General features: G+C 64.6%; 44 protein-coding genes, 2 tRNA genes and 2 pseudogenes (2 of these 48 cut by a window edge). 24 read left to right on the forward strand and 24 right to left on the reverse strand.

Annotated features, from left to right (window positions below):
• Nucleotides 1-920 carry the 5' portion of an MFS transporter gene (locus CXY70_RS05945; RefSeq protein ID WP_199183382.1) on the reverse strand. Its footprint begins 421 nt before the window's first position, so 920 of the gene's 1,341 nt are visible here — the first part of the coding sequence; it begins with the start codon at nucleotides 918-920; its stop codon lies off the left edge, out of view.
• On the reverse strand, nucleotides 917-1,417 hold the full coding sequence (locus CXY70_RS05950; protein WP_104191459.1) for a MarR family winged helix-turn-helix transcriptional regulator: 501 nt from the start codon (nucleotides 1,415-1,417) through the stop codon (nucleotides 917-919). The genes CXY70_RS05945 and CXY70_RS05950 overlap by 4 nt, the downstream gene beginning before the upstream one ends.
• A gap of 81 nt (nucleotides 1,418-1,498) precedes the next feature.
• Here CXY70_RS05950 and CXY70_RS05955 point away from each other — a divergent pair, with 81 nt between their 5' ends.
• Both CXY70_RS05955 and CXY70_RS05960 read left to right on the forward strand, forming a co-directional pair.
• Nucleotides 1,499-2,347 (forward strand): alpha/beta fold hydrolase, encoded by an 849-nt coding sequence (locus CXY70_RS05955; protein ID WP_104191460.1) that lies wholly within the window; start codon nucleotides 1,499-1,501, stop codon nucleotides 2,345-2,347.
• A gap of 4 nt (nucleotides 2,348-2,351) precedes the next feature.
• Nucleotides 2,352-3,404, forward strand: coding sequence for a biotin/lipoate A/B protein ligase family protein (locus CXY70_RS05960; RefSeq protein WP_104191461.1), 1,053 nt, complete (start codon nucleotides 2,352-2,354; stop codon nucleotides 3,402-3,404).
• A gap of 41 nt (nucleotides 3,405-3,445) precedes the next feature.
• Here CXY70_RS05960 and CXY70_RS05965 read toward each other — a convergent pair whose 3' ends face one another.
• Nucleotides 3,446-3,784 carry a GNAT family N-acetyltransferase gene (locus CXY70_RS05965; protein ID WP_104191462.1) on the reverse strand — a complete coding sequence of 113 codons (339 nt, stop codon included), beginning with the start codon at nucleotides 3,782-3,784 and terminating at the stop codon, nucleotides 3,446-3,448.
• A 49-nt stretch (nucleotides 3,785-3,833) separates the two neighbouring features.
• On the opposite strand from CXY70_RS05965, the gene CXY70_RS05970 reads away from it, so the two are divergent.
• Together CXY70_RS05970 and CXY70_RS05975 are read left to right on the forward strand one after the other, a co-directional pair.
• Nucleotides 3,834-4,709, forward strand: a complete 876-nt coding sequence (locus CXY70_RS05970; protein WP_104191463.1) for a site-specific DNA-methyltransferase — start codon at nucleotides 3,834-3,836, stop codon at nucleotides 4,707-4,709.
• Nucleotides 4,710-4,719: 10 nt separating this feature from the next.
• On the forward strand, nucleotides 4,720-5,643 hold the full coding sequence (locus CXY70_RS05975) for an LLM class F420-dependent oxidoreductase (RefSeq protein ID WP_104191464.1): 924 nt from the start codon (nucleotides 4,720-4,722) through the stop codon (nucleotides 5,641-5,643).
• A 32-nt stretch (nucleotides 5,644-5,675) separates the two neighbouring features.
• Here the strand turns inward: CXY70_RS05975 and CXY70_RS05980 are convergent, their stop codons facing one another.
• Nucleotides 5,676-7,091: a GH1 family beta-glucosidase gene (locus tag CXY70_RS05980; RefSeq protein WP_104191465.1), complete on the reverse strand. Its 1,416-nt coding sequence runs from the start codon at nucleotides 7,089-7,091 to the stop codon at nucleotides 5,676-5,678.
• Nucleotides 7,092-7,277: 186 nt separating this feature from the next.
• Here CXY70_RS05980 and CXY70_RS17755 point away from each other — a divergent pair, with 186 nt between their 5' ends.
• A complete protein-coding gene (locus CXY70_RS17755) occupies nucleotides 7,278-7,415 on the forward strand; it encodes a hypothetical protein (RefSeq protein WP_158250922.1) in 138 nt (45 codons plus the stop codon).
• 45 nt (nucleotides 7,416-7,460) lie between these two features.
• On the forward strand, nucleotides 7,461-8,156 hold the full coding sequence (locus CXY70_RS05985) for an amidase domain-containing protein (protein ID WP_158250923.1): 696 nt from the start codon (nucleotides 7,461-7,463) through the stop codon (nucleotides 8,154-8,156).
• Here CXY70_RS05985 and pgm read toward each other — a convergent pair.
• Entirely contained in the window at nucleotides 8,153-9,769 is a 1,617-nt protein-coding gene (pgm, locus tag CXY70_RS05990; RefSeq protein WP_104191467.1) for a phosphoglucomutase (alpha-D-glucose-1,6-bisphosphate-dependent), read from the reverse strand. The genes CXY70_RS05985 and pgm overlap by 4 nt on opposite strands.
• Nucleotides 9,770-9,804: 35 nt before the next feature.
• Between pgm and pheA the strand changes: the two genes are divergently transcribed.
• Together pheA and CXY70_RS06000 are read left to right on the forward strand one after the other, a co-directional pair.
• Entirely contained in the window at nucleotides 9,805-10,773 is a 969-nt protein-coding gene (gene pheA, locus CXY70_RS05995) for a prephenate dehydratase (RefSeq protein ID WP_104191468.1), read from the forward strand.
• Nucleotides 10,770-11,261 carry a hypothetical protein gene (locus CXY70_RS06000; protein WP_104191469.1) on the forward strand — a complete coding sequence of 164 codons (492 nt, stop codon included), beginning with the start codon at nucleotides 10,770-10,772 and terminating at the stop codon, nucleotides 11,259-11,261. Before pheA ends, CXY70_RS06000 begins: the two co-directional genes overlap by 4 nt.
• A 17-nt stretch (nucleotides 11,262-11,278) precedes the next feature.
• Here the strand turns inward: CXY70_RS06000 and CXY70_RS06005 are convergent, their stop codons facing one another.
• Complete coding sequence (locus CXY70_RS06005; protein ID WP_104191470.1) at nucleotides 11,279-12,262, reverse strand: diacylglycerol kinase family protein; 984 nt, start codon at nucleotides 12,260-12,262, stop codon at nucleotides 11,279-11,281.
• A gap of 63 nt (nucleotides 12,263-12,325) precedes the next feature.
• Here CXY70_RS06005 and serS point away from each other — a divergent pair, with 63 nt between their 5' ends.
• From serS to CXY70_RS06030, 5 genes are all read left to right on the forward strand, one after another.
• Complete coding sequence (gene serS / locus CXY70_RS06010) at nucleotides 12,326-13,606, forward strand: serine--tRNA ligase (protein ID WP_104191471.1); 1,281 nt, start codon at nucleotides 12,326-12,328, stop codon at nucleotides 13,604-13,606.
• On the forward strand, nucleotides 13,603-14,418 hold the full coding sequence (locus tag CXY70_RS06015; protein ID WP_104191472.1) for an HAD family hydrolase: 816 nt from the start codon (nucleotides 13,603-13,605) through the stop codon (nucleotides 14,416-14,418). Before serS ends, CXY70_RS06015 begins: the two co-directional genes overlap by 4 nt.
• Before the next feature lie 121 nt (nucleotides 14,419-14,539).
• Nucleotides 14,540-14,624: transfer RNA gene (locus CXY70_RS06020), tRNA-Ser, on the forward strand.
• A gap of 85 nt (nucleotides 14,625-14,709) precedes the next feature.
• Nucleotides 14,710-15,996, forward strand: a complete 1,287-nt coding sequence (locus CXY70_RS06025; RefSeq protein ID WP_104191473.1) for an LCP family protein — start codon at nucleotides 14,710-14,712, stop codon at nucleotides 15,994-15,996.
• 91 nt (nucleotides 15,997-16,087) lie between these two features.
• Nucleotides 16,088-16,178: transfer RNA gene (locus CXY70_RS06030), tRNA-Ser, on the forward strand.
• A 231-nt stretch (nucleotides 16,179-16,409) separates the two neighbouring features.
• Here the strand turns inward: CXY70_RS06030 and CXY70_RS06035 are convergent.
• Nucleotides 16,410-17,324, reverse strand: a complete 915-nt coding sequence (locus CXY70_RS06035; protein ID WP_104191474.1) for a hypothetical protein — start codon at nucleotides 17,322-17,324, stop codon at nucleotides 16,410-16,412.
• Between the two features lie 443 nt (nucleotides 17,325-17,767).
• Here CXY70_RS06035 and CXY70_RS06040 point away from each other — a divergent pair, with 443 nt between their 5' ends.
• From CXY70_RS06040 to CXY70_RS06045, 3 genes are all read left to right on the forward strand, one after another.
• Nucleotides 17,768-17,995: a hypothetical protein gene (locus CXY70_RS06040; RefSeq protein ID WP_104191475.1), complete on the forward strand. Its 228-nt coding sequence runs from the start codon at nucleotides 17,768-17,770 to the stop codon at nucleotides 17,993-17,995.
• A 139-nt stretch (nucleotides 17,996-18,134) separates the two neighbouring features.
• Nucleotides 18,135-18,668: a hypothetical protein gene (locus CXY70_RS17530; RefSeq protein ID WP_146066073.1), complete on the forward strand. Its 534-nt coding sequence runs from the start codon at nucleotides 18,135-18,137 to the stop codon at nucleotides 18,666-18,668.
• Nucleotides 18,669-18,671: 3 nt separating this feature from the next.
• Complete coding sequence (locus tag CXY70_RS06045) at nucleotides 18,672-19,478, forward strand: hypothetical protein (protein WP_104191476.1); 807 nt, start codon at nucleotides 18,672-18,674, stop codon at nucleotides 19,476-19,478.
• A 717-nt stretch (nucleotides 19,479-20,195) separates the two neighbouring features.
• Here CXY70_RS06045 and CXY70_RS18640 read toward each other — a convergent pair.
• Entirely contained in the window at nucleotides 20,196-20,705 is a 510-nt protein-coding gene (locus CXY70_RS18640; protein ID WP_369852012.1) for a transposase, read from the reverse strand.
• Between the two features lie 71 nt (nucleotides 20,706-20,776).
• Nucleotides 20,777-21,411: pseudogene (locus CXY70_RS18645) on the reverse strand (transposase); the annotation flags it as partial.
• 71 nt (nucleotides 21,412-21,482) lie between these two features.
• Here CXY70_RS18645 and CXY70_RS06060 point away from each other — a divergent pair.
• The 8 genes and pseudogenes from CXY70_RS06060 to CXY70_RS06095 all read left to right on the forward strand — a co-directional run bounded on the left by CXY70_RS06060 (nucleotide 21,483) and on the right by CXY70_RS06095 (nucleotide 32,792).
• Nucleotides 21,483-21,879, forward strand: a pseudogene (locus CXY70_RS06060) (DUF417 family protein).
• Between the two features lie 967 nt (nucleotides 21,880-22,846).
• Entirely contained in the window at nucleotides 22,847-23,941 is a 1,095-nt protein-coding gene (locus CXY70_RS06065) for an S-(hydroxymethyl)mycothiol dehydrogenase (protein ID WP_104191478.1), read from the forward strand.
• On the forward strand, nucleotides 23,941-24,594 hold the full coding sequence (locus tag CXY70_RS06070; protein WP_104191479.1) for an MBL fold metallo-hydrolase: 654 nt from the start codon (nucleotides 23,941-23,943) through the stop codon (nucleotides 24,592-24,594). Before CXY70_RS06065 ends, CXY70_RS06070 begins: the two co-directional genes overlap by 1 nt.
• A gap of 54 nt (nucleotides 24,595-24,648) precedes the next feature.
• Nucleotides 24,649-25,308, forward strand: a complete 660-nt coding sequence (locus CXY70_RS06075) for a TetR/AcrR family transcriptional regulator (RefSeq protein ID WP_104191480.1) — start codon at nucleotides 24,649-24,651, stop codon at nucleotides 25,306-25,308.
• A gap of 5 nt (nucleotides 25,309-25,313) precedes the next feature.
• Nucleotides 25,314-27,827 carry an MMPL family transporter gene (locus CXY70_RS06080; RefSeq protein WP_104191481.1) on the forward strand — a complete coding sequence of 838 codons (2,514 nt, stop codon included), beginning with the start codon at nucleotides 25,314-25,316 and terminating at the stop codon, nucleotides 27,825-27,827.
• 139 nt (nucleotides 27,828-27,966) lie between these two features.
• Entirely contained in the window at nucleotides 27,967-28,299 is a 333-nt protein-coding gene (locus tag CXY70_RS06085) for a DUF2249 domain-containing protein (RefSeq protein ID WP_104191482.1), read from the forward strand.
• A 9-nt stretch (nucleotides 28,300-28,308) separates the two neighbouring features.
• The gene (locus tag CXY70_RS06090) at nucleotides 28,309-30,921 is read left to right on the forward strand and encodes a multicopper oxidase domain-containing protein (RefSeq protein ID WP_104191483.1); all 2,613 of its coding nucleotides are present in this window, start codon (nucleotides 28,309-28,311) and stop codon (nucleotides 30,919-30,921) included.
• A gap of 125 nt (nucleotides 30,922-31,046) precedes the next feature.
• Nucleotides 31,047-32,792 (forward strand): SulP family inorganic anion transporter, encoded by a 1,746-nt coding sequence (locus CXY70_RS06095; RefSeq protein WP_104191484.1) that lies wholly within the window; start codon nucleotides 31,047-31,049, stop codon nucleotides 32,790-32,792.
• Between the two features lie 185 nt (nucleotides 32,793-32,977).
• Here CXY70_RS06095 and CXY70_RS06100 read toward each other — a convergent pair whose 3' ends face one another.
• From CXY70_RS06100 to CXY70_RS06170, 15 genes are all read right to left on the reverse strand, one after another.
• Nucleotides 32,978-33,907 carry a hypothetical protein gene (locus CXY70_RS06100; RefSeq protein ID WP_146066074.1) on the reverse strand — a complete coding sequence of 310 codons (930 nt, stop codon included), beginning with the start codon at nucleotides 33,905-33,907 and terminating at the stop codon, nucleotides 32,978-32,980.
• A 90-nt stretch (nucleotides 33,908-33,997) separates the two neighbouring features.
• Nucleotides 33,998-34,993: an ECF transporter S component gene (locus tag CXY70_RS06105; RefSeq protein ID WP_233205773.1), complete on the reverse strand. Its 996-nt coding sequence runs from the start codon at nucleotides 34,991-34,993 to the stop codon at nucleotides 33,998-34,000.
• Between the two features lie 56 nt (nucleotides 34,994-35,049).
• Complete coding sequence (locus CXY70_RS06110) at nucleotides 35,050-35,301, reverse strand: hypothetical protein (protein WP_104191487.1); 252 nt, start codon at nucleotides 35,299-35,301, stop codon at nucleotides 35,050-35,052.
• A 171-nt stretch (nucleotides 35,302-35,472) separates the two neighbouring features.
• The gene (locus CXY70_RS06115) at nucleotides 35,473-36,414 is read right to left on the reverse strand and encodes a WXG100 family type VII secretion target (RefSeq protein WP_104191488.1); all 942 of its coding nucleotides are present in this window, start codon (nucleotides 36,412-36,414) and stop codon (nucleotides 35,473-35,475) included.
• Between the two features lie 93 nt (nucleotides 36,415-36,507).
• Nucleotides 36,508-36,774, reverse strand: a complete 267-nt coding sequence (locus CXY70_RS06120) for a WXG100 family type VII secretion target (protein ID WP_104191489.1) — start codon at nucleotides 36,772-36,774, stop codon at nucleotides 36,508-36,510.
• A 131-nt stretch (nucleotides 36,775-36,905) separates the two neighbouring features.
• Nucleotides 36,906-41,387: an FtsK/SpoIIIE domain-containing protein gene (locus tag CXY70_RS06125; RefSeq protein ID WP_104191490.1), complete on the reverse strand. Its 4,482-nt coding sequence runs from the start codon at nucleotides 41,385-41,387 to the stop codon at nucleotides 36,906-36,908.
• A gap of 1 nt (nucleotide 41,388) precedes the next feature.
• Nucleotides 41,389-42,069, reverse strand: a complete 681-nt coding sequence (locus CXY70_RS06130; protein WP_104191518.1) for a hypothetical protein — start codon at nucleotides 42,067-42,069, stop codon at nucleotides 41,389-41,391.
• Nucleotides 42,070-42,152: 83 nt separating this feature from the next.
• Nucleotides 42,153-43,742 carry a serine/threonine-protein kinase gene (locus CXY70_RS06135; RefSeq protein ID WP_104191491.1) on the reverse strand — a complete coding sequence of 530 codons (1,590 nt, stop codon included), beginning with the start codon at nucleotides 43,740-43,742 and terminating at the stop codon, nucleotides 42,153-42,155.
• The gene (locus CXY70_RS06140; RefSeq protein WP_104191492.1) at nucleotides 43,739-45,091 is read right to left on the reverse strand and encodes an FHA domain-containing protein; all 1,353 of its coding nucleotides are present in this window, start codon (nucleotides 45,089-45,091) and stop codon (nucleotides 43,739-43,741) included. The genes CXY70_RS06135 and CXY70_RS06140 overlap by 4 nt, the downstream gene beginning before the upstream one ends.
• Nucleotides 45,091-45,975, reverse strand: coding sequence for a PP2C family serine/threonine-protein phosphatase (locus CXY70_RS06145; protein WP_233205774.1), 885 nt, complete (start codon nucleotides 45,973-45,975; stop codon nucleotides 45,091-45,093). Before CXY70_RS06145 ends, CXY70_RS06140 begins: the two co-directional genes overlap by 1 nt.
• Nucleotides 45,972-47,294, reverse strand: a complete 1,323-nt coding sequence (locus CXY70_RS06150) for an RDD family protein (RefSeq protein ID WP_104191494.1) — start codon at nucleotides 47,292-47,294, stop codon at nucleotides 45,972-45,974. The genes CXY70_RS06145 and CXY70_RS06150 overlap by 4 nt, the downstream gene beginning before the upstream one ends.
• A complete protein-coding gene (locus CXY70_RS06155) occupies nucleotides 47,291-49,675 on the reverse strand; it encodes a transglutaminase family protein (RefSeq protein ID WP_104191495.1) in 2,385 nt (794 codons plus the stop codon). The genes CXY70_RS06150 and CXY70_RS06155 overlap by 4 nt, the downstream gene beginning before the upstream one ends.
• Entirely contained in the window at nucleotides 49,672-50,976 is a 1,305-nt protein-coding gene (locus tag CXY70_RS06160; protein WP_104191496.1) for a DUF58 domain-containing protein, read from the reverse strand. The genes CXY70_RS06155 and CXY70_RS06160 overlap by 4 nt, the downstream gene beginning before the upstream one ends.
• On the reverse strand, nucleotides 50,973-51,947 hold the full coding sequence (locus CXY70_RS06165) for a MoxR family ATPase (protein ID WP_104191497.1): 975 nt from the start codon (nucleotides 51,945-51,947) through the stop codon (nucleotides 50,973-50,975). The genes CXY70_RS06160 and CXY70_RS06165 overlap by 4 nt, the downstream gene beginning before the upstream one ends.
• 28 nt (nucleotides 51,948-51,975) lie before the next feature.
• Nucleotides 51,976-57,671, reverse strand: the 3' portion of a protein-coding gene (locus CXY70_RS06170) for an Ig-like domain-containing protein (RefSeq protein ID WP_104191498.1). The gene runs 310 nt beyond the window's last position; the window shows 5,696 of its 6,006 coding nt (coding positions 311-6,006); its start codon lies beyond the right edge, outside the window; the stop codon is at nucleotides 51,976-51,978.

Raw genomic sequence — 57,671 nt, forward strand, 5'->3', positions numbered from 1 at the left:
GTTGGCATGATCGCGGAGAGCGCGCACGCAAGGCCGAACAGAGCAGCGCCAAGCACGATGAGGCGCAGCCGGGCGCGGCTCCGCCGGGCAGCGAGAAGGGCGCCGATGACGGCACCGATGGCCATGATCGAACTGAGGAGACCAAATTCCGCAGCCCCCCGGCCGAACTCGATCGTGGCCATGGTCGACGTGAAGATGGCGAAGTTAAGGCCGAACGTGCCGATCAGAAAGACCGCGATCATGACGACAACGATATCGGAACGACCGCGCACATAGCGGAAGCCAGCCAGGAGCTGCCCACGCTCGCGGGAGATCGTTGGTTGGCGGCGCAGCTGGTGCGTGCGCAACAGCGTCATGGCGAAGACGGTCGCTGCGAAGGTAACCGCGTTGATCATGAACACCCAGCCAGCACCGACGGCGACCGTGAGCAGTCCGGCGGCGGCAGGACCGATCAAACGTGCACCGTGGAAGGAAGCGGAGTTGAGTGCGACAGCATTGGACAGCTGGTCTTCGGCGACAAGTTCGGAGACGAAAGCTTGGCGGGCCGGCGCATCGATCGCGGCGACGACGCCGAGGCCGAAGGCGAAGAGATAAACGTGCCAGAGCTCGGCCACCCCCAGCACGGTCAGAAGGCCAAGGCCGAGGGCCAGTAACCCCATCAGGGCCTGAGTGAGGATGAGCAGCTTGCGCCGATTGAACCGGTCGGCGATCAGCCCGGACCAGGGCATGAGCAGAAGCTGCGGCCCGAGCTGCAGAGCCATGGTGATGCCGACCGCCGTGGCGTCGTAGTTGGTGAGCTCGGTCAGCACGATCCAGTCCTGGGCGGTGCGCTGCATCCAGGTACCGATATTCGACACCAAAGCTCCAGCGAACCAGATGCGGTAATTGACGACGCTCAGCGAGCGAAACATGGCACTCAACTGTCGGCGAGGCCCTTCATTATCAGGGTTGCGTCGGCGAGAACGCGGTGCTGTTCGGGGGTGAGCTGGGCGACGCGGTGCACCAGCCAGGCATCTCGACGCTTGCGAGTTTCGGTCATCATCTCGCGCGCGGCATCCGTTGTGGTGAGCACGATCTTGCGGCCATCGAGCGTGGAGTCGGTGCGGGTCACGAGGCCGGCGTCGACGAGGCATTTGACCGTGCGGGTCATTGATGGCGGGGTCACCCGTTCGAATTCGCTGAGCTCAGTGAGCGTCAGCGGACCGTGCACGTAAAGCACGCCGAGCGCGGAAAACTGGCCGCTGCCCAACTCGTTCTCGGCCTTCTCCTGCCGCAATCGGCGAGCCAGGCGCCCATTGGCCAGCCGAAATTCGTGGCTGATCTCGGAGGTGTTACTCGCCGCCTGGTCAGAACTCACCGACGGCTGTGCCTTGACGACGCCAAGGGCTGCGGTCTTCGGGGGTATTCGCGATTCCATATATCGTTAGCATAGCAAATTAGCCTCGCTAAGTACATTATTATTTTGAGCGTGCGGCCTCCAACGGGGCAGACTAGCCTCGTGCCCACATACACGGATGCCTCTGGCCTGGTTATTACCTACTACGTGTGGCCGGTCCCTGCCCCCCGAGCCGTGATTCAGCTTGCCCACGGTGTCGGCGAACACGCCCAGCGCTACGCGGCGCTCGCCGCCGACCTCAATCGGGCCGGTTATACGGTCTACGCCGATGACCACCTCGGCCACGGCCAGACCGGACTCGCCCAGCACGGCGGCGATCATACCAAGTTGGGTCGGCTCGGCGCCGGGGGGCTGCGCGCGGCAGTAGCCGGCGTCTACCAGCTGAGTGGAATCATCCGCTCAGAGCAGCCGACCCTGCCACTCGTGCTGCTCGGCCACAGCTGGGGATCGTTCATGGTGCAGATGATCGTAAACGCGCACGCGGCCGAGTACGACGCCATCGTGCTCTCCGGAACCGCCTACCGGTGGCCCGGCTACCTCGATGGCGGGGACCTGAACCGCAAGCACAAGACGCTCGGCACGACCGGGGTCGAGTGGCTCAGCCGTGACCCGGCCGTCGCTGCGACCTTCGTGGCCGACCCGCTCACCACGGCGACGCCGCTCGCGAAGCTGTTTGGCATTCGCGAGGCCGCCCGCCTGTTCGGCCGACCGGCGCGCGACCTGCCCGGTGACCTGCCGATGCTCGTGCTCGTCGGTGGTGACGACACCGTCGGCGGGGAACGCAGTGCGCTCAAACTGGTGAACTCCTACGTCCAGCGTTCCGGGCTGCGGGACGTGCGCCTGATCGTCTACCCGGGCGGTCGGCACGAAGTTTTCAACGAGATCAACCGCGACGACGTCATCGGCGACCTCGTGGACTGGCTCAACGACCGCTTTACCGCCGTAGGCTGACTGTATGCATGGTGAATATAAGGTTCCGGGCGGCAAACTGGTCGTCGTCGATCTCGATGTCGTCGATGATGTCATAACCAACTTTCGACTGGCCGGGGACTTCTTTCTCGAGCCCGACGATGCCCTTGAAGACATCGACTCCGCGGTGACCGGCCTCCCCGCCGGCAGTGCGGCGGCCACAATCGCCGCTACGGTGCGCGGCGCGCTCCCGAGCGGTGCTGTTCTGCTTGGCTTCTCGCCGGAGGCCGTGGCCGTGGCGATTCGCCGTTCGCTTGCGCAGGCGAGCACCTGGCGGGATTACGACTGGCAGATCATCCACTCAAAGAAGCCCGTCGCGCCCGTGCTGCAGATGGCCCTCGACGAGGTACTCGCGACCGAGGTCGGGGAGGGACGTCGACAGCCCACACTCCGTATCTGGGAGTGGAACGAACCGGCCGTCGTGATCGGCAGTTTTCAGTCGCTCAAGAACGAGGTCGACCCCGAGAATGCCGCCAAGTATGGCTTCACCGTGGTGCGGCGCATCAGCGGCGGCGGCGCCATGTTCATGGAAGCCGGCTCGGTCATCACGTATTCCATCTACGCGCCGACCGACCTCGTGCAGGGCATGAGCTTCGCCGACTCCTACGCTTTTCTCGACGAATGGGTCATCACCGCTCTTAAATCCCTCGGTATTGACGCGCACTACTTGCCGCTCAACGACATTACGAGCCCCGCGGGCAAGATCGGCGGGGCTGCTCAGAAGCGTCTCGGAAGTGGTGCCGTGCTCCACCACGTCACCATGAGTTACGACATGGACGGCGAAAAAATGGTGCAGGTGCTGCGCATCGGCCGAGAAAAGCTCAGCGATAAGGGGATCACGAGCGCCGCCAAGCGCGTCGACCCGCTGCGCAGTCAGACCGGCCTCACCCGCGCGGCGATCATCGACCGTATGAAAGAGACCTTCACCGCCCTGTACGGCGCCAGCGAGGGTGACGTCACCGCCGAGGAATACGCCAAGGCCACCGAGCTCGTCGCGAACAAATTCAGCACAGAAGCCTGGCTGACCCGGGTGCCTTAAACCGCGAAAAGCGGATGCTAGCGGCGAGCATCCGCTATTCGCTAACGCCCGCGCGTCAGCAGGTCCTGATAATCGGCGTGGGTGTCGATCCAGTGCGCCACGTAGGAGCACTCCGGCACGACGGCGAGATCGGTGCGAAGGCGCACGTCGTCGAGCGCCTGCTCGACCAGAATGCTGGCGAGGCCGTGCGTGCGTTGTGCCGGATCGACCTCGGTGTGGGTGAAATGCACGGCCGTCGACGTGGTGGTGTAATCGGCCAGTCCCACGGCCTCGCCGTCGAGCCACACCGTATAGCGGCTCTGTCCAGGTTCGTGGCGTACTTCCACAGCCCCGGCATCGGCCAGATTCTGCGAGTGGATGGTCGTCGATTCAGCAGTCATCCCGACAGACTAGGCCGATGAGCGGTGCGCAGGCTGAAAGAATGGACATATGCCAAACGCGTGGACACCGACCAGCCCGAGCCGTGTCATCCACGCCAACAACCTCGACGTGCTGCCGGGCCTGCCTGATGGCGCCTTCACCCTGATCTACCTCGACCCGCCATTCAACACCGGCCGGTCGCAGAAACGGCAGAGCACCACCTCCGTACGGTCGGTCTTCACCGACGGCTCGCACGCGGCCGGCACGATCACGGGATTCAAAGGTCAGCGTTATGAGCGAATCAAGGGTGACCTGCTCGGTTACGACGATCAGTTCGAAGACTATTGGGCTTTTCTGGAGCCGCGTCTGATCGAGGCCTGGCGCCTGCTGGCCGACGACGGCACGCTCTACCTGCACCTCGACTACCGCGAAGCGCACTATGCCAAGGTGTTGCTCGACGCCCTGTTTGGCCGGGAATGTTTTCTCAACGAGCTCATCTGGGCCTACGACTACGGTGCGAAATCCAAGAACAAATGGCCCACCAAACACGACACAATTCTGGTCTATGTGAAGAATCCGGCCCGGTATTACTTCGACTCCACTACCGTCGACCGCGAGCCGTACATGGCGCCGGGCCTCGTCACGCCCGAAAAAGTGGCCAAGGGAAAACTGCCGACGGATGTCTGGTGGCACACGATCGTCTCGCCCACCGGCAAGGAGAAGACCGGCTACCCCACGCAGAAACCCATTGGAATTCTGCGCCGCATCATCCAGGCCTCCAGCCGCGAGGGTGACTGGGTGCTCGACTTCTTCGCCGGCAGCGGCACCACCGGTGCGGTCGCGGCCGCGCTCGACCGACGATTCGTGCTCATCGACCAGAACCGGGAGGCCCTCGATGTGATGCGCGCCCGATTCGCGCCGGTGCCGGGCGTCGACTTTCTATAGAGGAGAACTTATGAAATTCCGCATTTTCACCGAGCCCCAGCAGGGTGCGACCTACGACGACATCCTGGCCGTCGCCCAGGCCACCGAGCGGCTCGGCTTCGACGCCTTCTTCCGCAGTGACCACTACCAGGCCATGGGTGATGGTGACGGCCTGCCCGGCCCGACGGATGCCTGGACCACCCTGGCCGGGCTGGCGCGCGAGACGAAGCGCATCCGCTTGGGTACCCTCGTCTCGTCGGTGACCTATCGACCGCCGGGCATTCTCGCTATCCAGGTGGCGCAGGTCGACCAGATGTCGGGCGGCCGGGTGGAACTCGGCCTCGGCACCGGCTGGTTCGAGCAGGAGCACCTCGCCTATGGCATTCCGTTTCCGGCCAAGCGATTCGGCATGCTCGAGGAGCAGCTCGAGGTGGTCACGGGTCTCTGGAACACGCCGGTCGGGCAGCGCTACGACTTTGCCGGCGAGCACTACACCTTGGTCGATTCCCCGGCGCTGCCGAAGCCGGTGCAGGCGCGGGTGCCGGTGATCGTTGGTGGCGGCGGCGCCAAGCGCACCCCCAAACTTGCCGCCCGGTTCGCGACCGAGTTCAATCTGCCCTTTCCCGACTTCGCCGACATCGCGGCAAAGTTCGACGGCGTGCGGGCGGCTTGCGAGGCCATCGGCCGTAACCCGGCCGAGCTGACCTATTCGGCCGCATTGATCGCCGTCGGTGGCCACGACGAGGCCGCGTTCACACGCCGGGCTGCCGCGGTCGGCCGCGAGCCGGGCGAGCTTCGCGAACATGGCTTGGCCGGCACCGCCTCCGAGATCGCCGACCGGCTCGGCACCCTTGCCGACTCCGGTGTCGAGTGCGTTTACCTGCAGATCATGGATCTCTACGACCTCGACCACCTCTCCTGGCTCGCCACCGAGGTGGTTCCGCAGCTGCGTTAGCCCGCTGGCAGCATGCGCTCGCCTGAGGCCACTCACCCCGCGTGTGCCGCCCGTAAATGCTCGGCAAACATGCGTCCACTGTCTTTCACCGTGCGCTCGAGGGTGTCGTAGTCAACCCGTATGATTCCGAAGCGCTTCTCGTAGCCATAGGACCACTCGAAGTTGTCGAGCAGCGACCAGACGAAGTACCCGCGCACGTCGGCGCCGGCCGCGATGGCCTCACCCACCTTGTTGATATGCGCCACGATGTACTCCGTGCGTTCGGCGTCGTGCACGGCGCCATCGGCGCTCACCACGTCGTCGTAGGCGGCGCCGTTCTCGGTGACATAGAGCGGCGGGAGCCGGTCGTACTCCGTGCCGAGCCGCACGAGCAGGAGGCGCAGTCCGTCGGGGTTGACCTCCCATTCCATGGCGGTGCGCGGCAGTCCGCGGCTGGGAAAGATGATGTATTCGGATCCGATCCACGGCGACCCGGCCGAACGCGCAGCGCCGCCGGCGTGAGAGTCGCCAGCAGAGGCATCCACATGCCCGCTCACGAGGTCGTCGTGGTAGTGGTTGACGCCGAGAAAATCGAGCGGGGCGGCGATGATCTCCAGGTCGTCCGAGTGGATGACCTCGGCGAGTCCGAACGGCTCCAGGTCGCGCAGGGTGTCCTCGGGGTAGGCACCACGCAGCAGCGGGTCGAGAAAGATGCGATTCGCGAGCGAATCGAGCCGCCGGGCCGCCTCCTCGTCGGCCGGGTCGGTGGCATCGCGCGGCACAGCATTGGTGAGGTTGAGCGTGATCCCGAGGTTCTGGGCGCCCGCTGAGCGCAGCGCATTGACCGCGAGCCCGTGCGCGAGGTGCTGGTGGTGCACAGCAGCGATCGCCGCCCGGCCGTCCTGGTGGCCCGGGGCGTGCACGCCCGATCCATAGCCGAGCAGCGATGAGCAGAACGGTTCGTTGAAGGTTGTCCAGTGGGTGACCCGATCTCCGAGGGCGGAGTAGACATCCGTTGCGTAGTCGACGAAACGGTAGGCCGTATCGCGGTTGGCCCAGCCACCCTTCTCCTCTAGGGCCTGCGGCAGGTCCCAGTGATACAGGGTGAGCCAGGGCAGAATACCGGCGCCGAGCAGTTCGTCGACCAGTCGGGAATAGAAGTCGAGCCCCTCCTGGTTCACGGCGCGGTCGCCCGGGCGCACCCGCGCCCAGCTGGTGGAAAAACGGTAGGAGTCGAGGCCGAGGGAGGCCATGAGCGCCACGTCGGCAGGCATCCGGTGGTAATGATCCACGGCGGTCTCGAGGTCGTCACCGCCTGCGATGGTGCCCGGAACCCGCGCGAACGCGTCCCAGATTGAGTCTTCTTTGCCGCCGGCGTGGCCGGCACCCTCGATCTGCGCGGCGGCCGTCGCCGACCCCCAGAGAAATCCGTGCGGCCAGGTGAACGGTGTGGGTTCGGTCTGCGACATGCCGTCACGCTATCCTGCCGTGCAGCATTGAATCAACGTTTTGACTGTGAAACCCGCGTGCCTCAGTGCGGACATCCGGTCGACAATGGCCTGCAATCGCGTGGAACCGAAGTTTGTGCAAGAAATCTCCGCAATTGTGCACGCGGCATCCAGAACTCTGATATTCGTCGCGGCTAAGCTCGAATCATGCTGCAGAACAACGAACCCACGGAGGCCGACCAGCGCCGTCTCCGCCGCCGGTTTTTGATCGGCGTCATCATCGTCGGAGTGCTCATCGCCCTCGCGGCGATCGGGCTCTACCTCAGTGCCGCCTTCAATGCTTAGGCAGTCCACCGTTTACAGAAAAATCGAAGTGAGTACACAGTGCAGTTGACCCGGTGGCAGCTACTCGGCCTCACGTCGGCCGCCGGAGCCGTGCTGGCAGTCGGCGCGACCGCGCTCGTCGTGCAGGCCCTCGAGGGTTCCGCCGACCCTGCTAAGACTGTGCAGCCAACGGATGCCGCCGCAACGGATCAACCGGCTCGCCCCACCCCCACCGAGTCTGCCGCTGCGGCGCCGGTCGCGGCAGCACCGGTGGTGAGCGCCGCCGTCACGGCCCAGGTGGACTATCTCCTTGCGCACTGGAGCGTCGAAAACTACAACTTGGCAGAGTGGGGAGTGCTCGGCGAGAATGACTGCGTCAACTTTGCCAGCCAGGCCATGATCGCCCGCGGCTGGACCATGGACGCTGTCTGGTCTAGTGCGAAGAACGGCAACGCGTACGACTCGACAGTGGCCTGGCGCAGCTCCACCGCCTTCATGAAGTACATTGCGCAGACCGGCAAAGCCACCGCGTTGACCGATCAGCAGCGTGACCAGGTCAAGGTCGGTGATATCGCGCAATTCGATTGGGACAACACCGGCGATCGCGACCACACCGGCATTGTCACCAAGGTCGAAAAGGTCGGCGACACTGTTTCGATCTTCTTTGCCGGGCACACCTTGGATTCCGACTATCGCTCGGTCGACACGGCAATCACTGTGGATCACCCGGGGGGAACGGCCTACTACTGGAGTGTGCCCTAGGCGATCGCGGCGTCGACGATGGCTTTGGCCTCCAGTTGGACCTGAGCCAGGTGCTCATATCCGAGGAAAGACTCGGCGTAGATCTTGTAGACATCTTCGGTGCCGCTCGGCCGGGCCGCGAACCAGGCATTCTCGGTCGTCACCTTGACGCCACCGATGGCAGCGCCGTTGCCGGGAGCGACGCTGAAGGCGCCGGTGATCTTCTCGCCGGCCAATTCGGTGGCCGCGATCATCGAGCCGTCGAGTTTTGCCAAGGCGGCCTTCTGCGCGGGCGTGGCCGCGGCATCCACTCGGGCATAGGAAGGAGCGCCGAAGTGCTCGGCGAGCTCGGCATAGCGCTGCGAGGGGGTCTTGCCGGTCACCGCGAGAATCTCGGAGGCGAGCAGGGCCAGCAGAATGCCGTCCTTATCGGTGGTCCAGACGGTGCCGTCGAAACGCACGAAGCTCGCTCCGGCGCTCTCTTCGCCGCCGAAAGCCACCGAACCGTCGATGAGGCCCGGAACGAACCACTTGAAGCCAACCGGCACCTCCCACAGGTCGCGGCCGAGAAAGCCGGTCACCCGGTCGATCATCGTCGATGAGACGAGGGTTTTACCGACCGCGGCGTCGGGCTTCCAGCCTTCGCGGTGGCTGTAGAGGTAGTCGATGGCGACGGCCAGAAAATGGTTCGGGTTCATCAGGCCACCGTCGGGTGTGACGATGCCGTGCCGGTCGGCGTCGGCGTCGTTGCCGGTGAGAATGTCGTACTCATCCTTGTGCGCGACAACGGATGCCATGACAGACGCACTCGAGGGATCCATCCGGATCTTCTCATCCCAGTCCAGGGTCATGAAACGCCAGGTTGGGTCGACCTTTGGGTTGACCACGACGAGGTCGATTTCGTAGCGGTCGCGGATGGCGCCCCAGTAGCCCACGCTCGCGCCGCCGAGTGGGTCGGCCCCGATGCGGATTCCGCTGGTGCGGATGGCCTGCATGTCGATGATGTTCTCGAGGTCGTTCACGTAGTTGCCACGAAAATCGTAGGTTTCCAGGGCGCTGGGTTCGCTCATCAGCACGCCGGCCAGACCATTAGCGATGAGCTCGTTGGCTCGGTTGGCGATCCACGAGGTGGCATCGCTGTCGGCCGGACCGCCGTGCGGTGGGTTGTACTTGAAGCCGCCGTCCATCGGTGGGTTGTGGCTCGGGGTGACCACAATGCCGTCGGCCAGGTCGCCGTGCTCGGCGCGGTTGTAGGCCAAAATCGCGTGCGACAGGGACGGGGTGGGCACGTAGTCGTCGAACTCGTCAACGAGCGCGCGCACGCCGTTGGCGACGAGCACTTCGAGGGCGGTCGTATAGGCCGGGCCGCTTAGGGCGTGCGGGTCAGTGCCGATGAAGAGCGGGCCGGTGATGCCCTGACCGGCGCGATATTCCACGATGGCTTGCGTTGTGGCGCTGATGTGATTCTCGTTGAACGCGGTGTTCAGTGAACTGCCGCGATGTCCGGAGGTGCCGAAGACTACCCGCTGGGCCGGCACCGTGACATCCGGCTTCAGGTCGTAATAGGCCTTGACCAGCCCATCAACGTCGATCAGGTCAGATTCCAGGGCTCGAGTGCCCGCACGTTCGCTCATGAGCACAGTCTGGCATCCCCAGTAGGCTGTCAGCCATGCCCGACTCGCCGAATCCGCCCCAGACCAAAGCGCCGACACAGACTTACAGCTATCTCGGCCCGGCCGGCACCTTTACCGAAGCTGCTCTCGCTCAGGTGCCAGGCGCTCGCGGCCAGATCTGGCGTCCGGTCAACAATGTGAGCGAGGCCTTCGCCGACGTCGTGAGCGGCCGCAGCCTGGCAGCAATGATCGCCATCGAGAATTCGGTCGACGGCGGTGTGACGGCCACGCAGGATGCCCTCGCGAGCGTGCCGAATTTGCGCATCATCGGCGAATACCTCGTACCGGTGAACTTCGTGCTGGTCGCCCGCCCCGGCACGACCCTGGGCGACGTGCGCGTCATCAACGCGCATCCGGTCGCCTATGGGCAGTGCCGCAACTGGCTTGAGCGCGCCCTGCCGAGCCACGGTCACATCCCAGCGTCGAGCAACGTCGCCGCCGCCTCTGCCCTTTTAGACAATGATCAAGCGGATGCCGCGATCGCCCCGCCTGGCATTGACAAGCACCACGACCTCGTGGTTCTGGCGTCAGAGATCGGTGACAACCCGAACGCGGTGACCCGGTTCGTGCTGGTGGGCCGCACCGCTGAACTCACCGCTCCGACCGGAGCAGACAAGACCAGCCTCATCATCGAGCTGCCGAGTGACCGCTCCGGCGCCCTGCTCGACATGCTCGAACAGTTCGCCACCCGCGGCGTGAACCTCAGCCTCATCCAGTCTCGGCCGATCGGGGATTCCCTCGGCCGCTACCGCTTCGTCGTCGACGCCGACGGTCATATTCTTGATGAGCGCGTGGCTGACGCCCTGCTCGGACTTCGTCGCTTCAGCCCGAAGGTGATTTTTCTCGGATCCTATCCGCGCGCGGACCAGCGCAAGATCGAGTTCACCTCCCGCTACGACGACGGCATCTTCATCGAGGCTCGCGACTGGTTGCGCGGCCTGATCGCGGGGGAGCCCACCAAATGACCGCGCCGCGCTTTGACCCCAAGCACGATGCCCGCTATCAGCGCGGCTACGAGCCCGGTGAGTCGGCGGATGCCGATAGCGCGGCGATGACCGAGCTGTTCGCGCCCACCTCTTCCACCGAGCCAGAAGCATCCGTCGGTACAGACGGGCGCAACTCGGGCGCGATCCCTGTGCCTGCAGACGGTGCAGTCGACGACGACGAGCCCCTCGACCATTTCGAGCCGCATAATCCGTTCATCATTGCCCTGTGGATTATGGGGCCAGCCCTCATTATCGCTGGGATTACCCTGCAGGCGCGCACGATCACTTCCACCTATTTCAGCTCGGGCTTCGCGGGATCCTCGAGTCCGGAGATGCCGATGGAGATGGTGATGCAGCAGTTGATCTACACTGTCGCGCCCGCCATGATCTCCACGGGTTTGGTCACCATCGTGGGCCTGCTGTTCTTCCACGCCCTGCGGTGGCGTTCCCGATCGTCGCGCCGATAGCCGCTCAGCTATCTGACTCAGGCCGACACGCGCACAATGAGCGCGCCGGCATCGGCGTGCAAACGTACCTTCTGCACCAGGCCGTACTCATCGCCGTCGAGTTCGAAATCCTGCGCGTGCTCGAGCGCAATGCGAATATCCGGCCCGCGCAGGGTCGTCATCACTCGCTCATTCGAAGACTCCGTCGCCGCAATCATGCGTCGGCCCACCGCCGAGCGGCGCAATACCCCGTTCTCCCAGGTCACCCGCCGCCAGATGGTCAGCCAGCCGAGCACGCCCTTGGGCTGCAGCACGGCAATGTCCAGAATGCCGTCGTCGAGCCGCGCATCGGGCAGAAACTGCAGGTTGCCCGGCAGCAGCCCGCAGTTGGCAACGAGAATGGCGCTCACCTGCGCCGGCCGGTCGACGCGTCCGGCAACGCTGTAGCGGATGCGAAACGGCCGCGCTTTCGGAAGCGCTCGCGCTACCCCGTGGATGTAGGCGAGCCAGCCCACTTGCCTCTTGAGATCGTCGCGGGTATTGGCGATCATCTGTGCGTCGAGGCCGAGCCCGGCCATGACCAGGAAGACGTGTTCCTCCACCGCGCCGGCTTTGGTGGTCAGGAAAGCGACGCCGAGGTCGATGGGCTTGTCCACACCGCCGAACGCGATCGACGCTGCGGCGTCGATGTTACCTAGTGGCAGCAGTAGGTTGCGGGCGAGCAGATTGCCGGTACCCGATGGCACGATGCCCATCGGTACGCCCGATTCACGAAGCGCCTCTGCGACGGCCCGCACCGTGCCGTCGCCGCCGGCCGAGACGACCATGGCAGCGTCGGCATCGAGGGCCCGTTTCGTGGCTGCCTGACCGACATCGTCGATGGTCGTTTCAAACCATTGCGTCGAACCCCAGCCGGCCGACCGTTCCGCTGCGCCCACGCTCGCCCGCAACCTGGCGAGGTCGACCTTGACCGGGTTGTAGACGACGGCGGCGTGCTGGGCCAGGTTCTCGGAGGCGCTCACGAGATTTAGGCTACTGGGTTGGCCTCGAGATTGCCCGACGGAAGGCGCTTGTAGACTGGCCGGGTGATTGATCCGGTGCTGTTACGCGAAAACCCTGACCTCTTCAAGCGTTCGCAGGAGGCTCGCGGCGACTCCGTTGAGGCGGTCGATGCCGCGCTTGCCGCCGACGCGGAACGGCGATCGACCATCACGGCGTTCGAAGACCTGCGCGCCGCGCAGAATCTGTTTGGCAAGCGGGTAGCTTCGGCACCTGGCGCTGAGAAGAAGGCGCTCGTCGCCGAAGCGCAAATTCTCGCCGCCGAGGTGAAAGCCGCCGGAGTCACTGCCGGCGATGCCGATGCCCGTTTCACCACGGTCGTTAGAACCATCGCAAACCCCATCATCGACGGAGTTCCGGCCGGCGCCGAAGAAAACTTCGCGACTCTACGCACCCACGGCGACGCCCCGGTGTTCGACTTTGAGCCGCGCGACCACCTCGAGCTCGGCGAACTGCTCGGCGCTATAGACATGGCCCGCGGCGCCAAGGTGTCCGGAACCCGCTTCTACTTCTTGAAGGGCATCGGCGCCCGTCTCGAGATCGCCCTCATGAACATGGCGCTGGACCGGGCGCTCGAAGCCGGCTTCGTGCCGCTAATCACGCCGACCCTGGTGCGTCCAGAGATCATGGACGGCACCGGCTTTCTCGGCGAACACAATGACGAGGTCTACTATCTGCCGGCCGACGACCTCTATCTCACCGGCACGAGCGAGGTCGCGCTCGCCGGGTACCACAAAGATGAGATCCTCGACCTCTCCGAAGAGCCCTTGCGTTACGCCGGCTGGTCCACCTGCTATCGCCGTGAGGCCGGCTCGGGTGGAAAAGACACCCGCGGCATCATTCGCGTACACCAGTTCAACAAGCTTGAAATGTTCACCTACGTGCTGCCCGAGAACGCCGAAGCCGAGCACGATCGCCTCGTCGCGCTGCAGGAGGGCATGCTGCAGTCGCTCGGCCTCAGTTACCGGGTGATCGACGTCGCTGCCGGTGACCTCGGCTCGAGCGCCGCGCGCAAGTTCGACATCGAGGCCTGGGTGCCCACCCAGAACGCATACCGCGAGCTCACCAGCACGAGCAACTGCACCACCTACCAGGCGCGCCGGCTGGACATCCGCTATCGAACCGATACGGGTAAGACCGCGCCCGTCGCCACCCTGAACGGCACGCTGGCGACCACCCGCTGGCTCGTCGCCATGCTCGAAACGCATCAGCAAGCGGATGGTTCGGTGCTCATTCCAAGCGCGCTGCGGCCCTACCTCGGTGGCCTCGAGGTGCTCACGCCGATTCCCGCGAAGGGAACAAAGTGACTACGGTATCAACGACCGAGCGGTGGCTCGTCGCCCTCGACATCGACGGGACCACGATGCACGAAGACGGCTCGATCAGTCAGGCCGTGATCGACGAGGTCACCCGGCTTGCCGCTGCTGGACACGAGGTCATGCTGGCCACTGGGCGTTCCGCCGCAGCAGCACTGCCGGTGCTCGACCGACTCGGCATCTCACCGCGCTACGTGGTCTGCTCCAACGGCGCCATCACGATGCACCGTGACGCTTCGGCGCCCTTGGGCTACCGCCGGGAATGGGTCGAAACCTTCAACCCGAGCGATGTGCTCACCTCGATTCGCGCGCACCTCGGGTCGGCACGGTTCGCCGTCGAAGACGAGCACGGCTTCTACCGCTATACCGAGCCGATTCCCGATGCCACTATCGGTATGGATAGTGAACGGGTCGATTTCGAGGAGCTTCTGAAGCACCAGGCAACCCGCGTGGTCGTCATCTCACCCGACCACGACATGGAAGATTTTCTCCAGGTGGTCGAACGCATGGGCCTGAACCGGGTCAGCTACGCCATCGGGTGGACCGCCTGGCTCGACATCGCGCCAGACGGCGTCAATAAGTCCACGGCGATGGAGCGGGTGCGGGTGTCCGTTGGTGTTCCCCGCGACCGGGTAATGGCCGTCGGCGACGGTCGCAACGACATCGACATGCTGCAATGGGCCGCCGAATTCGGTCGCGGTGTAGCCATGGGGGAGTCGCCCGATGACGTTCTTGCCGCCGCGTCGGAGGTCACCGGCAACGTGACAGCCGACGGCCTCGCCACGGTCTTGCGCACGCTTTGAGCGGCATGCAGCCGTTTATCAGCCGGCTCTGTCAGCCTGAGCAGTCTGCCATCGGCTAGAATCGGGCCAGTTCGCCCAATTGTTTCCGCGTTGCATTTTTGGCGCGGGGCACGGGTAACCAGGAGGGCTGTCCGAGCGGCCGATGGAGCCAGTCTTGAAAACTGGTGGGCAGAAATGTCTCGTGGGTTCGAATCCCACGCCCTCCGCAGCACCTGTGAAATGCACAACGACCGGCGGACAGAGACTGTCGCCTCAGGCCGGCCCAGCCAGCAACCCGATGAGAGGACATGAGTGAGCGACCAGCTTCGCCCCCGCTCGAACGGTGCACAGAACCTCAAAACCGTTGCACGTCACGGTCGACTGAAGAAGTCGAATGCTGCCGTTACGGTCGCGAAGTTTCTTGCCGGCAGCCTGGCTGTCGTTCTGGTCAGCGGCTTCTCCGTAGCCGCCATCGCCACCTACGACGTCGCAGTGAGCGTGCAGCCCAGCGTGCACCTCGCCAATGAGAGCAACGGCCCGGTCCCATCGATCGGCGCTATTGACGGCGGCGTGAACATGCTCATAGTCGGCAGTGACAGCCGTGTTGGGCAGGACGCAGCTTTTGGTCCGGAGGACTCGACTGGTGACCTCAATGACGTGACGATGTTGCTGCACATCTCTGAAGACCACAGTAACGCTTCGGTCATTAGCTTTCCCCGCGACCTGTACGTCCCCATCCCCTCCTGCCCCGACCCCGAGGGCGGCTCGTTCCCCGCGATGAGCAGCCAAAAAATCAACACCACGCTCACCTATGGTGGCCTCGCCTGCACGGTGCTAACGGTCGAGAAGCTCACCGGCCTGTCCATTCCGTTTGCGGCCGAAGCGCAGTTCAGTGGTGTCATGGCCATGTCCTCCGCCGTCGGCGGCGTGCCGGTCTGCGTGGCGGAGCGCATCGAAGACGAATACACCGGAATAATGCTCAACCCGGGTGAGCACATGCTCGAGGGCTATGACGCGTTGCAATTTCTGCGCACCCGCCATGGCCTCGGCGATGGCAGCGACCTGACCCGAATCAATAACCAACAGCTGTTCATGTCATCGCTCGTGCGCACGATCCAGAGCGCAGACACCCTCTCCGACCCCGCCAAGGTGTATGGCCTGGCCAAAGCGGTCGTGGGTAACATGCGTTTGTCCGACAGCCTCAACAGCGTCACCACCCTCGCATCCATCGCCATCGCGCTCAAGGACATCGATCTCAATCAGGTCGTCTTCGCCCAGGTGCCCACCGGTAGCGTGGCGGGCGGGGTCAAGGCCAGTCAACCGGCTTTCAACGACCTGTTCGAGGCGGTCGCTGCCGATGAGCCGCTGGCCCTGAGTGGAACCACCGGCAGCGGCACCGTGGCCGATCCGAACGCTCCCGTCGAAGCGGCTCCAGCCCCGGCCGCGACCACTGATCCTTCCGTGGCAGCCGATCCGGCGGTCACCGAGGCGCCCGTGGCCACGGAAGCGCCCGGTGCTGTCCTGTCGAAGTCGGTGACCGGTCAGACGGCCGGTGACTACACCTGCACGAACGGTCGTCTGCTGAGCGAGCAAGGCTAGCCGGGCTCGAGCATTCATTCTTTTCATGGTCAGAGCGGACGCTTGCAGTACGGCTAAGATAGGGGAGTGTGTTTGCGCGAGCAGATGCCAAGGAGACGTCGCATAGTTCGGCTTAGTGCACCACCCTGCTAAGGTGGAGTACCCTTTACGGGGTACCGTGGGTTCAAATCCCACCGTCTCCGCAGCGAGGAGTTTACGTAATTCCGGCGTTTAGTTTACGAAATTCCTGCGGCAACAGAAAACCGGCGATCGCATCGCCGGTTTTCTGCGTTAAGGCGCCGTTTTCGAGAGTGTTAGCCCCAAGAAACGCTGTGATCGGCGCGCGGTCGGCGGTTAAACACCGCTTCGCCCTGTTTTTGGCAGGGCGAAGCGACTTTTAATGCAGGCAAAGGAATTGTTGACGACCGGGCGGCCTAGCTGGGTGGTGGTGACGGCGCCGTGTCGGCGGGTGACGTCGCCGCCGTGATTTCAGCGCTGGAATAGTACGTGCTCGCGAAGGACTTGTTCTTCGAGGTGAGGGGCACTCGGGCGAGCTCGCTCTGAATGAACGTCAAAATCTTCCGGATATTGGCCGAGACGAGCGCGAGTGTCACGGCCAGCGATGCGAAGGTGTTGCCGCGGGCTCGCCGTTTCATGGGGGAGGCGATGTCTTCGGTCGCGGAGTCCTTGATGAATGCGTTCTGCGATTCGACGGTGTTGCGCAGTGCGTAGAAACCCTTCCACACTGGACTTTTGTGGGGGTAGGTCTGCCCGTACTTCAGGGCTTTGTCCTTGGCGGGGTCTTTCCCGGCGGGTATCACGACGGTCTTCTTGCGGATGGGCTCGATGAGTTCACCGGTCTTGTGGTCGAACGCTAAACCGTCGTAGTTCTTAGGGTCAGGGTAGAGGTACTGGCGTGAGCCGTCGGGCCGGCGCTTGCCCTTGGGCTTGGCGCGGTACTTTTCACGTTCGGCGATTCGCTGGTCTCGCAGCTCTTTGGCCTGACGAACGGGTTTTGAATCGCTGGAGAGGATGGCGTCGTCTTCGGGTGTTTCCTCGTCGACGGGCACGCCGGTGTCGGCTGCCTTGCGGTCCTTTCGGTACAGGTCGAGGGCGTGAATCAGGTCCTGGGGCATGTAGTTCACGTACCACTGGCCGCCGACTTGGATGAGGTCCTCGTAGAAGGTTGTCTGGCCGTGTTCGTCTTTGTCGTAGTCGAAGACCGGCTTGGCGCCAATTTCGGCCAGCGTGGCCTGCAGGGTGTCGGCTGTGCTGCGGGGCAGGTATGCGCGGTCCGCCATGAAGTGCAGGATGGGGAAGCCGGCGGCGAGAATCGCCAACCCACTCACCAGCCACCAGCTCCAGGCCGGCGATGACCTGAATCTCCAGGTCGGACTGCGCGGGGGCGCCTCGGTCCCGCCGCCCTGGGCCTGAACGCCGCTCTAGGGCAAGAACCGCCGCGGTCGTCCCGTCGGAGGAACCTTGAACGGCATGCCAGAGGTTCCCGGCCGTCAGGAGGCAATCGCACGAAGCAGGGATGGCAGGTTGATGCTCCGCTACCCCAGAACACATCGCTGCAGGGCCTTCCCATAACGGGCTGATATGTCTGTAATACTCTTTGTTTTCATAGTTGACGGAAGATGATTTTCAGAATATACATTAAGGAGTTGAACCGATACGGCTCGCCTTTCTGTGGACCGACCCGCTTGATTATGAGCGGCCGCAAGTCATCCTGGATTCATAGTGAGAGCGCGTCGACACGATTTCTCCGAGCCCGAAAGACGGAACGCACATGGCTATCAGCCTCACCGATCTCGAACTCTCGACCCTCGACAGCCTCATTACCCCTGTCGACCCCAATGACGACTGGATCGTCACGGACGGCGGTTCGGCTATCCGTTGCGACATAGAGGGTATGAGCGAAGAGCTTGCAGAAGTTCCTGTAGAGCACCGATCGGCACAGACGTTGGAGGTCCTTCGGGCCTACCAAGCGGACGCAAGTGCCGCCCGATCGAAATGACCCGAACTCTGCTTCGTATTCTCAAATCATTAACAGCTGCCTGTTACCAGAATCGGTAAACGATCCCGCCACGAGTTCGTTCGTCAAGTCGCTTCCGTTGCAAACTGTTCGCCGACCGATTCGATCTGAGGAAGATCACATGATGATTGATATTGCAAGCTCCGTATTCGGCGTTATTGGAATCGTTGTTTTCTCTGTCTGGTTTTTACTGACGGTCGCATTTCAGAAAAATAATCGGCTCAGCCGGCTAACTACACGGTTTGACCGGTTCACACTCATACCAAAATGGTCATTTTTTACGCCAGATCCCGGTGCGAGTAACTATCACTTTGTTTATCGCAGTCGCGACGATGAAACAAGCGTCAGCCCATGGTTGGAATTGAATTTATCCCCGAGGGGAATTCTCTTTTCCCTTTGGAACCCGCGAAAACGCTACCGAGAGGGCATGATCGAATTATTTCAGCTGCTGGCGCTTTCCAGTGCCAACTGCTCTGCAGAGCGACTTCAGTTCACTACGCCATACATAATCTTGCTTGACGTTGCGCGCAAGCGACTCGGAGGTTCATTGTCGTCGCAGGCGTTCTACCAGTTTGCTTTGGTTGAAACACGCGGTCCAAGCGGAGCTTCTGTGCCACGCGTTCGTTTTTATTCGCTGACTCACCCGGTGTTATAAGCCATGTTGACAATCGAAAGCGCCGCACGAATCACCGCCGTCATCGTGGGCATAGGAATTCTTCAAGGTTCTTTGCAATTGCTTTTGAGTTTGAAAGAATTCGGCTCGAGCGGGCTGTTTGACTGGAATAGCAGACAGATCCTCGCTAGGTCACCCGGTGCGTCACGTAGATGGATGGTCGGGCACAGCGGCTCAGTGTGGCTACGTATTGTTGTGATTGCTCGAATCGTCTGTTCCATAGCGCTAATCACTCCGTTTCAAAGTAATCTGCTCTACGCCAGTTACGCAACGATCATTTTGCTGTCAAGCCTTTTCCTGGCCTATCAAATCCGCTATGGCAAAGATGGCTCCAATCAAATATCGTTCATCATCCTTGCGGGCTTGGCATTCACCTTCCTGCTCCCAACGTCGAGTCCTTTTCAAGCCGTGGGGTTGTATTTCATCGCGGCGCAGGCTTTGTTGGCATATTTCGCTGCGGGAATATCGAAGATATCCAACGCACAGTGGCGTCAAGGATCAGCGTTGCAAAGCATTCTCAACACCGCTACTTATGGACACTCCACGGCCGCAGCCGTACTTCGTAGACGACCTTGGCTTGGAGGCTTCGTCGGATGGTCAGTTATCGTCGTGGAGATCATTTTTCCCTTAGTCCTTGTGGCTCCCCCTGGAGTGCTGGTAGCGCTGCTTTTTGCCGGGGCCATGCTCCATCTCGGAACAGCCGTGCTGATTGGCCTCGACACTTTCTTTTGGGCCTTCACCGCGACATTTCCGGCGATAATCTTCGTGCACGGGGTTCTCCTCGGCAGATAGAACAGCAGTGAAGTGCTAGGACATTTCATCGCTTTTTTCGGTGAAAAGATTCTTTTGGGCGACCTTCTCACCCCGTAGTGGTTTTCGACCAAGGCGTTCGTGGTGGAGATGTTGTGCGACGCAGATCGCGGTTCCCGTGTTCTCCGTTCTGAGGTCAGCCGGCCGGCTCACACGGGGGCGGCGAGCGGGACATCTTCGAATCATCGTCGTCTACTTGGCTCCCTGCGGTGCCGAGAGGACGATCGTCCCGTATGCCCCGTCCGAGAAAATGCTCGGTGAACGGAGGGCGGATGCAACCGGTCGTCGCAACGACGGGCTCTTCTGGCTCTGACAATAGTGGTTGCATGGCTTGAGCGGGTGTGCTGCCGTCGAGTGTTTTGCTGGGTCGATTGTTGAGTTCGGTAGCGACTTCGAGTAGTCGCTCGGGCGAATGAACGGATAAGTCGGTGCCTGTGGGGAGATACTGGCGCAGCAGCCCGTTGATGTTCTCGTTGGTGCCCCGCTGCTCGGGGAGAGTCTTGATGGCGGCTAACAGCCCACCGCGAATTGTGATCGCGCCGGGTCACCGGGGAGGTGGACCAGCATTGTGAACCGGGTCTGACGCTCCACCAACGTAGCGATCGCCGACCCTCAGTGTGACCCCACGATTAGATCCCCTTCTAATGCCCAGGCACGGCGCGGCCGGTGCGCAAGTGCTGATGCAGATCACCGCGCACGTCACCCCGGCCGCCCCCATAAAGCGCCTGGTAGATCGCCTCCGAGGCTGACTCGCATTTCCTGCCGATCCGGAAACACGGCAGCCAGATGGTCGCTGATCTGTTCCGGACTCCATTTCACGCACAACGTGGTCTGCACCAAGAAGGCCAGTTTCGGATGGTCGAATTTGCTGGCCTTGGGACGACGACCGCGAAGCTCCGACTGCTTCTGCGCCGCATACGGGGCATACCTCGTCCGTGCTCGCGGGCCAGCCTTGGACCCGCCTCGAGCGAGCTCTCTACTGATCGTGGCAGTAGACCGGCCCACCAGGACAGTGATCGCCCGCACGCCGGTACCAGTCACGTGCAAATCCGCAATCCGCAACCGCTCCTCCAAGGACAAGTACCGCCCCAACCGCTCTGCCTCAGGAAGAGGGATCCGCCCACCCGTTGCTTGACGCCAACGCCGTCCAGTTCGTCGATTCACGCCGACAGCATCGCACGCTGCCGTCAGCGTCGAGCCTTGACTCATCAACACCCAAAACCGCGCCTGCTTCTCCACCAACTCATACTTCGACCACACGGACAACACCTCACAAATGGGAGTGTCGCGACGACGTCGGGCAGCCCCTTCAACCCGTCACAGACCAGGAAGAACGTGTCGGTCACCCCACGGTTTTTGATGTCCGTCAACAGACATCCAGAACTTAGCGCCCTCACCGCCGGTGCCGGCCCACAGCCCGAGAATATCCTTGTCGCCATCCAAGGTCACGCCGATAGCCGCGTAGATAGGCCGGTTGGCGACCTGCCCGTCGCGGATCTTCACCACGATCGCATCAATGAAGATAGCCGCGTAAACGGCGTCCAACGGGCGTGACTGCCAGGCTTGCATCTCCTCGATCACCGTGTCGGTGATGCGGGAGATGGTCTCTTTCGATACCTGCGCACCATAGATCTGGTTAAAGTGCGCGCTGATCTCGCCAGTCGTCAGGCCACGAGCACACAACGACAGCGCGCCAGTCCGGCGCACGATTCTTTTCATGGCCGAGGTGATCGGTCATTTCCTCGTTCAGCGCGGCCTCGAGAAATGTTTTCGTGAACTGGCCCAGCAGCCCATTCGGACCGTCCAGGGCCAAGCCCTGCTCCTTAGCCAGGCGTACCCATTCCTTCGCCGCCACCGCTTCACGGGTCGGCTCAGATTTCGTTTGCTTCGTCACAGCATCAAGTGTCGTCATCACGGCACCTTTCCCGCCAGACCTGAGTCCAGCGCGTCAGGCCGGAAATACCGTTTAAAAGACAGTCCGCCCTGGTGACGAACCTCGTTTGGATCGGGACGCTGAAGTTCCAGAAGTATGAGACGGAAAACATCAAGCCCCTGGTCACCTCCAGCCCTTTGTTCTCGTCGGTGGACAAAAAAGTTGGGCGAGAAGAGGACGGCGCAGCTGATCGGAGTCACCGAAATCGCCATAGGCTTCCTGATCGCCGCCGAGCCTTTCGCACCGCGTGCTTCGGCCGTCGGCAGTATGGGTGCCATCGGGATGTTCCTCACGACCCTCAGTTTCATGGCCACGAATCCGGGGATGCGGCAGGAAAACCACGGGACGACCAAGTTGTCCATGGTTGGGCAATTCCTGCTCAAGGACAGCGTGTCTCTCGGGGCGGCGATCCCAACGGCCGCGGAGTCGCTGAAGCACAAGCGTCACTGACAAAGCTGGAGAGAACACTTGCCCGCCCCGCCCTGCCCTGGCCTCGTCATCGAGTCCGCTGTGCCCGGGACTCTCCGGTTAATCGCCGGAGGACCGATCCTTCCCGTTGCACGATGCCGCGTTAACGCCTGATCCGCGGCAGCGGGCCATTTTTGCAGACTTGGTGCTGCCCTATGTCCAATGCCAGGGCTGTCCGCCAAGCCGGCATGCGAACTTGTCACGGCGCCTACTGACCTTGGCCCAGCCATGGGATCAGACTCCCCTCGCCGCCGGCTCTAACCGGCAATAGCCAACGACCTGGGTCATCGAAGGTCTGTTGCCATATCTGAACGCGGACGCACCGCTCGTGACGCTGCAAGGAGTTGCGGCGTTGTCGGTTCCGAGTTCACGGGCCGTGATCGAACGGGCCGGCCCCCTGCTGGCCACCGAGAATATGGAAGCGAAGCTGCGGGAGTTCAGCGCCCAGACCGGTCTGTCAAAAGTGTGCTTCGATGAAATGGTCTCATTTTTCGGTTGGCGTAACGGAAGTCAAGTTATTCGCTGCGCCAAGCTCCTCGAGGTCTCGGGGTCTGGTCAGCTGTCGGTATGTCAGACTCCTCGGCGCACTCCACCGTTCGCTACATGGAGGGCCGGCATCGCTAGGACAGCGACCGATCGGGCACTGAGGTGGAATTAATTCGGCGATGTGATGGAATCGAAACTATTCGTCTCGGCTCCCTTGAGTTCTATGAGTGGCCTGTGGAAATTACGTGAACTGCCCGCAGCCATCCGACCCCTGAATCCCGTGTAAAAAACCGAGACTCAGGGGTTTTTCTGTGCCCCAGAGTCGCCGTCTCGGCAACGTCGGAGAAGATGCCGCGTGGACGACGGCGTCGTGCCGCTGTCAGCACGCCGCTGGCCCTCACCCGCCTCCGATAAGGTGAAAGGCGTCCTCGCCATACCCAGCCCCCTTAATCGGAGGAGCTCCATGCCCACCACAGTCACAGGTGTCATCGCCCGTTCGAAGGGCGCGCCAGTCGAACTGGTCGAAATTGTCATCCCCGATCCCGGCCCAGGTGAAGTCATCGTGGACATCGAAACGTGCGGCGTCTGCCATACCGACTTTCACTATAAGGAGGGCGGCATTAATGACGACTTCCCCTTCCTGCTCGGGCATGAAGCCGCCGGGCGCGTCAGCGTCATCGGCGACGGCGTCACTCACGTCACGGTCGGCGACTTCGTGGTGCTCAACTGGCGCGCCGTCTGCGGCGAATGTCGGGCCTGTAAGCGGGCCGAACCCTGGTACTGCTTCAACACCTTCAACGCCACCCAGAAGATGACCCTCGCCGACGGCACCGAGCTCAGCCCGGCCCTCGGTATCGGCGCTTTCGCCGAGAAGACCCTCGTGCACGCCAGGCAGTGCACCAAGGTGAATCCGGATGCCGACCCCGCGGCCGTCGGACTCCTCGGCTGCGGCATCATGGCTGGCATCGGCGCGGCCATGAACACCGGCAACGTCAGCCGCGGCGACTCGGTCGCCGTGATCGGCTGCGGCGGGGTGGGGGATGCCGCGATTGTAGGATCACGCCTGGCTGGAGCATCCGTCATCATCGCCATCGACCGCGACCCCAAGAAGCTCGACAAGGCCAAACAGCTCGGCGCCACGCACTCCATCGACTCGTCGTACCTGAATGAGGCCGGCGTCGTTGCAGCGGTGCAGGCATTGACCGGCGGATTCGGCGCCAACGTCGTCATCGACGCCGTCGGCCGTCCCGAAACCTGGCGGCAGGCGTTCTACGCCAGGGACCTGGCCGGAACGGTCGTACTGGTCGGCGTGCCAAACCCTGAAATGATGCTCGAAATCCCACTTATCGACGTTTTTGGGCGCGGCGGCTCGCTCAAATCGAGCTGGTATGGCGACTGCCTGCCGGAGCGCGACTTTCCCATGCTGACCGACCTGTACCTGCAGGGACGGCTGCCGCTCGACGAATTCGTCAGCGAGAAGATCGGCATCGGCGAAATCGAGGCGGCATTTGAGAAAATGGCACTCGGCGACGTGCTGCGCTCGGTGGTGGTGCTCTGATGGCCGCACGCATTGACCACCTCGTCACCGTCGGCACCTTCAGCCTCGACGGCGGTACGTGGGATCTCGACAACAACGTCTGGATCGTTGGCGACGACGCCGAATGCGTCGTCATCGATGCTGCCCACGACGCCGACGCGATCCTGAAGGCCGTAGGCGACCGTAAGCTGCTGGCCATTCTGTGCACCCACGGGCACAACGACCACATCGGTGCAGCCGTCGGAGTGAGCGCCGCAACGGGCGCCCCGGTCTGGCTGCACCCAGCCGACACCATGCTCTGGGAGACGGTCTTTCCAGCGGATGCTGCTGCGTCTGTTGCGGCAGGCACGCGCCCGAAGGCGCTGGAGGACGGCCAGCGCATCGCCGTCGCCGGCATCGAGCTCGAGGTGCTGCACACGCCCGGGCACTCGCCAGGATCGGTCTGCTTCTCTGTGCCGGAACTCGGGACGGTGTTCAGCGGCGACACGCTCTTCCACGGTGGGCCGGGCGCGACCGGACGATCGTTCAGCGATTTCCCCACGATCATCGACTCGATCACCACCGCGCTGCTCACGCTGCCGGCTGCCACCGTGGTGCGCACCGGACACGGTCAGTCCACGCTGATCGGCGACGAGGCGAGCCACCGTGAAGAGTGGATCACTCGCGGGCGCTAAGCCTCGATCCAGTTCGTCTTGCACTTTGTGCGTTGTTGCACTTAGTGTAAGCAAGTGATTTTTCTTGATGCCATACCCGATCGCCGTACCGAGCTCAAGGCGCGCTACCGCCAGGCCATTTTGGATGCCGCCGACTCGCTCATTCGCGAGCGGGGCAAACCACAATTCAGCGTCGACGAACTCGCGGAGCGCGCCGACGTCTCCCGGCGTACGGTTTTCAACCACTTCTCATCGCTCGACGATGTGATCATGACCACCTGCACGCGGGTGCTCAGTGCCACCGTCGATGAATTCCGTGCGGCGACGGCATCGACCCCGGTGGGAGACGGTAGTCGCGACGCCCTGTTCGATGAGATCACGACGGCTCTGCGTACCATCGACCTGCCGCCCGTGGTCGCCTATCTCGCCGGCGTGCTCACGGTCGAGGGCGAAGACGGTCGTTCCCGGCACAGCATCGGTGACGTCTTCACCCGCACGACAGAGCAGCTCTCAACGGAGATCGCCGATCGCACGAGCGCGATCGACGAATTCGAGGTTTCCATTCTTGTCAGCTCGGTGATGAATGGCATCGCCATCGTCTCGGCGCACTGGTTGGCTCTTACGGGTGGGACGCTCGACGCACCCTCCCGCGCTGTCTGGCACGAACTGCTCGACCGCCTCATTTTGATCATTCGCATTGGCTATGCACCGGCCAACCACCAAGAAAGCAACTGAGAACTATGGCATCGCTTCTCTATCGACTGGGTCGGTTCTCCGCCCGCCGAGCGTGGCTGGTCATCATTGCCTGGGTGGTTATTCTCGGCCTCGCCGTCGCTGCGTTCGCTGCCTTCGGCGGAACACTCACGTCGTCCGTCAGCATCCCCGGCACCGCCACTCAGAAGGTCAGCGACGAACTCGCGGCGAAGTTCCCGGTGGCCAGCGGCGGGCGAGGCACGGTCTTGTTCACCACGACCGATGACTCCGCCTTCACTGGCGCGCAGAAAACCGCCATCGGCGCCCTGCTCACGCGTACGATCGGTCTCCACAATGTGAAATCGGTGACGAATCCGTTCGATACCCAAGCGCAGATCGATGACCAGGCGCAGCAGGTCGTCGACGGGCGGCAGAAGATCGCCGCTGGAACGGCGCAGATCGATGCGGGTCAGGCGCAGATCGATGCGGCAACGGCCCAGGCCGCGGCTGGACAGGGTCAGCTCGATGCCAGCCGCGCGCAGGCCAAGGCGGCGGGTCAACTCGCTGCTGCTGAGCGGATACTCGATGCACAGCAGGCGCAGATCGACGCGGGCCTGACTGCGATTGCCGATCAACAGACGGCACTCACGGCAAGTCGCACCGAGCTCGAGACGTCGAGCACCACGCTTGAGCAGGGAGCGGATCTGCTCGACCTGGCCGCCGACATCCGTCAAGTCTCGACCGACGAGACGACCGCCGTGGCGAGCATCCAGTTCGACACGTCACTCAACCAGGTACCAGCAGAGTCGAAGGAAGCCGTTGTCGCGGAGATGAACGACTCCGGGATCGACGGCGTCACGGCTGAAGTTTCCAACGACATCGCCTCCAGCATTCCCGAGATCCTCGGCCCGGGAGAGATCGGCGGCGTGATCGTTGCGGCCATCGTGTTGTGGGTCATGCTCGGCACCCTGATCGGTGCGGGACTGCCCTTGTTGAACGCGTTGATCGGCGTGGGTGTTGGCGTGCTCGCTTCACTCGCACTGTCCGGGGCTGTCGAGATGCTCTCCGTCACTCCGGTTCTGGGCGTCATGCTCGGGCTCGCAGTCGGGATCGACTACTCGCTGTTCATCCTCAACCGACATCGCACCCAACTGAGCCACGGCCTGCCTCTGCACGAGTCGATCGGACTGGCCAACGGCACCTCCGGCAACGCGGTCGTGTTCGCGGGCGCTACCGTGCTCATTGCCCTGCTCGCCCTCAACCTCACCGGCATCCCCTTTCTCGGGCTCATGGGCACGGTCGGTGCCGTCTGCGTCTTCGTCGCCATTCTCATTGCAATCACGCTCACGCCGGCGGTGCTGGGCGTGGTTGGCACGAAGATCCTCACGAAGAAGGCCCGCGCTCGGGTCGGCCACTTCAGCAACCAGGCCCGGGTGCCGGTCAAGCCGATGAACACCGTGCGCGCCGTCGTCACGGTGGTCGTGGGCATCGTCGTTCTGCTTGTCGTGGCTATCCCCGCGCTCTCGATGCGCCTCGGACTCCCCGCCGGCTCGTCCGAACCGCTGGGCTCGAGCGCGTACAACGCTTACAAACTTGCCGACGACAAATTCGGGGCGGGCGTGAACGGCCCGCTGCTTGTCGTCGCCGATCTCGAGACCGCCATCACGGATGAGGGCCTGCTCGCCGAACAGGTGCGCATCGGAACGGCGCTCCGTACCGAGAGAGGCGTCGTTGCTGTCGCGCCGATTGGAGTATCCGATGATGACCTGCTTCTCGCTTTCCAGGTCATTCCCGCCGAGGGACCGAACAGCGAATCGACCGAGCAGCTCGTCCGTGACCTCCGAGGAATCGATCTCGACGGTGTCGCATCCCTTGGTGTGGCCGGGAACGCATCCGGAAACATCGATGTGAGCGAAAAACTCGCCGCCGCGCTCCCGCTGTATCTTCTCGTTGTCGTGGGGCTCTCACTGATCATTCTGATCTTCGTGTTCCGATCGATCCTGGTGCCCGTAACCGCAACGCTGGGCTTTGTATTGTCGCTGTTCGCATCCTTCGGGGCTATCACGGCGGTCTTCCAGTGGGGTTGGCTCGGTGCCGTGTTCGGTATCCATGACCCGGGGCCGATCCTAAGCTTCCTGCCTATTCTCGTTGTCGGTGTTCTGTTCGGGCTGGCGATGGACTACCAGCTGTTCCTGGTCAGCGGCATGCGCGAATCGTATGTGCATGGAGCATCGGCGCGCCTTGCCGTGCAGCGCGGGGTGCACGCCGGGCGCACGGTGGTCATCGCCGCCGCGCTCATCATGGCCTCGGTCTTCTCTGGCTTCATTTTCTCGAACTCGGTCATGATCCAGTCAATCGGTTTCGGGCTCGCCGGTGGCGTACTGCTTGATGCATTTGTGGTGCGACTGCTAATCATCCCGGCCGTGATGCATTTGCTCGGTGACGCCGCGTGGTGGCTGCCGAAATGGCTCGATCGCATACTGCCCAACGTTGATGTGGAGGGGGCGTCGCTTGAGCGTTCGCACCCGGTTGCCGAGCGCGTGCCAACGTCGATCGTCTAACCGGTCGCGAGAGTGGTAATGGTGGTTTCGCCAAATGCGACGCATCCATTCACTCGCTCGTAGGAGGGTCGGTGTATTAAACGGAATAGTGTGCTCTAAAATAGAGGTGTTGTTGTTCGCACCGAGCCGAGGAGACACCATGACCGCCGAACCGATCCGTATCACTACCGGGCCGACTGCCCACGAGCACGAGCACGAGCACGAGCCCGCTGCGTCCACGTGTACCTGCGGTCACGACGACGGCGAAACAATCGTTCTCGACAGTCGCACCATCCCGCACGCGATCCGTCACGCCGCGATCTTCGGTGCGTTGGACGCGATTCAGCCCGGAATATCGCTCGACCTCATGGCGTCGCACGACCCGCTGCCGCTTCTGGCCCAGCTCGAACGAAACCACCCGCACACTTTCAGTACCAACTACCTCAAGAGTGGTCCCGATGTGTGGACCCTGCGCCTGACCCGCATTCTGTAGCGGTTCGAGATGAAACCGAGCCTCAAGCGTCGGCTGTGGCATCAGATCACCGGCATGCTCGTTCCCGTCTGGTTGATCCTCGGGATTGTCAGCGTCGTCCTTTATCGGGGATCGTCGTTCGGGCCCTGGCTCATGGTGCATCTGCTGCTGCTTGGGGCCCTCTCAACCGCGATCCTGGTCTGGAGCCAGCACTTCGCCGACAGCCTGCTGAAGAACACGGCTCCCGGCGGTCGGTACTGGCTGGGCGTTCGACTGACCGTGCACACGATCGGTGCGGCCCTGGTGATGATCGGAATCACCGGTGCCTGGTGGCATGTCGTACTCACCGGAGGAATCCTGGTCGGGCTCAATGCCGTCGTGCACGCCACCATTCTCGTGCGGCAGCTGCGCGGCGCACTCCCGGCCCGGTTCGCTCCGTTGGTGCGCTATTACATTGCGGCGGCCGGATGCCTCGTAGTCGGTGTCACTCTCGGAATTTGGATGGCCCACCCCGTCAGTTCGGCGGCGGGTGACTATTACGACCGGCTCTACATCGCGCACATCGGGCTGAACCTGCTCGGCTGGGTCGGCCTGACCGTCATTGGCACCGTCGCCCTGCTGCTCCCGACCGTGCTGCGCTCCCGGGTGCTGTCGACCACCCGGGCGGCCGCACGCCCCACCCTGTTGACTCTTCTGGCCGGACTTGTGGTTCTGGGCGCTGGCGCCTACGCCGACTCCCGAATCATCACTGCGGCAGGTGTGCTCCTTTACCTGATCGGCTTCGCCCGGGTGCTTGCGGAGTTAGCCGGGCACGTGCGCCGTTCGCCCGCCGTCAGCTACTCCGGGTGGTCTATCATCGTGGCCCTGGCGTGGTTTGCACTGTGCGCGGTCGGTTTCGGCGCCGTCGTAGTCACCGCTGCCAGTTGGGCGGATGCCGCGGCCGGCCTCAAAACGCTTGTGCCGTACTTCGCGGTCGGCTTCGGCGGCCAGATCATGATCGGTGCGCTGAGTTTTTTGATTCCGGTCGTGCTCGGCGGCGGACCGCGAGCATCCAAGGCCACCGCGCGCGAACTCGATCGTGCTGGCCTGTTCCGAGTCAGCGTCGTCAATGGCGCACTCGTTCTCACCCTTCTACCGGTGCCCGATGTCGTCGCGGCCGCGCTCTGGGCGGTTCTCCTCACGACTCTCGCGGCGTTCATTGTTCTGATGGTGCGGGCGCTGCGCGTCAATCGAAAGAACCGCACCCCTCCGGGAGCGCAACTTCCGCCGTTGGTCCGCGACGTCGTGGAGAGTCCTGCACCGCCGCCGGCGCGTCGCACCAACATGCTCGTCGCGGCCGCGGCGACCCTGGCGCTGACCCTCGCCGTCGGCGTCGCGCTCGAGCCCTCCAACACGAGCCTCGCCTCCGGCCCGGGCGCGACCGGCCATACGACGACCGTCGACGTCACGATGATTGACACTCGGTTCAGCCCTGACACGATCGACGTTCCGGTCGGCGACACCCTGGTGATCACCCTCCTCAACGCCGACGGCATGCTCCACGACCTCGTATTAGACAACAATGTGGAGTCCGGCTCGGTCGAGCCCAAGGCAACGACGACCGTCGATGTCGGGATGATCACAGCCGACCTGAACGGTTGGTGTTCTCTTGGGGGCCACCGGCTGCTCGGGATGCTGCTGACCGTGAACGCGATCGGTGCGGACTCGGCCGCCTCTGCCGATTCGAACGCGGACGCAATGCACAGCGATGCGTCGGCATCCGCTGACATCGATCCCATGGCCGCGCCGGGAAGCGACTTCGTCGCGCGTGAAGCGCGACTGGCGCCAGCGGCATCCGCTAACGTGCACACGAGCACGATGACTGTGAGCAATACCGAGACCGAGGTGGCACCGGGCGTAACGCAGATGCTGTGGACCTACAACAAAACAGCGCCCGGGCCGACCCTGCACGGCGCTGTCGGTGACGTCTTCGAGATCACCTTCGTGAACGCGGGAACCGTCGGCCATTCGCTCGACTTTCACGCCGGCGCGCTCGCACCGGACAAGCCGATGCAAACCATCGACCCCGGCAAAGAGGTCACCTACCGGTTCACCGCGACGCGCTCGGGAATCTGGATGTATCACTGCTCGACGATGCCCATGTCGGTCCACATTGCGAACGGCATGTTTGGTGCGGTCATCATCGACCCACCCGGACTTCCCGCCGTCGACTCGGAATATGTGCTGGTCCAGTCCGAGTTTTATCTTGGCCGGCAGGGCGAGGAAGGCGACCCGGTCAAGGTGCAGACGCAACTGCCGGACCTGCTCACGTTCAACGGCTACGCGAATCAGTATGGCGCCGCGCCGCTGATCGCGAGAGTCGGGGAAAGGGTGCGCATCTGGGTTCTCGATGCCGGCCCGAACGTTGGAAGCTCCTTTCACGTGGTCGGAGGTCAGTTCGACACCGTGTTCTCGGAGGGAGAGTACCTTTTGCGTGACGGTGGCAGCACCGGAACGGGTGGGGCTCAGACACTCGCGCTCGCACCGGCCCAGGGCGGCTTCGTCGAGCTCACGTTTACCGAAGCCGGTACCTATCCGTTTGTGAGCCACGTGATGTCGGATGCGGAGAAGGGCGCGCGCGGGCTGATTCTGGTGACTGACTGACCCAAAGGCACTGTGATTCTTGAAGAGGGCTCGGCCGAACGCTTGGAGCAGGGGGCGGTTGGCGGTGGTACTGGAACACTCGATGAAGTCCAGACAGCAGACAAGGACCGGACTACCGTAAAGGCATGCCAACCGGCGGATTCCGCAGCGTAGCCTTCAGCCTGATACCGGGGCTGAACACCGCCCTGCATTACCAGCGCGCGTGGCTGGTGCCCGACCTGCGTGCCGGCATCGTGCTCAGCTTCCTGCTGATCCCGGCCGGTATGGGCTACGCGGAGGCCTCCGGGCTGCCCGCGTACACCGGTCTCTACGCGACGATCGTGCCGCTGGTTGTCTACGCCGTCTTCGGCCCATCGCGCATCCTCGTGCTCGGACCCGACTCTGCACTCGCCCCGATCATCGCTGCGTCGATCCTGCCGCTGGCGCTCGGCAACACGGAGCGAGCGATTGCGCTCGCCGGACTCCTCGGGCTGATGGTCGGCCTCACTCTGCTCATCGCCGGCCTGTTCCGCCTCGGCTTCGTCACCGACCTGCTCTCCAAGCCGATCCGGGTCGGCTACCTCAACGCCCTCGCGTTGCTCGTGATCATTTCGCAGATTCCCAAGCTGCTCGGGTTCTCCATCGAGGCGCCCGGCCCGATCCAGGGGATTGGCGCCATCGTGCAGGGTGCGGCGGCGGGGAGCATCGTTGTCGGCGCGATGCTGCTCGGCCTTGCCTCCCTTGCCGTCATCGTTGGGTTGCGTTTCCTGCTCGGCGGGCGCATCCCTGGCGTGCTGATCGCGGTCGTCGCATCCATTGTGGTCACGGCGATCTTCTCCCTGCAGAACGTACTGCCGATTGTCGGTGCTATGCCGCAGGGGCTCCCCGCCCCGGCACTCGGCGGTCTCGTCTGGGACGACGTGGTTTCGCTGATCGGACCGACGCTGGGCATAGCGCTCATCGCCTTCGCTGACACCGGGGTGCTTTCCCGCACGCTTGCGGCGCGCCGCGGCGACAGTGTGGACGGTAGTCAAGAGATGGCAGGCCTCGGACTCGCTAATATCGGAGGCGGGTTTTTCGGCGGCTTTCCGATCTCTGCATCCACCTCGCGCACGCCCGTCGCCGAGCAGGCAGGGGCGCGATCCCAGCTGACGCCCGTCATCGGCGCGCTGATCATCGTTATCTTCATGCTCGTGGCCCCTGGCGTAACCGGGTACCTGCCGTCGGCGACCCTCGGCGCCGTGGTTATTGTGGCCGCAGCCAGCCTGCTCGACGTTTCGGGCGTCTCGCGATTGTGGCGGATCGACAAAACGGATGCCCTGCTCTCGATCGCCGCGTTCCTCGGCGTTTTTCTGGTGGGCGTTTTACAGGGCATTCTCGTGGCGATCGGTCTGTCCCTGGTCGCTTTCGTGATCCGCGCGTGGCGTCCGTACCGGGCCGAGCTCGGACGCATTCCGGGTGTGCGCGGTTACCATGACCGCTCACGGCATCCGGATGCCGATCGTGTTCCCGGCATCGTCATCGTGCGCTTCGACGCCCCGCTCTTTTTTGCCAACGGGGGCATCTTTGATGACTACGTGCGCTCGATGGTGCGGCGGGCGGAGCGCGAGTCAGAGGCCGGTGGCACGCCCGTTCACACCGTCATCCTTGCCGCCGAACCGATCACCGATATCGACACGACCGCCATCGACGAATTGCTCGAGCTTGACGAGTATCTCGCCTCTCGGGGGGTGACGCTCGTGCTCGCCGAAGTGAAGGGACCGGTCAAGGACCGACTGCAGGCCTTCGGACTGGGTGACCGGTTTTCACCCGAGCGGTTCGCGCCGACGGTGGGCGCTGCGGTTGATGCTGCCAGTGGGGAGCTTCGCGACGATATCGGTGGGGCGATCTAAGGCATTCTCGATGGCCCATGACTCAGGGCGGATGCCTAGGATGCTGATTCCCGGGGCCTTCTTCAGCGACCCCACCGACGGTATACAGCCAGTTTCCCGAAACTCTGGGCGCATCGACGCTCACTGTCTGACCGCCTGCTCGGTGTCCTTGTTCCTGGTCTGTCGAGTCTGCGGTGCAACGTGCACTACAGGTACTTCGTCAGGAGAAACTCGATGAGGGGAGGCACAATCGCCAGCGCCGCGCCTCCGGCGATGGCCCAGCGCTTGAGCGTCTTCGCGTTCTTCTCCCGCTCTTTCAGGAGGTATTCGTTGATACGCGAGCTCTCCAGTGCGTGCGTCTCCAACGCGACGAGGTATGCAAGCTCGGTGTGGTGCGCGAGCACATCGGGAGATGCCCCGCCGGATGCGCCCAACTGCTTACGCAGTCTTTCCGCATCGGCCTGGTGCCGCTCCAGATCAGCGGCGAGCTTGGCCACTGCGTCCTCGGCTTGTTGTGCCGATGTGGAGGTCGCGGGCGCCGCCATCCCCGCAGCGTCGAGCGCCTGGCTCCACGAGCCGAAGACGCGGTTGAACTCTTCGAGGGACGGCGGCGTGGTGACGGTATCGTCCTGCTGTCTGTTCCTGCGCCACGCGACGTAGTCACCCGTGCTCCTGCTGCCTTTCGAAGCATCAAGAAATTTGCGGAGCTGCGCGACCGCCTCTTTCCTTTCAGGCAAGGCGGGGCTATGTGTCACAAAGGGCAGCCCAGCGGATGTCATCGACTCCGACCACTGCTGGCTGAACTTGTTGTGGCGAGGGGGCCAGGTCACCCTCTTTTCGGAGTTCGCGCTGAATTCCCCCACGATCGTCTGCCGGGTCGGGATGTTGTAGGCCGTCGCTGTCCACGGTCGTGTATCGTCCTTCGGCAGTGCAGCAATCGCCTGGTCGGCCGCGAGAACGCGCAGGGCGTCGGCTTCCGTGAGTCCTCGTTCGCGCAGGAGCAGGAGCAGCGACGGGTCCACGTCGGCGGGCGCGTCGGGCACCGTGATACGAAAAGCACGCGCATATGCATACCGCAGACCCGCGTTCTCGATCTGCTCCGTCAACGTCAGGTCAGGTGTCAGGGTTGTGTCCATGAGCACCATTGTGGGCCGAGTGTGTGCCCTGCTCGGGGCCGTGAGGGCAGCGGATGCCGTTCCCGGACAATCTCGGACACCTCGGCAGTGTTATTGCCGGCCAAGTTCGGGGCCGCGGCCCAGGCCCATTGGCAGTAAAAAGCGGGCGAGCAGCAGGGCGACGTACCCGGCCACGAGCTTGTCGAGGAGCGAAAGCATCAGGTTCGCCGAGAACACGGCGACCCAGAGTCCCTCGCCGATGGCGACCATCGTCGACGCCACAAGGTCACTGGCATGGCCGGCAACGCCGCTGAAAACCAGCACGTTGATCGGCACCGCGACGAGCGTACAGGCGACCGCGACCGCCACGTTGAGGAGCAGAAAACGTAGGGCGCCGCGGTTCCGGCAGAAGAGACGGTAGCCGTAGCCCCAGACGAGCGCCCCCACGACATTGACGGGCGCAAATGGCAGTGTCTCCGGGTTGCCTTGCAGCCCGCCGAGCAGGTTTGTCAGCACCCCGACGAGCGCTCCGTGCCACGGGCCGAGCGCGATCGCGGCGGTCGCCGTGCCGATCATGTCCAACCAGACCGGGAGGTGGAATTTGTCTACGACGCCGTCGCCAAACAGGTTCACGCCCACGCAACCGACCAGCAGAGCGACGGTGAGCGCGACGGCCAGGGCCCGGCGATCCGGGTGAGAGGTCAGTGGCGCGACCGGCGGATGCGGGGCAGCCGACTCGGCCGGCTCACCCGACGCCTCCGGTCGGTCTATCCCCACAAAGCCGGCCGAACGTCGCGCGGAGAATTGGGCGTCGAGGCACCGCTTGCGCCAGAGCGCGGCAGCGGCCTCATCCTCGCCGAGGGCCCGCACGATCTCCTCGACCAGCACCGCGTTGATGCGTCGACGGCCCATACGGAACGCATCGAAGACCGACGAGCGGGCGACCCGGGCCGCGGCCGGGGTGATCCCGTGCGCCTCACGCGTGCGGGCTATCAGCGCGGCGATCTCGGCGTATGAGACATCGCCCGCCGTGTTGCGTAGGCGCTGGAGGTCCTCGACGAGTCGGTCGAGCGGTTGCGACGATACCTGGGTGCGCTCCAACTCCACCGTCACCTTCCCCAGAACCGCCCCTCACGGCTGCCCGCCGCAGCTCAAGGTCCAGACTACCGGGGCGCCGCGCGCCGGTGCGGGCGGCTTGCGGGCCGCCCACCGCAGCCGGATCGCGACCACGGCAGGGAGAAGCAACCCGAGCAGAACCTGCTGCGACTGCCGGTGATCAGTGCAGCGACCATCAGCAGCGCTTCCACGGCAACAGAGATGGCGCGGACTTTGTTCGTGATTCCCGGCATGAACGCGATCGCGGCCGAGCTGTAGCCGGTCACCACCATCAGCGCGTCGTAGATGCTCCAGTACATGTTTTATTCCGTTCAGGACAGTGCCGTCTCAGGTTGTTAGGCGCAATCTCCGACTCGTCAGGCCGCGTTCCCCTGTGTCCAACACCACGCGAGAGCGGGAAAACGATTGTTTCGCATCCGCTGAAGTAAGCGATTTTCCGCTCTCGCGGACCGGAGTGCACGCGACGCGGGTCAGTTCCTTGAATTCGACACGAAGTCTCCGAGATCTCGCCCGGCGCCGCGCATGCTGTCGCCGATGGAGTTGAGATACCCACCGAACCCCTCGTAACGTTCAGCGAGGGCAGCGGCCTGCTCGGGCGAGAGATCATTGAGATTTACATCTGGCCCGAACATCTCCAGGGCAGCGGTCCAGAGCGCGGAATTGGGTGTATCCCAGAACTCCTGCACCGAGTTATACAGACCCTCGCCGATTCCCGTTCCAATGGTCCAGGCGAGGCCTGCCCCCGGCACATAGATGCCGACAACACCCATGGCCAGGTCTAGGCTGGCCTCGATTGAGGCTCCTGTATCGCCTTGGCCCAGTGCCTCCCCGAGGTCTTGGGCTGAAAAGCCCATTCCGATCAGCGAGAGGAATGTCGCTCCGTCAAGTCCCTTCACCCCAGCCAGAAATTCCTTGAGGGTCCCCAGCTCCTTGGCTTTAGCGAGAACCTCGAAGATGTCACTGACGTCTTGCAAGGAACTGGCACCGGTCGTTCCGATCTTTAGCAGCGCCATCAAGTCGTTGAGTGCCGCGCGTGATGCGGCATCGAGGTCAGCAGGCAAGGATGGAAAGACGAAAGTGATATTCGGTGACGTTGCTTCTGGTCGTTGGGCGGTAGTACCAGTACCACCCACTCTGTTGCTGTCGGCGGCGCTGGCGGCCTCCTGCTCGTCGGCGTTCTTGCGCAGTTGAGTCGCGTTCGCCTCCAATACGCGAGCAACCGTCGCGACGTGCAGGCTGTGTTCCGACTCCCACTGGGCCTTAAAGGTTGTTGCGAAGGGCCCTACCCACGCGCTGATTTTGATCTGGTTGCCGACGGTGAGCCGGTCGCGTTCGAGCCGGTCGCTCGCCGTGCTCATCTGCTGTGCCAGCTGCCGAAGTTGTTCGACGTCGGCGCCATACTTTCCCGCCATGGCAGGTCCCTTCTACTGTCGAACTGATCGTGTGGCGGAGTTCGTGTAGGGCCACCGGTCGATACCGGCGGCCCTACACGCGACACTGCCCGGTTAGGCGTTCGAGGTCTGTTCCTGCGCCTGAGCATTCTGCGAGGCCTTCTGCGAGGCCTCGTTCAGGGCGCTGATGACCTGGCGGAGCGCGGCCGAGTGCTGGCCGTTCCAGTCGCTGCGAAATCCAGAAGCATCCGGGCCGGTCCATTCCGTGTTGCCCAAGGTGTTGGTGAGAGTGCTCAGCACCCCTTCAATGTCGCTGGCCTTCTGCGAAAGCTGGCTGCTAAGTGTACGAACCTGTTCTACGTCGAGACCCCATACGGCCATGATTTATTCCTTTGGTTTCGGTTGTGCATTGTGGTGGTGCTGGCCGGGACCGACTGTGCGGTCTCCGGTTTCTTGCCCGGTGTGGTGCAACAGGGCAAATCTATGGGTGCTGGCAAACACTGTCGATGGTGTCAATTCACCATCGCCGCCTGCAGGCGCATTGCGCGCCCGTTCACGATGAGAAAGCCACGGCCAGGAGGAAAATCACTGCGCTTTAGACGTCCGAGCGGAGTGCCGAGAAGCATGTCTGCGTCCATCTCGCCCGGCACGAGGAGCAGGCCCCTCCGGCCCGATTTGAACGGACCAGCGAGCGTGTACGCCTGCGACCAGGTGGAACTCTCGGCCTCGCCAACGATAAACAGATCGGCCCGCGCCGCCGCTTTTACGAGCTGGGTGAGGGGATGCTCCGCGTCGGTCCCCGTGAAATCGGTCACGCTCTCAAGTACCACCGCGAGCTGGCCGGCCGCAAACGCACCGGCTTCGATGCGCGCTGTGAGCTGGGCCGCCGCGGTCACAACCGCGTCGACGGCATCTGTCACGAGAACGAAACCACCGGAGTTGACGGTGCCGACTTGTCCCGTCGACGCGCCGCTCAGCGCGGTGCGTCGTGGCGCAAACATTGCTATCTGCGGATGCTGCGGTGACCGCCCGAGCGCCGAGACGAGAGTGGCGAGCGCCGTGGTGCGACCACTGCCGGGCGGGCCCGAAATGATGAATGTTCCCCGCTGCTCGACCCCGATCGGCCCCAAGTCCTCATCGGCGAGGCCGATGACGGCGCGACCCTGGGCATCTGTCGCGGGCAAGGAGAGCAAAGCCACGTGTTCGGGGAGCCGCCCGATGCGTGGCGCCTCCATCGGAGACTGGCGACGCATGCTAGCAGCGAGGCGCTGAACCTCCCTCGACTGCACCGCGAGGTTCGAGCTCGCCCCGAGCACGGCGAGCTGCACCTCGTTGCCGTCGATGATGCCTCGACCGGGAGGGCTCGTGACGCTCAGCACGTCTTTCGTGACGCCCAAAAGCATGTAGTCGTCTTCAGTGGCTTGCCGCAGCACGAGTCGCTTCTGCACGGTGGAGCTGATCGAGCTGGGGATAGCGTTCGGCCGATCCCCGGTCATCACCACGTGCACGCCGAGCTGGCGACCGTCCGCGGCGATCTGCGCGAACATGGTGAACCATTGCGAGGTGGAGGCGAACTCGTAGGCCTCCCGAAACGCCCCGATTCCGTCAACGAGCAAGAGGATGCGCGGCTCGTCTGGCCGTTTCGACAGCTGCCGGTATTCTCCGATCGTGCCGGCACGCACCGCGGCGTAGCGCACCGCGCGGTCATCGACGAGATCACGGAGGGTGCGCAGTAGGCGCACCACTCGCTCGTCGTCGTCGCCGGAGATGATCGCACCAACGTGCGGCAGGTCCTCGAGCATACGCAGCCCGCCGGCCCCGAAATCGAGTCCGTAGACCTGGATCGGACCGCCCTGAGAGGTGACCGCCGCAGCGATTGCGAGCAGGCGCAGGGCCGCACTCTTGCCGGAGCCGCCGGCGCCGAAGATGGCCATGTTGCCGTCGCGGTCGGGTTCATAGAACATCGCTGGCTGCGACTGCGTCGCCGGGTCGTCGATGACGCCGAGTAGTAATCGCTCGTCGGTGCGCGGATGCGGCTGTTCCATAAAGTCGTAGACGGCTGCGAGTTCGTCCAGCCACGGCTTGCGTGGTGGCGGCACGGCGGCCTGGGCCGCCGCGGCCTGGATGGTCGTCACCAAGCGGGCGATATCGGTCGGGCCAGGGTCTCGTATCTCGGCGACTTCGCCTTCGGGCACGTCCCACGTCGTGCTCGATCCGAAGTTCAACTGCTGGAGGTCGATGCGGGGGCGTGGCGGAGTGTTCGTGGTGTAACCGCCGGCATACCCCGTCTGGAATGCCGCGATGCGCCCCGGTCCGGTCTTGGCGGCGCCGCGACCGGGAATCGACGGGTCGAAATGCGCGGCCTGGGGGGTGCCGAGAATGTCGTTGGAGTCTTCTGCATCGGCCATGCGCAGGGCGATGCGCAGGTTCGTGTTGGCGCGCAGGTTGTCCTTGATCACTCCGGCCGGCCGCTGGGTGGCCAGAATGAGGTGCAACCCCAGCGATCGGCCACGCTGGGCCACGTCGACGACGCCGTCAACGAACTCGGGGACCTCGGTCGCCAGCGCGGCGAATTCGTCGACAATGATGAGCAGGCTCGGCGGCGTCTCGGTGTCGCCGGACTTCTCGAGCGATACCAGGTCTTTTGCGCCCTTGCGATTGAGCAGGTGTTCCCGGTAGCGCAGCTCGGCGCGTAGTGAGGTGAGTGCTCGCCGAACCAGGTGCGGCGACAGGTCGGTGACCAGACCGACGGTGTGGGGCAGGCCGACACAGTCCGCGAAGGCCGTGCCGCCCTTGTAATCGACGAACAGAAACGCCACCCGGTCGGGGCTGTGCGCCGCAGCCATTCCAAGCACCCAGGACTGCAGAAACTCGCTCTTGCCTGCGCCGGTGGTGCCGCCGACCAGGGCGTGCGGCCCCTGCGTGCGTAGATCGAGGTGAAACGGTTCGGTGCCGGTGTGCCCCACGAGCGCTCGCAGAGTGCCTTCCTTCTTGCGAGGCACCGTCGGGGAGCCGTCCCGCACGGTGAGCGAATTATTCTCCCGCCACCGGTCGATGACCGCCGTCGGTTCAGCGATCAGATCGAGCCCGCTCAAGGTGGCATAAGAAATTGCTCTCGGCAGGTCGGAATCGTCACTGATCGGCGTGCCGACATCGACGACCGGGGCCAACGCCCTGGCAAGGCGTCGCGCGGTCTCCAGGTCGAGCGACTCGGTCTCAATTGGGATCGTCTGCTCGCCCCAGCGCACCTGGCCGGTCGACGCACCCGGGTCGGAGCCCAGCACCAGGAAGGTGCGGCACACCGCCGGCAGCCGATCGAGCGATCCGGCACACCAGATCACGTGCACGTTGGCGTCGGCGCCGCGTTCGGCCAGTCGAGTGGCCCTGCCGCGGTCCAGGGGAGCATCGTTTTCGATCACGACCAGCACAGCAGGAACCAGGGCGGGCGGGCGGGCATCCGTCTGGGCCCTTTCGATCAGCGCACCACGCAACGAAGCGGATGCCTCGACCCGCGCTTCGACCAGCGCCTCCAATCGTGCGAGCAAGGCCTGCCCGCTTCCGGGGTTGTCGGCGAGGTGTTCACCGGCCAGCGGGCTGTGCGCCGAGCTGGTGTGCGGCAGCCATTCGAGCCAGTCCCAGCCGGGGCGCGAGGCCGGGCTGGTGAAGGCGGCGACCACCAACTCAGCGGGGGAATGCAACCCGACGGCCTGAAGAACAAGGCCGCGCGCCACGCCATCTCGAGTCGCGCTCGGCCCGGCCAGCCCGAGGGCCCCCGATTCCCGCCAGTCTACGAGTACGGGCACCTGGTCGATCAGGTCAAAGTCTGCGGCCGCGGCCTCGAGGCGCGCCCAGTACTCCGGCAGCGAATCGTTTGTGCCCGGAAGGCTCAGTGTCGAGCGCGATGGTGCCAGCCCGAGGCCGAGCCTGGCGGTGAGGAACGCCTCGTGTTCGGGGCGGTGGGTCCAGAGCAGGGCGCCGTGGCGCCGCACGGCGTCGACGACCTCGGCGAGGGAGGGAGTCTCGGCTGCGCGGACGAGCCGTTCCGTGGTGTGCGCTGCCGTGCGCGCGGTCTCCGAGACGCGCATTCCTTCATCGAACTGTTTAATCTGTGCTTTGAGCACCCGTTTGCCAGTGACCTTGCCGTCGACGAATGCACCGATCACCAGCAGCGGGCTTAGGGCGATGAAAGCCAGGCTGAGAATGTTTTTGGTCACCAGGTAGAGAACGAGCCCCATGATGATCGGCGCCACGATCGACAGGTAGGGAAAGCGCATCGGCTGCGGGGCCTTCGGCGGTGTCGGCGCGAGCAGTTCGAGGCCGGGAAACCGCGCGACAACGCGCGGAGTGCGCACGAACTCGACGACCGGTGCGCTCGTGGGTACTGCGGCAAGCTGCTGCAGTGGCGCTACGCTCAGCTCGGTATCGCCGAGAGACACGACGTCGGCGGGCGTCAGCGCCGTGCGGGAGACGAGCAGACCGCCCATGAGTAGCCCGTTTGCCGAACCGAGATCGAGAATCTCCACGATGTCGGCCACGTTGAGGCGGGCGTGCCGTTTGGACACGAGGGGGTCGCCGAGGCGCACCTCGGCGCCGTAGTCGCGGCCGATGGTGCTCGCTCCGAACGGAACGTCGAATTCGCGACCGGCATCCGGTCCGGCCAAAATCGTAATTCGCGCTGCGGCTGGCCCGCGGTTTTCGCCGGGGCGGGCGAAGGCGTCGCTAGCCTGCACCAGTTCGACGACCGCGCCGGAGCGCAGCCCCGACTCGGTGAGGTCGATCGCGGGATTGAGGACCCGCACGGGCAGGGGGGAGCCGTCTACGGTTTCACCACTGACCTGCAGGGTGAGTCGTTCGGGTAGCGCTGAGCCGGCCCGAGCGGGGTCGGCCGCGAAGAGGGCGGAGGCGATGTCGCCGAGCAGAGCCGTGGCATCCGCTGTGATGGCGATGTTGATCGGCGCCTGCCCGGCTCGCTGAAGGGTAACTTTGACGCGCATATCAGGCTTCCTGCTCGGGTGGGTCGGCCGCGTTCAGCGGATCCCCGGGGCGGGCCTCAGCAAGCAGCAGCAGGTCAACGCGGGTGACGATGCGCGAAGCGATGGCGTACTCCACGAGGCGGGCGCGCCGATTGGTGGCATAGGTGCTGACGCCGCCGCGTAACCCCTGCACACCGGCCCGGTCAAGCTTGTCGCAGACGTTGTCGAGTTTTCGATTGAAGCGGGTCGTCGCCCAGCCGAGACGCTTCGCCGCCGTGGCCGAGGTGGGAATATCGCTGCGTCCGCTGCCCTCACGTGCCAGCATCGGTTCGGCGAGGGCGAGAATCAGCAGCTTTTGGGTGGGGGTGAAGGAAATGGTGCCGACGGTGGTGATTCCGTTGCGGCTGGCAACTGAATCGTTGTCGAGGAAAGTTGGCTGGCTGGAATGCACGGTGATTTCGTAGGTGGTCGGCCCGGCCGTGAAGATCACGGTGAGCAGGCCGAAGACGATCGGCAGCCGGGCGCCGGGCGCGAGCCAGGCTTGCACGCGCCCGTTGCCGTCGGTGACGGTGGCCGCGAGCCGTGACCCCACGTTGGCAAGCCACCACAGGCCGTCGAGCCGGCTGATCTCGAGAAACCGGCGGTGTAGAAACGGGTTGTCGTCGACGCTCAGCTCCGCCTCCCGACCGATGCCGAACACCATCTGCGGGTCGGCGCGAAACCATTCCCCGCAGTACTCGACCCTGAGGTCGTCAACCGCTGTGGTGAGCAACGGCGCGGCGCCGTTCACGGGGTGCACCCAAGCACGGCATCCGAGGAGGAGCGCCCGTCGTCGCGGCGCAGCGACACCTCGATGCAGGTCGGGCCCGACGTGCTCGTCGGCACGGTTACGGTCGATTCCGCCGCGCTGGCGATAGCGGTGTCCTGACCGGTCTCCACCGTTCGCCACAGATAGAGGTCACCGGCCTCGGGCGCCGGGTTAACCCAGGTGAAGGTTGCGGCGCTGCCCGCGACCGTGCCCGCAACACTCGTGACGGCGGGAACCGACGATTCGACTACGGCGTCGACCGGCGCTGCCGGCTCGGTGCTGGGATCGGTTGAGCCGGGATCGATGCCGCCGAGTGCGAGTGCCGTCGCGACTCCGCCGCCCGTGAGCAACAGCAGGGATCCCAAGACCACTGGTGTGAGCCATCGTCGGCGACGGATGCCCGCTGGCGCGACTGATTCGGTGCCTGGCGCCGCGACATGGCGGCGAAAGGTGTCGTCGAGTGCGGCTCGCTGCGCGGCCGGGCCCCGTGTGAAATCCATGGCGTGGGGCGGGGCCGTCGTGTCCCAGTCGGTCGGACCATTGACGCCGGTCGAGGGGGCCGTCGGCCAGGGTGTGGTCGCGGTCGGCGCCGGAGTAGCGAACGTCACGCGTGCGCCTTCCGGATTGATGCTGACAATGTTGCGCACCCGGGTGAGACCGTCATCGTCGTTCCGGGCGTCGACGGCGTCGACGGCGTCGTCGAGGACGTCGATCGTGGTGACCGACATGGCGAGCTCGATCTGCACCTTCTGCAGCGCCCGCGCGAAGTCGAGCGCGGTGGCGTACCGGTCGACCGGCTGCTTGCTCATGGCCCGCGCGAACACAGCGTCGAGGGAGGCCGGCACGTCGGCCCGGGCCAGCGAGGGCAGCGGGTAGGAGCCGATGCGGCTCATCACATCGGCGCTCGAATTGGCGGCTCCCGGCAGCTGAAACGGGGATCGCCCGGCGAGAAGGGTGTAGATAGTGGCGGCGAGGGCGTAGACGTCGCTGGTCGGTCCACTCCACGGCGGGTTAGCGAATGATTCGGGCGGTGACCAGGGAATCGACATGCCCATCGGGGCAGCCTCCCCGTTGGCGGTGGTCGCCGAGATGCCGAAGTCGGTTAGGGCCGGCCGATTGTATTCGGTCACCAGAATGTTGGCGGGTTTAATGTCGCGGTGCAGAATGCCGGCGCGGTGGGAGGTTTCGACGGCGCCGGCGACCTGGATTGCGACGCGCAGTGCCTCGCCCACATCGAAGCGTTCTCGCCGGTACCGCACCTGGAGATTCGGTTTGGGGCAGTATTCCATGGCCAGATAGGGGCGGCCGTCAGCGCTCACACCGGCTTGGTAGATCGTGACGATCGACGGATGCGTCGACAGCATCGCCATCACGTTGGCCTCGGCGGTGAACTCGTCGGCCGAGCCGGTGCGCAGCTGTTCGGCCAGCAGCACCTTCACGGCGACGCGCCGTCGCGGCAGGTGCTGCTGGTACAGAAACACGTCAGCGAAGCCGCCAGAACCGAGTAATTCAACAAAATCAAATCCGGGGAGGGCTGGCGGCGTGCTCGGCGCGCGTGCGGCGCTCATGCGGGTTCCCGATAGGTCACGGTGATGGCGTCACCGAGATCGAGCACGTCACCGTGCACGAGCATGGTCGGTTCTTGTGGGTGGAGCCGAACCGGATCAGCTCCTGACCGCAGCAGGCGCGTGCCGTTCGTAGTGCCCAGATCGACGGCGAGCACGCTTTCGCCCTCGCAGCGCACTTCGAGATGGCTGCGGGAGATGTCCTGCTGGGGACTGGGTACCGTCACGAGGTGCGGCATCCGGTCGGCAGTGAACCGCGCCGCGCTCGGTTTGCGCCCAATCACAGCACTGCGATCGAGCAGCACCTCGGTACCGCCAGAAACCAGCAGTCGGCCATAACGCGGCACCGGTGCTGGATTCCACGCGGGCACACCCAAGAGAACGGATGCCGACGGTGCGGCGAGTCCGAGCGCCCGCAGCTGCTCAAGAGATAGGGTTTCGCCATCGTGGTCAGTGTCGATCGGCCCGGAGATCGGCCCGGAGGTCGTTCTGGCCGGCACGGAATCCAGAGCACCCCAGAGGCCGTCGTAGTCCCGACCCTGTGTGAATTCCGGCACCGCGAGCGTTTCGTTGCCCGAGTCGGCCACCTCTGGTTGCTCTGGCTCCGCTGCCGGCCGTGACTCTAGGGGGATCGCGGTGGGTGTCGGCAGTGATACCGGCAGTGATACCGGCAGTGATGTCGGCAGTGATACCGGCAGTGATGTCGGCAGTGATGTCGGCAGTGAAACGGCGGGCATGTCGCTAGCGGCGCGGCCGCTGGCCTCGACGCGGTTGTCCAGCTCAAGGTTGTTCGGTACGAGGTTTCGCGGCTCGCTGTCTTGCGCGCTCGCGGTAGGCACGCCTGGGCCTGCGAGGCCGTCCCCCGGGCGCAGGGTGATCACAATGGAGCTACACAGCACGATCCCGCTCACGATCGGCAGGCTCATGGCCGGCGAAGCCGACGCGGGGTGTGGCGAACGCGCGCTATCGGTGGTGAGGGGGGCGGCGGCATCCGTTTCGACGGTGATTCGCGCGGGTGCGACCGAGGCGGTCTCACTCCAGGTGGTGACGCGGGCGCCGGAAACGCGCAGATGACCCTGCTCGGCATCGCCGTCGGCCGTGACGGTGAGTGGCCCGCGCACTGCGAGGCGGGCCTCCTCGCCAACGAGGGTGACGATGGCGAAGGGGGGCAGGCTGGCCAGGCCGCTGCCGAATTCGGCGGTGAGCGCGTCGAGCAGGGCACTGAGCCCGTGGCCGGCGGTCAGTTCGGTGAAAATACGTTCGACCAGGGCCGGGGCGATATCGCCGGGCAGCACGGCGATGCCGTCGTCGGTGACCACGCCAAACCAGGTGCCGGGGGTGTAGCGGCGCATCAGCGGGCCTCTGCGTGGGCTGCGAGCGCGGGATCGGCGAGCGCGGTCAGTTGGCTGCGCGGAATCGTATCGTCGAAGTCGACACCCACGTCCGCAGCTTCAGCGGGCAGACCGGGCGTGGTCTCGTCACTGCTGGCATCGATGGTGCTGAGCGCGTCGACGATAACAGCCGTCACGTTGTCGCGCCCGCCGTGCAGCAGCGCTTCGTGCACGAGCCGGGTTGCGGCGTTCTGCGGCTCGGTCTCGGCCGTCATAATCGCCCGAATGTGTTCATCGTCGAGCTCACCCGTGAGCCCGTCGGAGCAGACCAAAATGCGATCACCGGCGGCGGCGGGGAGAAACCAGTAGTCCGGTTCCCCCGTGCTGCCCGCCCCGATTGCTCGGGTGATCACGTTGCGCTGTTGGTGACCGGCAGCCTCGGCCGGGGTGAGCTCGCCGGTCTCGACGAGTTCCTGCACCACGGAGTGGTCGACGCTGATCTGCTCGAGTACACCGCCGGCCATGCGATAGGTGCGTGAGTCGCCGAGGTTGAGCAGCAGCCAGTAAGCATTGCCGTCCAGCTCGGCCAGCGCCACCCCACTGAGCGTCGTACCGGCCCCGGCCCCAGCACCTTCCGGCAGGGCCAGCACCCGACCGATCGCCACGGCAACGGTGGCCCGCAGCTCATCGAGGGTCACGCTCGTCTGGGCGGCGAGCGCCGTGAATGCCTCGATCACAGTGGCGCTGGCGATCTCGCCCGCGGCGTGCCCGCCCATGCCGTCGGCCACGAGGTAGAGCGACCCTTGGGCGAGGAACGCGTCTTCGTTGTTCGGCCGTCGTCGACCGGCATCCGTTGCAGCGCCCACACGCACCTGGATCGACCCGCCCTGGCTGTGGGGCATCATCGGGCTTCCACTGCGATGCGCCGGTCGCCGAGAGCCAGCGTGTCGCCGACTTCGACGAAGGTGCGGCCATCGGTTTGCACAGCGGTGTCGGGCTGCCCCGAGCGGATGAGCACGGTTCCGTTCGTCGATTGGCGATCCCTCACCCAGAGTCGGGTGTCGTCGAGGCCGAAGCTCAGGTGCGTCTTGGAGATGGATTTGGTGTCGTCGAGGAACGGCACGAGCTGCGCCGGGCCGCCGTCGGGTGCGGCGGGATTGCGGCCGATGTGCCCGATTCCCGCTACCTCGATGGGTTCACCGGTATCGAGGCGCAGAGTCCATTGGCGCCGGGGCGAGACGGCGCGGGTCTCGTCGAGGTCCGGGTCGAGGTGCTGGTTGTCGCCGGGGCTGAGGGTAATGGCGGGTGTCAGGAATGTCACGGGTGCCGCGGGTGTCAGGGGTGCCAGGGGTGCCGCGGGTGTCAGGGGTGCCGCGGGTGTCGGGGGGACCGCAAAACCCGGAACCGCCGAGATGATGGCCGACGTCGTCGGTGCCGCGGGTACTATCCGTGCTGCAGGCAGTGCCCGTGCTGCAGGTGGTGCCGGAACGGGGTTGACACCGCGCAGTGGTGCGATCACCGTCTCCAGTTGCGGTTCCGACAGCACCAGGTGCGACGCCGACTCCACCCCGTGTGACTCGGACTCCACGAGGAAGGAATCGGGATCGGGCAGGGGCCGTCGTCCGAACGGCTGGGGCACGAGCGGTGAGGGTGGTGCCGGAGGCGGCAGCAGTTGCCCGGCGCTCGCCGGGGATGCAGCGGCTGTGCGCGCCGCGACCGCGCCGAAGACGCGCTGCGCGGCATCCGTTCGCGCATTGATCATCCAGGTGCCTGAGGCTTTGTCGTGCCAGCCTCGGTTGGTGCCGGTGCCGTCGAACAGTGGCGAGAGCGGGCCGATGATGATGTAGGTACTGAGCGTGAAGACGATGTTGCGGCCGACGACGACGACGAAGCCGGGACCGCGGCTGTCGATATCCATTCCCGGCTGCACGCGTACCAGACGCACACCGGTGGCTTTCATTCCCGGGGTCTGGCCGCGGCTCAAGCGCACCCAGTAACAGATGACGAGGGCGATTGCGCCGAGTAAAAAGATGACGACACCGAGGTAATAGGCCGAGGAAGAGGAAGCGAACAGGAATAGGAATAGGACGAGGTACAGCGCGAGGCTGACCCCGCCCAGGATGAGGCTGTCGAGCAGGTAGGCGCCCAAGCGCGCCCCGATGCTGGCGTTCTCCTGGCCGGTGTGAGCAAAAGAGCCGCCGTAGGTATGGAGTTGCTGGGTCATGATGTTCGTCTCCACTTTTTGGCGAGGGTGATCAGGCGGGGCGAGCGGGGGCTACGAAAGATTTGGGGCTGGGTGAGGCTCTGGGCGCGGGTACTCCACCCGGCCAGAAACGACCGCACAGAGTGCCGGGCACGCAGCCGCGCCCAGCCGCGCACGGATTCGTGAAGGGTAGCGACGATGCCGTCGACCTCGGTCCAGAACTCGGTGAGCTGCTGCTCCGTCGGATCGACCGGGCCGAATACTCCCGTATCGACGCGGGCGGCGAGCGTGGTCAAGCCCGCTTCGGGGTAGCGCTCGGCGAGCGTGCGGCACCCCTCCTGACGGGTGGCACCGGGCACCAGGGTCAGCCCGAGGTCGGTCGCCGTGTCGACGACCTCGCTCCAGCCACCGCTCAGCCGGTCGACGGGCCGCGGTGCGCGCGCCCGCAGTCGACGGCGACGCCGGCGCAAACCAGCCACGAGCAGCCCCGGGCCGAGCAGCACCAGAAGCAGCGTTAACACCCCGCCGCTGATGCCGGCGACCAGCCAGGCCGTCGACCAGAGATCGGTGTTCTCGTCGACGGGCGCGTCGTCGGCGAGCACGTCGGGCGGCAACTCCACCGTCGCCAGCGGCGGCAGGGGCGGTTGCAGAACCTGTGCCTGTGGCTCGCTTTTGGGCTTGGGCTGCTCGGCCTGCGGAATCTGATCGGTCGGCGGTGTCGGATCGAAGGTGACCCAGCCGACCCCGTCGAAGGCCACCTCGACCCAGGCGTGCAGGTCGGCGCCAGTGATCGCGAGGTCGCCGGCAGCGGTATCAGCTTCGGCGGGGTAGAAACCCATCACCACCCGGGCCGGAATGCCGAGTTGGGACACCTGCAGGGCCATCGCCACGGCGTATTGTTCGTCGTCACCGATCAGCTGTTCGCCGCCGAGCAGCACACCGATCCGCTCCGCCCCGTGACCGGCCCGGGAGACGGTCTCGCCCTCGAGCCCGTGGCTGAAGAACCCGCCGGTGTGCAGGGCGGTTTCAATGGCGCGCACCTGGTCGATGGGGGTTGCGGCGTCGGTGATGGCGGCATCCGCTGTGGTCGACACGATTTCGGGAACCAGCACGGACTCGGGCATCGACAGGGTGGCGGCCTGCCGGGTGGCCAGCTGTTCGTCCGTGTAACTCGGCGGCATGATGACCGTGGCGGTGTAGGTGTCGCCCTGCTGCAATCCGAGGGTGGAGACGGCCACGCCGGTAGTGCGGTTGTAGTGCAGGCCCGCGGCGAGCTGAGCGGCACGGGCATTTCCAGCGTGCATCACAGTGAGTGCTGTCAGATACCCGGCATCGGGCACCCACACACCGGTAAGCGCGTCGATAGTGACGCTGAGGGTTGCCGGGGTTCCGGCGCGGGTGTCGGTGATGCTGGTGCCGACCCGCGCGAATGTGCCCGATCCCGCGCTGCCATCGCCGGAGACGTTGAAGACCATACCGTCGAACCGGTCCAGGGTAGCCAGACGCAACCGGGCGCCGGCGGGCAGCCCGTTCACGGTGAAGAGCGTTTGGTCGGCGTAGTCGCGCACGTACTTACGAAAGCCCACCAGGGGGCTCGGGTAGGCTCGCAGGTCGAGCGGCGGCACGATGGTATCGCGCAGCACCTGCCGGGCAGTCGCGGGCTCGACGACGCTGCCCACACTGACCCCTACCACCAGGCCGCAGACCAACAGGGCGGAGCCGGCGGCCAACCCACGAAAGCGTAGCCGGCGCTCGCTCGCCGGGTCGAAAGTGGCGGCTGCACCGCTAGTGGTGCTGCTGGACTGCGCGTTGCGGCGTGCGGTGAGGCGCCAGGCGGTCCAGGCGATGGCAATGACCGCGAACAGGATGCCGCGCAGCAGGGGCAGCACGGTTTCGTGGGTGCCAAAGCCGATCGACACGGTGAACAGGGCGGCTGCGGGCAGCAGGGCCAGGGTCGGCCGGCTCAGCCGCAGGGCGAAACTGCCGGCCAACACAGCATTGATCAGCGCGGCGAGGTAAGGCACGATCAAAAGGCCTTCGAATCCGGCGACCGGTGCCGGGGCGGTGAGCAGCTGCTTCCATGAGAACACGACGCCGAGGGCCAGTTCACGCAGGGTATCGAGGGTGGGAACCACGCCGGCGATCGTGCTCGTACGCAGAGCCAGCACCCCGCCGAAGACAAAGTAGGTGAGCGCGGCCGCAACGGCGAGCGTGAGTGTTCCCCAGCGTAGGCGGGCGCCGAGCCACGCGAGGCCGAGCCCCAGGAGCGCGCCGCCGAGGCCGGCCAACAGGTAATCGGTTCCGCCAAAGACTGGGCCGAAGCCGGCCACACCGAGGCCGAGCAGCAGTACGAGCGCGAGAATATCTCCCAGCTGCGCGTGTCCGGCGCGGTCGGCGTTCATTCGTTCACCCGGCGCATACCGAACGGAAGGTCGTCCAGGGCGCCGACCGTCAGCACCGTCGTTTCGGCGATCGCTCGCCGCGATAGGGGCGCTCCGGTTTCGCAACGCACTGCGATCACCCGAACGCCGCTCGGCAGATGGCTGGCCGCCGACCGAATTCGGGTCGGCTCCACCGTGCTGCCGAACACCAATACCACAACGGATGCGTTCGGCACCCGCACGCCGGTCTGCCGCGCCAACTGCACGATGTCGGCCCTCGATCCGCCGGCCTCGATCGCCGACAGCCCGTCAAGCAGGCGTTTTCCGGTTTGGCTAGGCAGAATCTGCTCCTGCGCGAGCACCGTCAACTGCTTCTCCTCGGTGAGGGCCTGCAACCCGAGGGAGCCGCAGATCGACACGGCCAGCTCGAACTCGTCGATGGCGGCCGGGCCGGCCGTGGCATCCGTCGCCGTTGTAGCGTCGGTGGGCTTATAGTCGAGCGGGTTGCGGCTGAGTGCGATGGCCAGGTGGGAGCGCCGGGTCTCTTCGAACTGGCGCACCATGATGGTTCCGGTGCGTGCAGAAGAGCGCCAGTGCACGTTGCGCAGGTCGTCGCCCGGCACGTACTCGCGCAGGGCATGGAACGAGACATCGTCGTTGCTGAGGTCGCTCGTTGGTAGGCCCTCGAGGTCGCGCAGAAACCCGGAGCTCGAGCCATCGAGGTGCACGGTGCGCGGGTGTACAAAGAGGTCCTCGGCCGGAGTCCAGCCGATGACCCGGCGGAACAGGCCGAGTGCGTCGCCGCGCACCGAGCGCACCGGCCCCACCGACAGCACCGTACGACGTTGGGTTGGAATCGTGAAGAGATCCTCGTGCTCGGCGCCGGGAACGAGGCGCGGGAGCGCAAAGGAAGCGAGCCCGGCGCCCACGGGCAGCTCGACGCGCGCGGGCAGCATCGTTCGGGTGGAGGGGTTGGTGACGCTCACGCTGCCGACTGCGCGCTCGCCGACGACAACGTGCGTGTTGGCCAGGTCCAAGGCGATCTTGTAGGCACTGCGCCCGAGCATGAACGGTACGGCGAGCACGAGCAGCAGGACGCCCACGATCGCGAGAGCAGTGAATTCCTTCCAGCCGTAGCGAACACCCAAAATCCAGCCCAGAGCGGATGCCCCGAGCACGGTCCAGCCGAACGCGGTCAGCACCGCGAGCATCCGCTTGAGGCGAAGCCAGAGGGGTTGCAGAACCGGCCACGCCGCCCCGAGCCAGAGCGCGCGCAGCGGAGCCAGCCGGCTCGGCGTGATCTGGTCCCCCGCACCGCTCATGCCGCAGGCTTTCTGGCCTGGGGCGCGGCCACATCGGCAAGAACACGGGTGATGATCTTCTCCGCCGTCATCCCTGAGAACTCTGCCTCGGGGTCGAGCACGAGCCGGTGCGTCCAGACTGCGGCGGCCAGGTCTTTTACGTCGTCGGGCAGCACGAAGTTGCGGCCCTGTGCGGCGGCCCAGACCTTGGCGGCCCGAATCATGGAGAGTGCCCCGCGCACCGACACCCCCACCCGGGTTTCGGCGGCCAGTCGGGTCTCCTGGGTGAGCTCGGCGACGTAGCGCAAGATGGCGGCGTCGGTGTGCACGCTCGATGCGAGGTCGGCCATGTCAGCCACCGCACTCGTGGTGATCATCGCGGTGAGGCCGGCTGCCGGGTTGCGGTTGGCTGCGCCGGCCAGGATCAGCTCGGTCGAGGCGAGGTCGGGGTAGCCAATCGACGTCTTGATGAGAAAGCGGTCGAGCTGGGCCTCTGGCAGTCGGTAGGTGCCGGCCTGCTCGATCGGGTTCTGGGTGGCGATCACCATGAAGGGCCGCCCAACTTCGTGACCGATGCCGTCCACAGTGATGCGGCTCTCTTCCATCACCTCGAGCAGTGCCGACTGGGTTTTCGGGCTCGCCCGGTTGATCTCATCGGCGAGCACGATCGACGCGAAGATGGGGCCACGGTGAAACTCGAACTTGTGGCTCTGCTGGTCATAGATGGTGACGCCGGTCACGTCGCTCGGCAGCAGGTCCGGTGTGAATTGAATGCGATTGTTGGTGCCCTGCACGGTCGCGGCGAGGGCCTTGGCGAGGGACGTTTTGCCGGTGCCGGGGGCATCCTCGAGCAGCACGTGACCCTCGGCGAGCATCGCCGTGAGGACGAGGCGAATTACCTGGTTCTTGCCGAGCACGGCGAGGCCCACGTTGTCGACGAGCCGTCCGAACGTTTCGGCAAACCAGGTCGCTTGTTCTGGTGTCATGGTCATGAGTTGCTTCCCCTTGGGCCTGTCGTGATCATGGAATGTAAACCTTCGCCGTCGTGACCTGGCCGACAACCTCGATGTAGACCCAACCGGTTCTCCAGAGCACATTGCAAGTGCCGATCGTGCCGTTCGCTGGAACGTTCATGTCGGCTGAAAAAATCATGGCGCCGCCGTTTTCGTCGGCGAAACACTTCACGGTGTATCGTCCGGCCGGAAAATTTCTGGTGTTGAGGTTGAGAGTGTAATGATTGTTGCCGGTCGAAGCTCCTTGAGACGCCGTGGCACTCATCGGGTTGCTCTGCCCTGACCACGTCTCCGTCGAGGTGCCGGCCTCATTGCCATAGGTCACCGTGATCGATGTTGTCTCGCTCGCGGCGAGCCCGCCATTCGTGGCCTGAGCGTTGCCAGCGCCGTCCACGCCGTGGCTCGAGGACGTCAGCGCGCGACCGTTGCCGTTGACATTCCAGATGAACTGAACGGCTCCGTCCTGGCGGTTCACTGCCTGCAGGGTGATGATCGGCTTGCCGAACGGCACCACAGTGTTCGACGTGCCGGCGGTGCCGGGCGAGACACCATCCACCGTCGACGTCGCCCAGACATCCACGGAGTACCCGGTACCGTTGCTCAGACCGCCGATGGTGCCGCCGCCCGCGGCAAACGTTCCCGTGGCGCCGGTCTGGTTGACCCGATAATGGTAGGTCAGTTCGCTCGAACGGGTACCGTTCGCGGCGCCGGCCGTGAAGGTTACAGCCACGGCCGTATCCTTGGGAGTGGCCACCACGCTGGTGGGAGCGCCGGGCGGCACCGCGCCGCGCCGTGCGGTCGACGCTGCGCTTGCCAGGGAGTCGCCGGCCTTGTTGCGGGCGCTGACAGTGAAGGTGTAGTCGGTTTCGGACGCCGCGACCGCCACGTTGGCGCTCGTAGCCGACACGGGCAGGCTGCTCACGACGGCGCCGTTCTGCAGGGAATTGAGGGTATAACCGGCGATCACATCGCCGTTGTTCTCCGGCGCAACCCAGCTCACCGAAATCTGGGCCTGGCTGCCCACGGCCGTCGCCGGTGTCGTGGTCGGCGCTACTGGCGCATAGGGAACGCCGGCCGGCACCACCGCGCTCGAGAACGAGCTCCAGTCGCTCGGCTCCGGGGCGCGGTTGACCGCCTGCACCCGCACTGTGTACGCGACGCCGTTCTGCAGGCCGTCCCAGGTGAGCGAATTGCCCGTCGCGGTGCGCCGCAGGTCCCAAAACCGTGGCAGCGGCGAAATTTCGAGCAGGTACGACTCGACCGCGCTGCCCGTGCTGGTGGGCGTGACCCAGGACACGTCGAGGGCGCCATCGCCAAAGACCAGGGTTGGCGGCTGCGGAACGTCGGGTCGGGCGTCTGGCCTGGCCACGGCCGACGCCGGCGAAGCGTCGGACTCGCCGACCGCGTTCCTGGCTGTCACCGTAAAGCTGTACTCGGTGTCATTGGTGAGGTTCGCAAGGGTGCAGGTCGTCGAGGCGCACTCCTGGGAAAAGCCCGACGCCGACACGGTATACCCAGTTATTTCGGCGCCGTTATTGCTCGGCGGTGTCCACGACAGCACAACCGTGCGATCCTGAATCGACGTCACGCTCGGGGTGGATGGGGCGTCGGGCCGGCCCTGCACGGTCAGGCGAATGCGGCCCTCGACCTCACGCTCGGTGTCATTCGTCGCGTCGGTCACCCGGTAGCGCACCACCATCGTGCCGATGAAATCACTCGCGGGGGTCACTACCACGTCGCTTCCCGCGACGGATGCTGTACCCGTGCCGGTCTCCACGGTCGCCGAAAGCAGACGCAGCGCTTCGGCCGGGAACGGATTTGTATCGTTGGCCAGAACCGACACGGTCACGGCCTTGCCCTGCTTCGCCTCCGGCACAGAGTCATCCGTCGTTGTGGCGAGGGGGCGCGTCGAGGCGATGACGCTCAGCTGCAGGGTGGCTGCGACCGGGGCGGTCGTTCCGTCGTTGATGAGCAACGACAGCGCACCGGATTGGCCCTTGGACGTGCTCGGATCGGCACTTGCCGACAGGGTCTGGCCGGTGATCGAGGCGGTAAAGCCAGCAGGCACCGCACCGTCGATGCGAAAAGCGAGCTTCTGGAGGTCGCCGGGGTCGGCATCCGTTGCCATGGCGCCCAGGTCGACCGTGATCGCGTTTTCACCGGGGGCGACCTCGACGGTTCCGCCGACGAAAGTGGGCGGCTGGTTGTTGGGGGCGAGCACAGTGATGGGGATCATCAGGATCGCGGTGCGGCCGGCCGGGTCGTCGGGGCCCGAGCCGTCGGTCACTTCAAAGCTCACGGCTTCTGCGCCGAAATAACCCTCCGCTGAGGTATAGACGAGAGTGTCCTCGCTCTGTATCAGCGAATCCCCGTTGCCATGGGTCGCCGAGACCTTGTCGGCCACGGTGATGCGTGCGGTCTTTCCCGCTGCCACTGTCACGAAATCATTGAGGGCCAGGGTCACCGTCTCGCCGCTTTTCACTTCGACGGGATTCACTCCCTGGGTGAGCGTGGGGCGCTGGTCGTCGAGCCCCGGCACGAGCATGAACGCGCTGGCCTCGAGACCATCAGCGTCGGTAATCGTATAGCGAATGATCTGGGCGGTTGCCGCGAGATCAACCCGTATGAGGCCGTCGGTGGTGACCGTGGCCGCCGGATCGTCGGTCGACAGGTTGAGGTCGGCGGCCGAGCCGTCGGGATCTTCATCGTTGTCGAGAACGGGGATATCGACGCTGGTCCGCTCGGTCACATCGGCCGCGACCAGGCGGTCGTCGCGAGCTATGGGGGCCAGCAGAGGGGCATCCGCTGTAATGCTCAACTGCAGGGTGCCGATCGCGGTTGCCCCCCAGGGATCGGCGACGGTGTACTGAATGCTGAACTCGCCCGGCTGAGTGGGTGTCTGCAGCACGATGCGTTCGCCAGCGACCGTGGCGTTGAGGCCGTCGGGCAGGGTGAGGCCGTCAGCGACCAGGGTGAGCGTGTCACCGTCCGGGTCGGTGTCGTTAAGGAGCACGGGAACAGCCAGCTTGCGGTCGGGGCGGGCGGTCGCGGAGTCTTTCACGGCGTAGGGCATCTGGTTTCTGGCACCCGGTTGGGCGATTCCCACGAGGATGCTGGCCTGTGCTTCGGAGCCGAGCCGGTCACGCACCACGTAGGTGAACGAATCAGTGCCGGAGGATGCTGCGAATGCTTCATAGCTCAGCCACGACGCGCCCACTTCCACGATGCGCCCCTGGGCCGGCGCCGCACCCTGCCCAACGAGCTCAACTGAGTCGCCGTCGGTGTCGATCTGACCCAGCGGAATCGGGATACGCACAGTGTTCCCGGAGAGCACGCGGGCGGTGAGGTCACGCGGGCGCGGGGGGGAATTCGTTGAGGTGTTGAGGGCAAGAATTTGTATCGTGACGTAGCCGGCATCCTTCTGGCCGAGGCTGTCGACGACCTCGTAGGTTGCGTAGACGGTCTTCGCGATCGAACCAGCCTGAAACCGCAGGGTGTTCTCCGACACGAAAAGGTCGCCGTCGATGGGGTCGACCAACGGTGCCACCAAAGTCGGCGCGAGCGTGATCGTATCGCCGTTGGGATGCGAATCGTTGGCCAGCACGGGAATGGACACGATGTCGCCCGCGCGCACGGTTACGGTATCGTCTACCGCGACCGGCGGCAGCAGTTTCGTGGGTGCCGGTACAGGAACGACCAGAACCTCGCCTTCCGCGCTCAGCGACCCGTTCGAGACGGTATATCCGATTGTGACCGGCGCGTTCAGGCCGCTCTGGTCGGTCACCTGCAACACCCGGTGTTCCAATACCGCGACGGTGATGCCGAGGTTGTCGGGAATGCTGAGGGACTGCACCACCAGAATGCCGCCGGCCGGGTCGGTGTCGTTGGCGAGTACGTCGACGAGCACATCGCGCCCTACCGGCAACAGGGCCACGTCGCGAACCGCGACAGGCGGAAGGTCGCTCGCCGCGGCATCCGTCACGTCGATGCGTACGAGACCGAGCACGGTATTAGGGCCGTCAGTGGCCAGATACTGCAGGTAATAGGTGCGTGGTTCGGCCGCGTTGAAGGTGAAAGTACCGGTAACAAAATCCGGCACGATGGTTGCACCGGGCACATCATCAATCTTCGCGAGGCGCAGGGGAACGCCGCCGGGGCTCGCATCATTGAGCAGTGGCGACACGGTGACGGTCTGGCCGACGGCAGTCGAGACGTGGTCGGGGTTGGTGACCGGTTTGGTGCTTCCGGATGCCCGCACATCGACCTTCACCAGGCCCTCGCCGGTATCGACTCCGTCTGATACGACGATGAACACGTCTTTGCGACCGAGGTTCTGGCCGATTGCCGCGTAACTGAGCACGCCATCTGCGGTGAACTGCACGGCATCGTCATCGGCGGGTGCGGCGGCCTGCAAGAACAGGTCGTCGCCATCGGGATCGATCCAGTCGGGTAGCACGTTGTGCGTGATCGAAGCGCCCTGCTCCACGACGAAACTGCTCGTGCGTTTCTGCACGGGCTGGCTATTCGTACCGGCCGTGCTCACCGTCAAAACGACCGTTGCCTCGGCAGTGCCGCCACGTCCGTCGCTCACCGCATAGCGAAAGCTTTCGGTCCCGATGGCCCCGTCGGTCACGGTGATCTGCAGCGCCGCACCGCCGAAGATCGGTTGCACCCTGCCCAACACGGGGGTGTCGCCGACGATGGTCGCGGTGAGAATGTCACCATCGGCATCCGTGTCATTGTCAAGAACGGGCAAAATTACACTGCGGCCAGCCCGCACCCCCAACGCGTCATCGACGGCCACCGGGACGGTGTTCTCTTCGGTGCGTTCGGGCAGCACGTTCTCAATCGACTCTGTGACGGCGTCCTGTTCGTCTTGCTCATCGCTTTCGTCGGGCGGGGGCGTGATGTCTTCCCAATTTTCGATCACGACCATGTCCTGATCGACCAGCCAGACGAGACCCGTGCTGAGGTCATTGAGCACGACGACGTTGCGGTTGACGCGAAAAGTGACGGGTGCGGTGGTGGTGCCGCGGTCGATGTCCCTGGCTACATCGTCGTCGGTTCCGGGGCAGTCGCGCACGTAGCGTGCACTGGTTGACCAGGCCGCGTAGGCGCATCCGTTTAAAGAGACCGGGGCAACGGGAAGGCCGTCGGCGCCGGCCTCGATGCGGGTGGCGTCGCTACCGTCGAGGGGCTGGATCAGCAGGGCGTCGGGGGTGCCCACCAGCACGGTCGTGGTTGCCGTGCCGGTGGTGCTTTGCTGCAAAGCAGAACCCGGAGCGGTCTTGACGCTGCGTCCTCCCGGCAGAATCAGGGTTCCCGAGGTGCTCTCCAGCACGACGGATGCATCACCTACCGCCGCAATCGTCAGTTTGGGCCGGTCCGGGAGGTCGTCGAGAGACGACTGGTCGCTGGCAACGGGGGCGTTGAAGCTGGTTGTCCCGGTGCTGCGCGTCACCGTGACCAGTTGGCCATCGCGGGCGCCGACAGCGTGCACCGTGCCGTTGGATCCGACGGTAACAGCGGCGCCGGCCCCCAGCTGGACCACCGGTTCGCTGCTCTCAAGGATGAAAGTTTCCACGTCTGCCACGGTGAGAACGAAGAGGTCACCGGTGGAACGATCCAGGATTGCCACGGTGTCAGCACCGAGTGCGACCTCGGCATCCGCCGGCAGCGCCACGTCAGCCCCGAAGGTCACAT

Origin of the sequence: Cryobacterium sp. Y82 (genome assembly GCF_002929495.1) — a bacterium.
In the GTDB taxonomy this organism is placed as follows: Bacteria; Actinomycetota; Actinomycetes; order Actinomycetales; family Microbacteriaceae; genus Cryobacterium; species Cryobacterium serini.

Coding starts and splice junctions, on each gene's coding strand:
- CXY70_RS05980 (WP_104191465.1), bottom strand. CDS start 7,091: ATGTCGCAGACCGAACCCACACCGTTCACCTGGCCGCACGGATTTCTC.
- CXY70_RS06110 (WP_104191487.1), bottom strand. CDS start 35,301: ATGTACTGGAGCATCTACGACGCGCTGATGGTGGTGACCGGCTACAGC.
- CXY70_RS06135 (WP_104191491.1), bottom strand. CDS start 43,742: ATGAGCGCCGCACGCGCGCCGAGCACGCCGCCAGCCCTCCCCGGATTT.
- CXY70_RS06155 (WP_104191495.1), bottom strand. CDS start 49,675: ATGAACGCCGACCGCGCCGGACACGCGCAGCTGGGAGATATTCTCGCG.
- CXY70_RS06145 (WP_233205774.1), bottom strand. CDS start 45,975: ATGATGCCCCACAGCCAGGGCGGGTCGATCCAGGTGCGTGTGGGCGCT.
- CXY70_RS05970 (WP_104191463.1), top strand. CDS start 3,834: ATGCCAAACGCGTGGACACCGACCAGCCCGAGCCGTGTCATCCACGCC.
- CXY70_RS17755 (WP_158250922.1), top strand. CDS start 7,278: ATGCTGCAGAACAACGAACCCACGGAGGCCGACCAGCGCCGTCTCCGC.
- CXY70_RS05965 (WP_104191462.1), bottom strand. CDS start 3,784: ATGACTGCTGAATCGACGACCATCCACTCGCAGAATCTGGCCGATGCC.
- CXY70_RS05975 (WP_104191464.1), top strand. CDS start 4,720: ATGAAATTCCGCATTTTCACCGAGCCCCAGCAGGGTGCGACCTACGAC.
- CXY70_RS06085 (WP_104191482.1), top strand. CDS start 27,967: ATGACCGCCGAACCGATCCGTATCACTACCGGGCCGACTGCCCACGAG.
- CXY70_RS06125 (WP_104191490.1), bottom strand. CDS start 41,387: ATGCGCGTCAAAGTTACCCTTCAGCGAGCCGGGCAGGCGCCGATCAAC.
- CXY70_RS06090 (WP_104191483.1), top strand. CDS start 28,309: ATGAAACCGAGCCTCAAGCGTCGGCTGTGGCATCAGATCACCGGCATG.
- CXY70_RS06150 (WP_104191494.1), bottom strand. CDS start 47,294: ATGACCCAGCAACTCCATACCTACGGCGGCTCTTTTGCTCACACCGGC.
- CXY70_RS06000 (WP_104191469.1), top strand. CDS start 10,770: ATGACCGCGCCGCGCTTTGACCCCAAGCACGATGCCCGCTATCAGCGC.
- pheA (WP_104191468.1), top strand. CDS start 9,805: ATGCCCGACTCGCCGAATCCGCCCCAGACCAAAGCGCCGACACAGACT.
- CXY70_RS06040 (WP_104191475.1), top strand. CDS start 17,768: ATGGCTATCAGCCTCACCGATCTCGAACTCTCGACCCTCGACAGCCTC.
- CXY70_RS06115 (WP_104191488.1), bottom strand. CDS start 36,414: ATGGCGGGAAAGTATGGCGCCGACGTCGAACAACTTCGGCAGCTGGCA.
- pgm (WP_104191467.1), bottom strand. CDS start 9,769: ATGAGCGAACGTGCGGGCACTCGAGCCCTGGAATCTGACCTGATCGAC.
- CXY70_RS06130 (WP_104191518.1), bottom strand. CDS start 42,069: ATGGTGTTCGGCATCGGTCGGGAGGCGGAGCTGAGCGTCGACGACAAC.
- CXY70_RS18640 (WP_369852012.1), bottom strand. CDS start 20,705: ATGAGTCAAGGCTCGACGCTGACGGCAGCGTGCGATGCTGTCGGCGTG.
- CXY70_RS06065 (WP_104191478.1), top strand. CDS start 22,847: ATGCCCACCACAGTCACAGGTGTCATCGCCCGTTCGAAGGGCGCGCCA.
- CXY70_RS06100 (WP_146066074.1), bottom strand. CDS start 33,907: ATGGACACAACCCTGACACCTGACCTGACGTTGACGGAGCAGATCGAG.
- CXY70_RS06070 (WP_104191479.1), top strand. CDS start 23,941: ATGGCCGCACGCATTGACCACCTCGTCACCGTCGGCACCTTCAGCCTC.
- CXY70_RS06160 (WP_104191496.1), bottom strand. CDS start 50,976: ATGAGCGGTGCGGGGGACCAGATCACGCCGAGCCGGCTGGCTCCGCTG.
- CXY70_RS06120 (WP_104191489.1), bottom strand. CDS start 36,774: ATGGCCGTATGGGGTCTCGACGTAGAACAGGTTCGTACACTTAGCAGC.
- CXY70_RS06080 (WP_104191481.1), top strand. CDS start 25,314: ATGGCATCGCTTCTCTATCGACTGGGTCGGTTCTCCGCCCGCCGAGCG.
- CXY70_RS06045 (WP_104191476.1), top strand. CDS start 18,672: ATGTTGACAATCGAAAGCGCCGCACGAATCACCGCCGTCATCGTGGGC.
- CXY70_RS17530 (WP_146066073.1), top strand. CDS start 18,135: ATGATGATTGATATTGCAAGCTCCGTATTCGGCGTTATTGGAATCGTT.
- CXY70_RS06165 (WP_104191497.1), bottom strand. CDS start 51,947: ATGACCATGACACCAGAACAAGCGACCTGGTTTGCCGAAACGTTCGGA.
- CXY70_RS06140 (WP_104191492.1), bottom strand. CDS start 45,091: ATGCGCCGCTACACCCCCGGCACCTGGTTTGGCGTGGTCACCGACGAC.
- CXY70_RS05960 (WP_104191461.1), top strand. CDS start 2,352: ATGCATGGTGAATATAAGGTTCCGGGCGGCAAACTGGTCGTCGTCGAT.
- CXY70_RS05950 (WP_104191459.1), bottom strand. CDS start 1,417: ATGGAATCGCGAATACCCCCGAAGACCGCAGCCCTTGGCGTCGTCAAG.
- CXY70_RS06095 (WP_104191484.1), top strand. CDS start 31,047: ATGCCAACCGGCGGATTCCGCAGCGTAGCCTTCAGCCTGATACCGGGG.